The organism is Stenotrophomonas sp. CFBP8980, from assembly GCF_034046095.1.
In the GTDB taxonomy this organism is placed as follows: Bacteria; Pseudomonadota; Gammaproteobacteria; order Xanthomonadales; family Xanthomonadaceae; genus Stenotrophomonas; species Stenotrophomonas lacuserhaii.
Genome location: NZ_JAXCXF010000001.1, coordinates 1,033,723 through 1,089,777 on the forward strand (window position 1 = coordinate 1,033,723; position 56,055 = coordinate 1,089,777).

A 56,055-nucleotide genomic window follows, 5' to 3' on the forward strand; every position below is an offset into this window, starting at 1 on the left:
GCTCCCGGGCGTTCTCCATTGCCGGTGGTGGCGACACGCTGGCTGCGGTCGACAAGTTCGATATCGCCGGCGACGTCAGCTACATCTCCACCGGTGGCGGTGCGTTCCTGGAGTTCCTGGAAGGCAAGACCCTGCCGGCCGTGGAGGCCCTCGAAGCGCGGGGCGCGTAATGGCGCATGATCAGTGCGTGACGGCCGTTGGTCGTGACGCTGTCGAGGTGCGTGACACGCTGTTCTTCGATCTGGACGGCACGCTGATCGATTCCCAGATCGGCATCACCCGCTGCATCACCCATGCGTTCGAGCGGATGCAGCATCCGGCGCCTCCGGTGGAGGCGCTGCGCGGCTGGATCGGCCCCTCGCTGCGCACCAGCTTCGGTCCGCTGTTCAACGATGCGGCCAAGGTGGAACAGGCCGTGGCGTACTACTGCGAACGTTTCGAGACCGAAGGCTGGCAGGAGCACGCGGTGTTCGACGATATCGAACAGGTGGTGCGTGCGCTGCAGGCGCGCGGCCATCGCTTGGCCGTGGTCACCGCGAAGAATGAAGGCCACGCACGTCGCATCATCGAGCACCTGCCCTTCGGTGCGTGTTTCGACGAGGTCATCGGGGCCACCGCCGATGGCAGCCGCAGCAGCAAACCGCAGTTGGTGGCCGAAGCGTTGTCCCGGCTGTCGCTGCAACCAGGCCAGTGCTGGATGATCGGTGACCGCCGCATGGACATCGAAGGCGCGCGCCACCACGGCCTGCGCAACATCGGCGTGCTGTGGGGTTTCGGCGGTGCCGAAGAGCTGCGCGAGGCCGGCGCCGATGCGCTGGCGGCCTCGCCGACGGAGTTGCTGACGCTGATCGGCTGATGCCGGGGTAAGCTGGGTAGTGTTGACGTCGGTCTTCCATGCTGCCCCGTATTGTCTTGCAGACATCGCGCAGAACCAGACCCCGTAAGGATGTAACCGCATACATGGGCCGTGAAGGATGTGCTAATTTCCCTGCTTTAACGGGAGCCCCTAAACCATGTTCGAGCGTCAGCGTCGCACCAAGATCCTAGCCACCCTCGGCCCGGCCACCGATCCGCCCGGCATCCTCGAGGAGCTGTTCCGCGCTGGCGTCAACGTGGTGCGCCTGAACTTCAGCCATGGTGACCCGTCCGGGCAGGCCAAGCGCGCCGCCGACGTGCGTGCCGCCGCTGCCCGCGTGGGCGTGGAAGTGGGCATCCTGGCCGACCTGCCGGGCCCGAAGATCCGCATCGAGCGCTTCGCCGAAGGCAAGATCCAGCTCAAGGCCGGCGACCGCTTCGACCTCGTGGCCGCCACCAACGTGCCGCCGGGTGACACCACCCAGGTCGGCGTGAGCTACCTCGGCCTGCCGCAGGACGTCGGCCCGGGCGATGTGCTGTTGCTGGATGACGGCCTGATGCAGCTGCAGGTGGTGGAAGTGCAGGGCGAGCGCATCATCAACACCGTGCTCAACGACGGCGTGCTGTCCGACCGCAAGGGCCTGAACAAGCAGGGCGGTGGCCTGTCGCTGGGCGCGCTGACCGAGCGTGACAAAGAGCTGATCGGCATCGTTGCCAAGATCGGCGTGGACTTCATCGCCGTGTCGTTCTGCCGCAACGCGCAGGACATGAACGATGCCCGCGAGATCGCCGAATCGCACGGCTGCTATGCCGCGCTGGTGTCCAAGATCGAGCGCACCGAAGCCATCGAGAACCTGGAAGAAATCGTCGACGCCAGCGATGTGGTGATGGTGGCGCGCGGCGACCTGGGCGTGGAAATCGGCGATGCCGAACTGCCGGGCCTGCAGAAGAAGATCATCAAGGCCTCGCTGGCGCAGAACAAGGTGGTGATCACCGCCACGCAGATGCTGCAGTCGATGGTCGAAAGCCCGATCCCGACCCGCGCCGAGGTGCTGGACGTGGCCAACTCGGTCATCGACGGTACCGATGCGGTGATGCTGTCGGCGGAAACCGCTGCTGGCGCCTATCCGGTCAAGGCGGTGGAAGCGATGGCGCGCATCTGCCTGGGTGCCGAGCGCCAGTTCCAGACCGAAACCGACTTCGGCGCCTCGCCGCGCAACCTTGAACGTGCCGACCAGGCCATCGCCATGGCCACCATGTTCCTGTCCCAGCACGTGGGCGTGCGCGCGATCGTGGCGATGACCGAATCCGGCGGCACCGCCCGCTACCTGTCGCGTTTCCGTGCCTCCGCGCCGGTGTTCGCGGTGACCCGCCACGACGGCGCCCGTCGCCAGATGGCTCTGATGCGCGATGTGTTCCCGATCAATTTCGACAGCCGTGGCCTGACCCCGCGTGAAGCCGCGCGTGGCAGCATCCGCCTGCTGGCCGAAGCCGGGCTGCTGGCCGCCGGCGACCGCGTGGTGTTCACCAGTGGCGAACACATGGAAACCCATGGCGCTACCAACACCCTGCGCCTGCTGGAAGTGGGTGCGAACGGCAGCGCCAGCGGACTGGGCGAGCTGTAAGCAAGCCCGGACGGCGCGGCGCAATCGCAGCGCCGTCACGGTTACACGGCATGAAAGCGATTCCAGATCCCGTGGACGGACAGTTCACGGGAGGCGGGGGCTATAATCAGGTTTTTCCCGCACCCGCCACAGGAAGTACATGAGCATCGAACAGCTGGCTGAAACCGCCCAGGCCATGGTCGCCCCGGGCAAGGGCATCATCGCGATCGACGAATCCACCGGCACCATCGCCAAGCGCTTTGCCAGCGTCGGCGTTGAGAACACCGAAGAAAACCGTCGCGCCTACCGCGAACTGCTGCTGACCACGCCGAAGCTCAACGAGCACATCTCCGGCGCGATCCTGTTCGACGAGACCATCCGTCAGTCGACCAAGGACGGTGTGCCGTTCGCCAAGTACATGACCGACAACGGCATGATCCCCGGCATCAAGGTCGACAAGGGTGCGCACCCGCTGGCCGGCTGCCCGGGCGAGCTGGTCACCGAAGGCCTGGACGGCCTGCGCGAGCGCCTGCAGGAGTACTACAAGCTGGGTGCACGCTTCGCCAAGTGGCGTGCGGTCATCAACATCGGTGAAAGCATCCCGTCGGGTACCTGCATCGAGTCCAACGCGCATGCGCTGGCCCGTTATGCCGCCCTGTGCCAGGAATGCGGCCTGGTGCCGATGGTCGAGCCGGAAGTGATCATGGACGGCGACCATGACATCGAAACCTGCTACGAAGTCACCGAAGCCACCCTGCGCTCGCTGTTCGACGCGCTGTACCAGCAGAACGTACTGCTGGAAGGCACCATCCTGAAGGCCTCGATGGTCATCTCCGGCAAGGACTGCGAAGAGCAGGCCGATGCCGAAGAAGTGGCCGAATCGACCGTGATGTGCCTGAAGAGCACCGTGCCGGCGATCCTGCCGGGCGTGGTGTTCCTGTCCGGCGGCCAGAGCGACGAGCAGTCCACCGAACACCTCAACGCGATGAACCAGATGGGCAACCTGCCGTGGCCGCTGACCTTCTCCTACGGTCGTGCCATGCAGCAGGCCGCACTGGCGCTGTGGGGCAAGGACACCAAGGGCAACTACGCCGCCGCGCAGAAGACCGTGTACGAGCGCGCCAAGGAAAATGGCCAGGCTGCACTGGGCAAGTGGAACGGCTGATCCGGCTGCCCCGCCGATGAAAGAACGCCGGCACGTGCCGGCGTTTTTTTTTTCCGCTATCGTGTCGCCTGCCCGGGGCATGGCCACTTCGCGGCCTCTGAATGATGGGCCAAGGAGAAACACCATGCGTACTGCAACGACACTACTGGCCGCCGCGCTGGCGCTGGCCATCGGCGGCTGTGGCCAGAAGGCGGGCGCCGCCGACGGCGGCAAGGCCGCTTCGCTGGACTTCGACAAGGCGGTGGCCGGCGAGATCACCACCTCCAGCCCGCTGAGCTTCAGCGACGGCAGCCGCTACCAGCTCTATTCGATGCAACTGAAGGACAAGCAGGCGGTGTCGCTGAAGCTGGTCGGTTCGCTGTCCGGCGCGATATCGGTATTCCGCGACGACGGCACCCTGGTGACCCGTGGCGAGCGCTCTGAAGACAGTGGCCTGGAAGTGACCTTCCGTGCCGACGGCGCCGGCCGTTACCGCATCGCGGTCAATGGCGACGACGCCGATGCTTACGGTCCGTATCGCCTGCAGGCCACCGAGGTGGTGCCCTATGACGGCAAGCCGCTGGCCAATGGGGGGCAGATCGTCGACCTGCTGGCCGACCAGCGCCAGGAATACACCCTGCAGGTCGACAAGCCCGGCCTGTACCAGATCAACCTGACCTCCAATGCGTTCGACACCGTGCTCGACCTGAAGGGCGCCAATGTGGAAGAGGAAGACGATGACGGTGGCAGTTCCACCAACTCGCGCCTGACCCTGATGCTGGACAGCGGCACCTACAAGCTGGGCGTGCGCGCGCTGGATGACGAAGGCAGTGGCCAGTTCCGCCTGGACGTGAAGAACACCGCGCTGGCCGCGGACGTGGTGTCCGCCGATGGCACCACCCTCGCTGTCGGCGCCAATGTGCAGGCGCTGCTGTCGCGGGAGGACGGCGAGCGCCGTTTCGTGCTGAACGTGCCGCAGCCCGGCTCGGTGCGCATCGATGCGCTGTCCGACCAGGTCGACACCACCCTGCGGCTGACCGGCGGCACCATCAACCTGGAAGACGACGACGGCGGCAATGGCACCAACGCACGCCTGCAGGCGAACCTGCCGGCGGGTCGTTACCAGTTGCTGGTTGCCAGCCTGGAAGAGAGCCAGGCCGTGGTGCAGGTGCGGGTGAGCGCGGGGAGCGGCGAATCGCTTTCGGTGCGTGATGCCGCATCGGCGGACAGTGACGTAGCGGTTGCGGTACCGGCCGACGTGGACGCCAACTGATAATGCTGCAACGGTGACGACCCAAGGGTCGTCACCGCTTTCAGTAAGCGGGCATCAACGACTGCGCCGCAATGGCGCGATCACTGCTGCGCGCTGCCTCGCTCTCGTCTTCCAGGGTCTGCCCGGCGGCCGAAAGCGCCTGCTGGTAGGCCTTGAACGTGGCGGTGTTATAGGCCACCAGGATGATCCGCCGCGGCTCACGATGGCTGCGCTGCCAGGCCAGCGTCTCCGTGGCCGCGATCTCGGCCGCACGGTACAGCGGATAACCGTAGACGCCACAGCTGATCGCCGGGAAGGCGATCGAGCGCGCGCCGAGTTTCTCCGCCAGTTGCAGTGATTTCCAGTAGCAATTGGCCAGCAGCGCGCTTTCATCGCGCTGACCGTCATGCCAGACCGGGCCCACCGTGTGCAGCACGAAGCGGGCGGGCAGCGCATGCGCGTCGGTGGCCACGACTTCGCCGGTCGGGCAGCGCACGCCGGGGCGCAGCTGCGGCAACTGCTCGCATGACTGCAGCAGTCCAGGACCTGCTGCCCGGTGGATGGCACCGTCCACGCCGCCGCCACCGAGCAGGGATTCGTTGGCCGCATTGACGATCGCATCCACCGCCAGGGTCGTGATGTCACCCTGCCAAACTTCGATCTTCATGCGTCCTTCTCCTGGCTGTCGTTGAAACGGCGCAACGTCCCGCGTTGCATGTGCCACCGTAACCGGGGCGACATGCAGGCTGCGTCATGACCGTCTCACACGCTGCGAACAGGAAAACAACACGCCGCCCGGAAGGGCAGGGGGCGCTTACGGCAGGCCGGCCAGCCAGTCGTCGTCGGAGCCTTCGTTCACATCGGCGAACAGTGGTGTGGAGAAGTAGCGCTCGCCGGTGTCGGGCAGCATCGCCAGGATCACCGAGCCCGGCTCGGCGCGTTCAGCGACATCCAGTGCGCTGGCGAGCGTGGCACCGGCGGAAATGCCGACAAACAGGCCTTCTTCGGCGGCCAGCCGGCGCGCGGTGCTGATCGCGCGGTCATCTTCCACGGTCACCAGTTCGTCCACCACGTTGCGGTTGAGCACGTCCGGCACGAAGTCCGGGGTCCAGCCCTGGATCTTGTGCGGCTTCCAGTCATCGCCCTTCAACAGCGCCGCGCCGGCCGGTTCGGTGGCGATGATACGGGTCTCCGGGCGGGCTACCTTCAGCACCTCGCCCACGCCGGTCAGGGTGCCGCCGGTACCCCAGCCGCTGACGAAGTAATCCAGCCGCTTGCCGGCGAAGTCGCGCAGGATCTCCGGCGCGGTCGTGTTGCGGTGATAGGCCGGGTTGGCCGGGTTGGCGAACTGGCTGGCCAGGAACCAACCGTGTTCCTGGGCCAGTTCGGCTGCGCGGCGCACCATGCCGCTGCCGCGCTCGGCGGCCGGGGTCAGGATCACCTTGGCGCCATACGCGCGCATCAGTTTGCGGCGCTCGATGGAGAAGGTTTCCACCATCGTGGCGACGAACTTGTAGCCGCGGGCGGCGGCCACCATCGCCAGCGCCACACCGGTGTTCCCGGAGGTGGCCTCGATGATCGTGTCGCCCGGCTTGAGCAGGCCGCGCTGTTCGGCGTCGAGCACGATCGCCAGCGCCAGCCGGTCCTTGACCGACCCGCCCGGATTGAACGCTTCGACCTTGGCGTACAGGGTGACGTGCGCCGGTGCCAGCCGGTGCAGCTTGACGATGGGGGTGTTGCCGATGGTATCGAGGATGGACTCGTACAGGGCCATGAGGGCACTCCGGGAGGGGCCGCGCCAGACGCGGCGGCAAGAGGGAAGGCGGCCGCTGCTGGTAACCGCCTTGGCCGGCTGACCGTAGCGCTGCCATATGACGGCAGGAAATGACCAGATACCTTTCTTAAACAACGTTTGGTTATATGTTGGTGAGGGCAATTGACCTACAGTGGTTTTCCCTACCGAGCCGCCCGCCATGACGCTGACCCAGCTCCGCTATCTGGTCGCCATCGCCGACGCCGAGCTGAACATCACGCTCGCCGCCTCGCGCGTGCATGCCACCCAACCCGGACTGTCCAAGCAGCTCAAACAGCTGGAGGATGAACTGGGCTTCCTGCTGTTCGTGCGGCGCGGCCGCAGCCTGGAATCAGTCACTCCGGCCGGGGTGGAAGTGATCAGCCGCTCCCGCGCGGTGCTCGCCGAAGCCAACAACATCCGCACTTACGCCGCCAACCAGCGGCGTGAAAGCCAGGGCCAGCTGGTGCTGACCACGACCCACACGCAGGCACGCTTCGTGCTGCCGCCGGCGGTGGCACGGATCAAGCAGGCCTATCCGCAGGTGAGCGTGCACCTGCAGCAGGCCGCTGAAAGCGACGCGCTGGACCTGCTCAGCCAGGGCGATGCGGACATCGCCATCATCAGTACCGCCGGTGGCGAACCGAGTGCCGGGATCGCGGTGCCGCTGTACCGCTGGCGCCGTCTGGTGCTGGTGCCCAAGGGTCACCCGCTGGACCGCGCCGGCCGCGCCCCGGACCTGGCCGCGCTGGCCGCCCATCCGTTGATCAGCTACGAATCGTCCACGCGTGCGGCGTCTTCGCTGCAGCGGGCCTTCGCCGGATCGGGGCTGGAGCCGGACATCGCGCTGACCGCGCTGGATGCCGACCTGATCAAGACCTACGTGCGCAGCGGGGTGGGCGTGGGCCTGCTGGCTGAAATGGCGGTCAGTGCCGCCGACCACGACCTGCGCGCCTGGGTGGCGCCGGCGCCGATCGCCGAATGCATCGCCTGGGCGGTGCTGCCGCGTGACCGCGTCCTGCGCGACTACGCGCTGGAACTGGTGCACGTGCTCGCCCCGCAGATCGACCCGCGCGACCTGCGCCGGGTACTGGATGGCAACCAGGCCGCGGACTGGCCGCTGCCGCCTACGTGGGAATCGTTGACCCAGACCATTACGTCCTGAGCGGTCGAAGGCGCCGCTGCGCTCGCCGACCATGGGTCGGCGCTACCGGGAAGGCGGGTCGGCGCTGCCGCGCTCTGTCGCGACCGTCGAGGCCGACACATCCCGATACACGATGACACCCCGGCGCAAGCCCTTGCACGGAAAGGGTTCCGGCCGCTATCGCCGGACTGTCCCGCGGTAGTAAACGCTTGGCACATACGGTCTTCGCATGGCGCCCCCTACACTCGCCGGTCATGCAGAGGACGGGACTATTCATGGTGGGACGTATCGCAATGGGCACGGCCGTTGGCCTGGCCCTGGTGTTGCTGGCCGGCTGCAAGGGCGAACCGCAGGCGGCGCGCCGCCAGGGCGCCGATGTGCCGGTCACCGCGCAGGTCGTGGAATCGGCCGCGTGGAGCGATACGTTGCAGGCACTGGGCACGGCCAAGGCACGTGAATCGGTGACCATCACCGCCAAGGTCAGCGAGATCATCGAGCAGGTGCACTTCGAAAGTGGCCAGCAGGTGGCTGCCGGCACCCCGCTGGTCACCCTGCGCGGCCTCGCCCAGCAGGCAGCGCTGACCCAGGCCCAGGCGACCTTCGCCGAAGCCGACCAGCTGTACAAGCGCCAGCGTGAACTGGCCCAGCAGCAGCTGGTGGCCAGTTCCACCCTGGATACCCAGAAGGCGATCCGCGATACCGCCGAAGCGCGGGTGGCGGAAATGCAGGCCGAGATCGGCGATCGCAGCGTGCGGGCACCGTTTGCCGGTGTGCTGGGCATCCGCCAGGTCAGCCCGGGATCGTTGGTGACCCCAACCACGGCGATCGCCACGCTGGACGACATCCAGCGCATGCACGTGGACTTCCAGGTGCCGGAAGCGGAGCTGTCTTCGCTGGCCAACGGCAACAAGGTCGAAGCCACCAGCGTGGCCTGGCCGGGGCGTACCTTCGAAGGCGAAGTAACCACCATCGATGCCCGCGTCGACCCGTCCACCCGTGCGGTCACCGTGCGCGCCGACTTCGCCAACGGCGACCACGCACTGCGTCCGGGCATGCTGCTGGACGTGCGCATCTACCGCCCGGAGCGGCAGGCGCTGGTGGTGCCGGAGATCGCCGTAGTGCAGGTGGGCAGGGACTCTTATGTCTACCGGCTGAAGGCAGACAGCACGGTGGAGCGCGCCGACGTGGTGATCGGATCGCGCCGCGCCGGGGTGGTGGAACTCAAGCGGGGCATCAACGCCGGGGAGCGCATCATCGTGGACGGCACCGGCAAGCTGCGTGCGGGCCTGAAGGTCGATGCGCGGCCGGTACCGCCAGTGGATGCACCGGCGCCGGAAAAACTGCCGCCACCGCCGGCAGCGCCGGCCTCGGACGCGCCCGTCGCACCGGCCGGTAACGGCGGATGAAGCTCTCCAACATTTCCATCCAGCGGCCGGTCTTCGCCGTGGTGATGAGCCTGCTGCTGATCGTGCTCGGCATCATGTCGTTCACCCGGCTGACGCTGCGCGAACTGCCGGCCATCGATCCACCGGTGGTGTCGGTATCGGTGGACTATCCCGGCGCATCGGCGGCGGTGATCGAAAGCCGGGTCACCCAGGTGCTGGAAGATTCCCTGTCGGGCATCGAAGGCATCGACATGATCAACGCACGCAGCACCAACGGCCGCGCGCAGATCAGCCTGGAGTTCACCAGCAACCGCGATATCGAAGCCGCTGCCAACGATGTGCGCGACGCGGTCAGCGGCGTGGCTGACCGCATGCCCGACGAGGCACGCGCGCCGGAGATCGAAAAAGCCAACAGCGATGACGAGGCCATCATCTGGTTCAACCTGTCCTCCTCCGCCATGGACACGCTGGCCTTGAGCGATTACGCCGAACGCTATGTGGTGGACCGCTTCGCCAGCCTGGACGGTGTATCGCAGGTGCGCATCGGCGGCCGCCAGCGCTATGCGATGCGGATCTGGCTGGACCGCGACCAGCTGGCGGCACGTGGGCTGACCACCGGCGATGTCGAAGCCGCGCTGCGCAACGAGAACGTGGAACTGCCGGCCGGCCGCATCGAGTCGGCCGACCGCGACTTCACCCTGCGTGTCGAGCGCAACTACGTGAAGCCGGAAGACTTCGCGACCATCCCGCTGGGCAAGGGCAGCGATGGCTACGTGGTGCGCATGGGCGACGTGGCCAAGATCGAGCTGGCTTCGGCAGAACGCCGTGCCTATTACCGCAGCAACGGCGAACCCGGCGTGGGCCTGGGCATCGTCAAGACCTCCACCGCCAACGCGCTGGACGTGACCCGCCTGGCCCGCGCGCAGGCCGACCGTATTGCCGAAACGCTGCCGCAGGGCACGCAGATCGCGGTGACATTCGACAACACCACCTTCATCGAAGCGGCGGTGGACCGCGTCTACGCCACGCTGGTGGAAGCCATGCTGTTGGTGCTGGTGGTGATCTGGCTGTTCCTGGGCAGTTTCCGCGCGGCGCTGATCCCGGCGGTCACCGTGCCGGTGTGCCTGGTGGCGGCCTTCATCGCGCTGTACGCCTTCGATTTCTCGATCAACCTGCTGACCCTGCTGGCACTGGTGCTGTGCATCGGGCTGGTGGTGGACGATGCCATCGTGGTGGTGGAAAACGTGCAGCGCCGCATCGACCTGGGCGAACCGCCGCTGGTGGCGTCCAAGCGCGGCACCGCGCAGGTGGCCTTCGCGGTGATCGCCACCACCGCCGTGCTGGTGGCAGTGTTCCTGCCGGTCGGCTTCCTGGAAGGCAACACCGGGCGACTGTTCCGCGAACTGGCGGTTGCGCTGGCGGCCGCCGTGGCATTGTCCGCGTTCGTGGCGCTGACGCTGACCCCGATGATGGCCTCCAAGCTGCTCAAGCCGCACACCGGCCAGGCCCCGCGTGGCCTGTACGGGGTGATCAACCGCAACCTGGAAAAACTCGCCGGCGGCTACGGCCGCGTGCTGGACCGCCACGTGGACCGTACCTGGATCTACCTGCTGGTGATGGTGGCCACGCTGTTTGCCAGCTGGTTGCTGATCAAGCACCTGCCGTCCGAATTGGCGCCGGCCGAAGACCGCGGCTCGTTCCAGATCATGATCGATGGCCCTGAAGGCGCAGGCTTCGACTACACGGTCGGCCAGGTGCAGGAAGTGGAGGCGATCGTTGCCAAGCATGTGGGCGAAGACCGCCCGATCGTGCGCGCCAATCCACGCGTGCCGGGCGGCTGGGGGTCCAGCGAGGAAATGCACACCGGCCGCATCAGCGTGTTCCTGCAGCCATGGCGCGAACGCTCCACCTCCACCCCGGAAGTGGCCGATGCACTGCAGAAGGACCTCGATGCGGTGCGTGGCGTGCGCGTGCGCACGCAGGTCGGTGGTGGCCTGGTGCGCAGCGGCGGGCAGCCGTTCCAGATCGTACTGGGCGGGCCGGAGTATGCTGAGATCGCCCAGTGGCGCGACCGCGTCCTGCTGCGCATGGCGGACAACCCCGGGCTGGTCGGCGTGGATTCGGACTACAAGGAAACCCGCCCGCAGATGCGGGTGAACATCGACCGCCAGCGTGCGGCCGACCTGGGCGTACCGGTGACGGCGGTCGGTTCGGCGCTGGAAACCATGATGGGATCGCGCCGGGTCACCACCTTCGTCGACAACGGCGAAGAGTACGACGTGCTGGTGCAGGCCGGCCGCGATGGGCGCGCCACCCCGGCCGACCTGGCCGCCATCCGGGTGCGCTCCAGCTCCGGTGAGCTGGTCCCGCTGTCCAATCTGGTCACCCTGAGCGAAGTCGCTGAGGCGGGTTCGCTGAACCGGTTCAACCGCCTGCGCTCGATCACCATCAGCGCTGGCCTTGCGCCGGGCTATCCGCTCGGCGAAGCCATCGCCTGGGCCCAGGGGGTCACCCGTGAGGAGCTGCCGCAGCATGCGCAGATCAGCTGGAAGGGCGAATCGCGCGAGTACCAGAGTTCCGGTGGGGCGGTGCTGCTGACCTTCGCGATGGCTCTGCTGGTGGTCTACCTGGTGCTGGCCGCGCAGTTTGAAAGCTTCATCCATCCGCTGACCATCATGCTGACCGTGCCGCTGGGCGTGCTCGGTGCGCTGGTGGGGTTGTGGGTGAGCGGTGGTACGGTGAACCTGTTCAGCCAGATCGGCATCGTGATGCTGGTGGGCCTGGCGGCCAAGAACGGCATCCTGATCGTGGAGTTCGCCAACCAGCTGCGCGATGAGGGACGCACGGTACGCGAGGCGATCATCGAATCGGCACGCGTGCGCCTGCGCCCGATCCTGATGACCTCCATCGCCACGGTGGTCGGTGCGATCCCGCTGGTGGTCGCCGGCGGGCCGGGTTCGGCCAGCCGTGGCACCATCGGCGTGGTGATCATCTTCGGTGTGACCCTGTCCACGTTCCTGTCGCTGTTCGTGGTGCCGGCGTTCTATGCAAGGCTGGCCCCGTTCACGCGTTCGCCTGAAGCGGTGGCGCGCGAGCTGGAAAAGCAGGAGAAGGACACCCCATCGGTGGGCGGCCACGCCTGACCGCCGGTAGTGACGGCCGCTGGCCGTCAGAAGGTAGTGACGGCCGCTGGCCGTCATTCATCGACATTGACGGCCAGCGGCCGTCACTACCGTGCGTTCGCCAGCTAGAATCAACCGGTTCCCCTCAGCCGACGGGACGTCCCTTGTTCCGCCGACTGGAGAGAGCGCGTGGAAGCAGCCGTACATTTCATCAACAGCATCATCTGGAGCAAGGCACTGATCTTCATGTGCCTTGCCGCCGGCCTGTATTTCAGCGCCCGGACCCGTTTCATGCAGATCCGCGGGTTCTTCGAAATGTGCCGGCTTACCGTGGCCGGTGAGAAATCCGATGCCGGCGTTTCTTCGTTCCAGGCACTGGCCATGTCGATGGCCGGCCGGATGGGCATCGGCAACATCGCCGGCGTGGCCACCGCCATCGCCTTCGGCGGTCCCGGTGCGATCTTCTGGATGTGGGTGATGGGCTTCCTCGGCGCGTCCACGTCCTACATCGAATGTACGCTGGCGCAGATCTACAAGACCAAGGACGCTGAAGGTCGGTACCGCGGTGGCCCGGCGTACTACATCGAAAAGGCCATGGGCCTGAAGTGGTATGCGATGGCCTTCGCGCTGGCCACGATCGTCGCCGCCGGCTTCCTGATGCCGGGTGTGCAGGCCAATGCCATCGCTGACAGCATCGTCAATGCCTGCCGCGGCGGCGCCCTGTGCGGCCCCTTGGACGGCCAGATGTTCGGCATGGAGCAGGTACAGGCGCTCAAGCTGGGCATCGGCGTGGTGGTCGCTCTGTTGCTGGGCGTGGTCATCTTCGGCGGCGTCAAGCGCATCGCCAGCTTTGCTGAAATCGTGGTGCCGTTCATGGCCGCCGGCTTCATCCTGATGGCCATCACCATCATGGTGCTCAATGCCGAGCGCGTGCCGGAAATGTTCGGCATCATCTTCGACAGCGCGTTCGGAACCCATGCTGCGTTCGGCGCGATGATGGGCCTGGCGGTGGAGTGGGGCGTCAAGCGCGGCATCTATGCCAATGAAGCCGGCCAGGGTACCGGGCCGCACGCCGCGGCCGCCTCGGAAGTCTCCCATCCCGCCAAGCAGGGCTACGTGCAGGCCTTCGCGGTCTACTTCGACACCATGATGGTGTGCACCTCGACGGCCTTCCTGATCCTGGCGGCAGGCACCTACAACGTCTATTCGCCGGAAGCCGGTGCGGCGCCCATCTTCCAGGGGCTTGCCGGCATCGCCGAAGGCGCCGGCTACGCGCAGGCCGCCGTGGAAAGCGTCATCCCCGGGTTCGGCGCCGCCTTCGTGGCGGTGGCGATCTTCTTCTTCGCCTTCACCACGATCATGGCCTATTACTACATGGCCGAGACCAACCTGACCTACCTCAACAACAACGCCAAGCGTCCGCTGACGGTGCTGGTGCTGCGGCTGGGCATCATCGGCATGGTGATCTTCGGTGCCGTGCACAACGCACAGCTGGCCTGGGCGCTGGGCGATATCGGCGTGGGCCTGATGGCCTGGCTGAACATCGTGGCCATCCTCATCGTGCAGAAGCCTGCGATGATCGCCCTGCGTGATTATGAGCGGCAGAAGAAGCTGGGCCTGGACCCGACCTTCGACCCTGTCGCACTGGGCATCAAGAATGCCGATTTCTGGCAGAAGAAACAGGAAGCAGCGTAAGTGAACAACCCCTGGAACAACCGTCGTCCGTCCGCGCGCCCGCCGCGCGCCACCCCGCTGCCGCGCGCCGATGCGCCGGCAGCGCCGGCGGCACGTGGAAATGGTGACGAACTGCGCCTGTTCGGCGTCAACGCCGTGCTGGCTGCCTTCAACCAGCGCCCGCAGGCGGTCCGCAAGATCTATCTGCTGGAAGGCCTGATCCCGCGCATGCAGCCGCTGCTGAAGTGGTGCGTGGCCAACCGGATCGGCTATCGCGTGGTGGAAGACGGGGACCTGAACAAGCTGTCCGGCACCACCCACCATGAAGGCGTGGTGGCCGATGTGCGGCGCGCACCGGTGCTGGAGCTGTCGCAGTGGCTGCAGCAGTTGCCCGAAGGCCCGGTGCTGGCGCTGTGGCTGGACGGGGTGGGCAATCCGCACAACCTGGGCGCGATCCTGCGTTCGGCCGCGCACTTCGGTGTCGGCGGCCTGTTGCTGGCCGAGGGCAGCACGCTGGGCATTTCCGGCGCTGCCGCGCGCGTGGCCGAAGGCGGTGCCGAAGCGGTGTCGCTGGTGCAGCTGCCGGCCACCGCAGAGGCGATGGCGCAGCTGCGCCAGGCCGGCTTCAGCCTCGCGGCCACCCTGGTCGAAGGGGGCAGCAACGTGTTCGCCGCTGACCTGCCGCAGCGACTGGTCTACGTGATGGGCGCCGAAGCCGAAGGCATGGACCGGGCCTTGGCTGCGGCGTGTGACCTGCAGGTCTCGATTCCCGGCAGCGGGGCGGTGGAAAGCCTCAATGTGGCGTCGGCAACGGCCGTGTTGCTGGCCCAGTGGGCGCGTTCCCGTATTGCCTGACCCTGCGGTTGTCTTTCATCCCATGGCCGGCGGCCGAAGCGGATAGCACGCTGTAGGCGCGGCATCGCATTGTCTCTCCGATGCGGTGTTGTTGGCCGGTGCATCCGCTGGATGCCGCCCGTCGCGTGGGATGGGTCGCTGCGGCAGCCCGGCCGACTCCACGGCCGGGCTCTTTTTCGCGTGCCCGCGTCAGCCGTCGTTGGCCGCCGCGTCCAGTGACGCCAGTGAAATGCTCACCGGCACGCCGTTGAGCAGCAGGAAGCCGGCATCGAACGGCGTCAGCAGTACCTGCACGCAGGCCACGTCGCTGCCGCTCTGCGGCGAAGGATAACGTGCAAGCCAGACCGTCATGCCGCTACGACTGAAATTGTCATGCAGGTGTTGGATCCGCCCTGCCAGCGCCCCCGCGATGGGCATCCTGGTGCGGCCGAATGCCACTTCCTGGAAGCCGCCCCTGCGCAGGATCTCCTGGATGTTCTGGACGCAGAACGGGCGCTGCTGCCCTTGCTGCATGCCCAGCAGTCCCTGCTGGTGGTGCAGCCCTGGCGCTGTGGCGCCACCACGGTGGCGGGCGCCGGACCAGGCAGTGAACTCATGCGCTTTGAGCAGACCACGAAGCGCGCGCGTGGCGGCGTGTTCGCAGCTGAACCCTGCCCCTGCGGTGACCCGGTAGGCGGTCCCCGCCGAGGTCTCCGCGCAGGCCAGATAGGTCGGAACCGTACCCCTGCCGCTGATGTCGAACAGGTGCACCGGGTGGCCCTCGCGTTGCCGGACCAGCTCCAGCAGGCTTCGGATCGGCGGCGGCAGGGTCGCCATGTCCACCTGGAGCAGGTAGCGTTGTTGGCGCAGTGCAAGCCCTTGTACCGCGAACAGGCCGGCCGCCATCCGCTCCTGTGCGGCCAACATCCCCAGCAGCAGCGCTTCCTCCTGCGTGGGCCCGGCGGCGATGCTGTGGGTGCTGCCGTAGGCACGCAGCAGGTGATAGTCGAAATCGTCGTGCAACGCGCTGGCGTGTACGACCGTGCTGGCATCGCACAGGAAGGTCGGATGCAGCAGGACCACCGGTACCGGCAAGGTGCGTTCGCCGCCCAGTTCCTGTAAAGCGATGAGGGCCATGCGACGCTCCGGTTGCTCGGCCAGGATCGGTACCAGGTCGCTCAGGGCGTCTTCAACACCAGGCAGTTGGAGATAGTCCGCGACCCTGCAGGCGTGCAGTTCCGAGGTCTGCCAATGGGTGGCATGGATGATCTGCGCGATGGCGGCATACATGCCCGAACGGGTCGCCTGGGCGGAGTCCGCGCCGACGCCGCAACGTTCGATGTCGTGCCCCACCCACGCGGCACTGTCCAGTTGGATCATGTGCAGGTGAAGCCCCTGTTCCTGCATGTGGAGGTTTTCGAGCGGCACGTGCAAGGCGCGGATGAACGCGTGTCCGGCGGTGTTGGCGGCGGCGTTGGGCGTTGCGCATTCCAGCGCCTCTACGTCCAGGAGGGCGGTGGAGGCCACGGGCAGGGGACGTGCGTTCATCGTAGGACAGCTCCTTGGTTGCATCGCTGCTGCATCACGCCCGACGCCTCATCGCGGGAAACGAAAAGCGCCAGGACTACGCCGGAAGGCGGGCAGCGGGGCCGCAGTTGGCAGGACGATGCTCGGCTCAAGGGCCTGTCGCGGGGAACATCCGGCCCAGTCGATTCAGGATGGGTTTCGCAATGTGCGCGTCAGCAGGCTGTGCGTTGCGACAACGCGGTTCCATCGCGGTGCGGGAAGGGCCGAGAGGGTCAGGATTCCGGCTGCTGATGCTGCTCGATATCTGATTGGTGGGTAGGGAATCCCACTGATCCAGGCCGCTTCGATCACGCCAATGCCCACCACGGGTGCGTCCCTGCTTCGGCGCGACTTTCACAGCTTTCCTGATTGTTGGCGCTTCCTGCGCTGGGCAGTGTGGACATCACCCCCTCTGCCTCATGGAGTTGAGTCGTGAACATTGAGTCGATCGTTGGCGCCGTCGTCGCTATCGTCTGGAGTCCGTACCTGGTCGCGCTGTGCCTGCTGGGCGGCCTGTACTTCAGTATTCGCACGCGCTTCATCCAGCTGCGTGCCTTGCCGGAAATGCTGCGGCTGATGTTCAAGCACCGCGCGTCGGAATCAGGCCTGTCCCCGTTCCAGGCGCTGAACATCTCGCTGTCCAGCCGGGTCGGGGTGGGTAACATCGCCGGTGTCGCGATGGCCATCGCCTTTGGCGGGCCTGGCGCCATTTTCTGGATGTGGGTGGTGGCATTCTTCGGCGCATCCAGCGCGTTCGTCGAATCCACGCTCGCCCAGATCTACAAGCAACGCGACGCACGCGGCCAGTACCGCGGCGGCCCGGCGTATTACATGGAGAAAGGCCTGGGGCAGCGTTGGTACGCTGTGATCTTCGCGCTGTGCACCGTCGCCGCCTCGGCGATGCTGGCCGGTACCCAGTCCAATGCGATCGCCAGTGCATTGCATGAAACCTGGGACCTGCCGGCGCAGGCCAGCGCGGTGGGCGTGGTGCTGCTGCTGGCACTGATCATCTTCGGCGGGGTGCGCCGCATCGCCGCGGTGACCCAATGGATCGTGCCGCTGATGGCCACCGCCTACCTGCTGGTAGCGCTGGTGGTGATGCTGCTGAGCTACGAGCGTATTCCGGAGGTGCTGCTGCTGATCATGCGCAGCGCGTTCGGCCTGGATGCGACCTTCGGCGCGATGATCGGCGTGGCGATCCAGTGGGGCGTGCGCCGTGGCGTACTGTCCAACGAGGCGGGCATGGGCAGCGGCGCCCACCCGGCGGCAGCGGCCGAGGTCTCCCATCCGGTCAAGCAGGGGCTGGTACAGGCGTTTTCGGTGTACATCGACACCATGGTGGTGTGCAGCGCGACGGCGTTCCTGATCCTGTCCACCGGCATGTACAACGTCTACGATCCGGTGGTGAACGGCGTGCCAGACCAGGCGCGCATGGTGCTGGACAACCTGCCGGGCATGGAAGCGGGGCCGCGATTCGTGCAGCACGCGGTGGAATCGGCGTTGCCCGGATTCGGCAAGTCGTTCGTGGCGCTGGCTATCCTGCCCTTCGCCTTCACCACGATCCTGGCGCTGTACTACATGGGCGACACCAACGTCAGTTACCTGTGCCGCGACAAACCATCGGGGTGGATCGTCAACGCCTTCCGCGTGCTGTTCCTGGCGCTGGCCGCTTACTCGGCCATCAACAGCGCAACGCTTGCCTGGACCCTGGGCGACATCGGCGTGGGCATGATGAGCTGGCTCAACATCATCGCCATCCTGCTGCTGCACAAGCCGGCACTGCCTGCACTGCGCGACTATGAAAGCAGCCGCAAGGCGGGCATGGACCCGGTATTCGATCCTGATCGGTTGGGCATCAAGGGGGCCAGCTTGTGGCAGCGCATCACCGCAGGGATGCGCTAGGCGTCGTGCGCCCGGGTTCGCCCGGGCGCAGTGGTCCGTGGCCCGGGTCGCTTATTCGCCCGGGGGCACGGTCGCCTTGGCCTCGCTGCCGAAGCTGCCATCGGCATCGGCGGCCAGGTAGGCGAACACGGTATAGGCAGCCACGTTCTGCGCCAGCGCCTTCGGGTCGATCTTGTCCAGCGTGTCGTCGGCGGTGTGATGCAGGTTGAAGTAATCCGTCCCATCCTGCGCCAGCCATGCCCATGCGCCGCCCTTGGCAGCGAGCGGGCCGATGTCCGGGCCCGGACCGCCCTTGTCGGCGACGTACTCGATGCCCAGCGGCTTGAGTACCTCGGCGATCTGGCGGGTCGCCTCGCGCGATCCTTCCGGGTTCGGCGATCCGGTATTGAAGGCGTAGATACGGCCGGCGCCGAAGTCGCTTTCGGCCGCCACCTGGTGCAGCACGATGTCTTTGGCGTGCGCTTCGGCATAGGCCTTGCCGCCGTACAGGCCCTGTTCTTCGTTGGCGAAGGCGACCACCCGGATGCTGCGCTTGGGCGCCTGCTTCAACTGCCCGATCAGGTGCCCCGCCGCCATGGTGATGCCCACGCCGGCCGCATCGTCGATGGCGCCGGTGCCCAGGTCCCAGGAATCCAGGTGGCCGCCGATCACCACGACTTCCTTGGGCAGCGTGCGTCCGGTGATCTCGCCGATCACGTTGTAGGACGTCGCCGTGCCATCCCACCCGCAATCCAGCGCCAGGCTCACGGTGGTGGTGCCGCGCGCGACCAGGCGCGCCAGCTGGTCGGCATCGGGCACGGACAAGGCGGCCGACGGCACCGGAGTCAGCCCGTCGTCATAGCGGGTGATACCGGTATGTGGGACGCGGTGGGAATCGGTGCCGGCCGAACGCATCAGGAAACCGACGGCGCCCTTGCGGATCGCCTCGGAGGGCCCCTTGCTGCGGATCGCGCCGCCGCGCCCATAGTCGCGGCCATCGCGGAACGGCAGCATCTGGTAATCGACGAAGGCGATCTTGCCCTGCAACGAACCGGCCGGTGCGGCCTGCAGCGCGGCCAGGTCGGCAAAGCGCACCACTTCGGCCTGCACCTTACCGCCCGGGCTGCCGCCCAGTGCGGTGATCGCCAGCGGCTGCGCATGCGCGCCGACCACGGCGGCGTGCTCGCTACGGCGTTCCCACTTGGGGAAGGTCACCGGCTCCTTCCAGACCTTGTCGAAACCCAGCGCCTTGAAGCGTGCTTCGGCCCAGGCCACGGCACGGGCATCGGCCTCACTGCCGGCGATGCGCGGGCCGATTTCCGTGGTCAGCGATTCCACCACCTTCCAGCCGGTGTCGTCGGCCAATGCCTGCTCACGCAGCTGGGCTGCGGTGTTCAGCGAAGCCGGGGGCAGGGTCGTGATGCGCGGCGCGGCGAACGCCGGTGAGGCCAGCAGGGCAAGGGAAGAGGCGATGGCAAGAACGCGGCAGCGCATGGAGAGGACTCCGGCAGGGGGCATAAGCGTCTGAGCTTAGCAGCGTGGTTGCCGGGTGCATGGGCCCTAGGTCATGTCCATCGGAAATGTGCAGAACCGGACAGATGCCGCAAAGGAGACATGCACAAGGGGTCAGGCTCCTCTGTCGCGCAGAGGAACCTGACCCCGGTGTCGCACACGCTGGCCGCTCAGGCCTGCGGACCGGACAGCTTGTCGCGGATCTCGCGCAGCAGCAGCACTTCTTCGCTCGGGCCCTTTGGCGCGGCTTCTTTCTTCTTCGACAGGCGATTGATGCCCTTGATCACCAGGAAGATCGCGAAGGCCACGATCACGAACTGGATGATGGTGTTGATGAAATCACCGTAGCCGATCACTACAGCCGGGATCTCCGCGCCATCGGCGGCGATGCGTGCCGGTGCCAGTGTCCAGACCAGGTCGGAAAAATCCACCTGGCCGATTACCCACCCCAGCGGGGGCATGATGATTTTCTCCACCAGCGCGGTGACGATCTTGCCGAAGGCTGCACCGATGACCACACCGACGGCCAGGTCGATGACGTTGCCACGCGTGGCGAATTCCTTGAACTCAGTGATGAATCCCATTGAGGCCTCCTGAAAAGTGGGGTGTTCGCGTTGAAGGCTAACGCAGCCGACGTCAGCCCGCGATGACGCCGTGGCGCTCGCCGACGTTCTCCAGGCGTGCACTGAAACGGTCGCCCGGCTGCAAAGCGGCCACGCCGGCCGGGGTGCCCATGAACACCAGATCGCCGGCGCGCAGCTGCCATAGCTGGGACAGCTCGTGCAGGATCTCCGGCACGGTCCAGATCATCTGGTCCAGCAGCGATTGCTGGCGCACTTCGCCATTGATTTCCAGTGACAGGTTGAGTGCGGCCAGGTCACCCACTTCACCGGCGTGCACGATCTCGCTGATCGGTGCGGAGGCATCGAAGCCCTTCGCCGTATCCCACGGATGGCCCTTCTGCTTGGCTGCGGCCTGCAGGTCGCGGCGGGTCAGGTCCAGGCCGACCGCATAGCCGTAGACCAAGGACAGCGCCTGCTCGACCGGCAGCACGCCTTCGGGTGCATCCACGCCGATGGCCACCACCAGTTCCACCTCGTGGTGCAGGTCGCGGGTGGAAGGCGGGTAGGGGATCACGTCGTCGTGGCCGACCACGATGGCATCGGCCGGTTTGCTGAAGAACATCGGCTTGCCGCGTGCCGCTGCGTCCGGCACCGCCGCGCCCATTTCCTTGGCGTGGTCGGCGAAATTGCGGCCCACGCAATAGATGCGGTGCACCGGGAAGGTGCCACCGCCCACTACCGGGATGCGGGGGATGGGCTGGGCAGGAATTACATCGGTCATGCGCACGTCCTAACAATCAGGTCGTCGCAGTGTAGCGCCGGGGCATGCCGGGCGGAGCGGTAGCGCCGAGCCATGCTCGGCGAGCGCAGTGGTGTGCGGTCAACGGCGTGACGACCAACGGTCGTCACCCACCACCCATCACCCAGCGGATCAGTGCGTCGGCAACGCCGGCTTGCGCACTACGCGGTACTCGCCTTCCACCACGTTGGCGTCAACTCCCCGTGCGGGCGTCTTGCGCTGTGCCAGCAGCTTCCAGGCCAGGCCGGCCATGATCATCGCCGCACCCACGAACACACCAACGAACACCATCACGCCCAGGATGGCGACGCCGAGCAGACCCACCGCTACGCGCACCAACGGATGACGCGGCTTGCGTGGCGCAAACAGGGTGCGGAACTGGCCGAACTGGAAGGTGCGGTTGATCATCGGTAACTCACTTGGCTGAAATCAGCGAGTGACCAGTATCGTTGGGATGCTTCTTCCACTGAGTGAAAAAATCGTTAATTCGCAGGGCGGTTCATTGCAGATCAAGGACTTGCGTTCATGTGACATCCAGCCACAAACATTGGCGTGCGACAATCGGAGTTCTTCCTAAAGTAGAGTCAGAAATGACCGACCAGCCGTTGATCGCCCTCGAAACCGTTACCGACGGCGGCTTCGCCGAGACCGAGGTGCTGATCGAAGGTGACGCGGAATCGCTGGTGATCCATCGTGACGGTGACAGCGTGCGCGGCTTCCTCAACATCTGCCCGCACGCCGGCCGACGCCTGGATTGGGCGCCGGGGCAGTTCCTGAAAAGCCGTGAAGGCCATCTGGTCTGCGCCGCGCATGGCGCCTCCTTTGCATTGGACAGTGGCGAATGCGTGGCCGGACCGTGCAAGGGTGACCGGCTGCGTGCGGTGCCGCTGCAGGTGCGCGATGGACAGGTGTTCCTGGCGGAATGACGGCAGGGATTGACGGCCAGCGGCCGTCACTACCGGCAACGCATCGGTAGCGCCGCAGGCAGCGGCAGGAGCCGCTGCCAACGTCGCTTGCGACGGCCCGGAGGGTGCCGGTCAGGAAGACCGGCATAGCCATGCTCGGCGAGCGCAGCGGGAAAGAGCAACAGCGTGACGACCAACGGTCGTCACCCACCAGGGCAGGTCGTCACCCACCGGGGCAGGCCGTCATCACCGCTGCCTCAGAACATGATGTTGATCATCGCTACCACCACCATCGTATAGACCAGCGACAACGGTGCGCCGACCCGCCACAGCTCACGCGGGGTGTAATTGGCCGGGCCGGTAATCATCGAAATCACCGGATTGGAGGCGGTCATGAGGTTGTTGGACGCCGACAGCGCCACGATCAATGCGAAGGCGGTGGGATTGCCGCCGGCGGCCAGCGCCAGGTTCACCGCGATCGGCACCATCACGATGGTCGCCCCCACGTGGCTGATCACCAGCGAGAACGCCGTGGTCAGCAGCGCCAGCGCCACTTCCAGCACCCATAGCGGGATGCCTTCGGGCAGTTTGTCGATGGTGTGCCCGGCCACCCAGGCCGCCGCGCCACTGGAATCCATCGCCCAGCCCAGCGGAATCAGCCCGGCCATCATGAAGATGGTCTTCCAGTTGATCGATGCGTAGGCCTCGTCCATGCGCAGCACGCCGGTCAGCAGCATGCCGGCCACCCCCGTCATCAGGGTCAGCGCCACCGGCAGCTTGGAGGTCAGCGCGATCAGGATGGTCAGCGCGAAGATGCTCATCGCGATCTTGAACTTGTGCGGGCGCTGTTCGCCCTTCGGGTAGTCGGTGACGATGACGAACTCGCGGCCGCGCGCGGCCTGTGCCAGGTCGGTCCAGATGCTGTGGAAGACCAGCATGTCACCGGCGCGCAGCTGTACATCGCGCACGTCCTCGCGGATCACCTGCTTGTCGCGGTTGATCGCCAGCAGGCTCAGGCCGCGCTCCTTGCGCAGGCGCAGTTCGGCCGCGCTCTTGCCGATCACATCCGACGTCGGCGGCACCACCGCTTCGGAAATACCGGCACGACTGGGGTTGAACAGGTCGCCCAGGTGCTTGAGCCGCGAGGACATGCGCAGGAACTGGTTCTGCGCGAAATCGCTGACCAGCTGGCGTGACCCCATCACCCCGATCACGCTGCCCACCCAGATGCGCATCTCCGCCGGCGGCGCCAGGCGGGTGTCGTTGCCGGTCTTGAGCGCCAGCAGCAGCGGCGCATCGTGCAGGGTTTCGGCCTCGCCCAGGGTCATGCCGACCATCGGGCTTTCGGCCGTAACCACCAGTTCGAAGACATCGCCTTCGATGCCGTAGGTCTTGGCGAAGTAGCTTTCCGTACGCGCCGGGATTACCCCGTCATTGGCCAGCGTTTCCTCTTCCACCAGCTTGCGGTTGCCGTAGAAGTGGAAGTACAGCAGCGAGGCCACCAGCAGGGCTACGCCGATCGGCAGCGGGGCGAACATCCGCAGCGGTTCGATGGTGGCCAGGCCGGAAGGCAGGTTGTTGTTGGCCGAGGCCAGCAGATCGTTGAGCAGGATCAGCGGCGAATTGCCGACCATCGTCAGCGCACCGCCCATCACGATGGCCGCGGCGATCGGCAGCAGCAGGCGCTGCAGGGTCAGCCCGGTGCGCGCGGCCAGCCGCGAGGCGACCGGCAGGTACAGCGCCATCACCGAAGGGTTCTGCATGAACGAGGAGTTCAAGCCGGCGATCGCCGTGGTCATGATCAGCAGCCGCTGTTCCACCCCGTGGCCGCGTCGCAGCAGCCAGGCGGCCAGCCGGTTCAGTGCGCCGGTGCGGTCCAGGCCCGCGCCCAGGATGGTGGTGGCGATGATGCTCATCACCGCGTTACCGGAGAAACCACCAAAGATTTCTTCCGGCGCGATCAGGCCGGTGACGCCCAGCACCACCAGCACCACCAGCGCGACCACGTCGGCGCGGATGCGCTCGAACAGGAACATCGCCATCGTGAAACCGACCAGCCCGAGGACGAGCTTCATATCGGTGGTCAGCGTCAGCGCGGTTTCCATGGGGGCGCGATCCGGTCGGTATCAGGGTGTCAGGTGCGGTCGTACAACAGGTCCCAGACGCCATGGCCGAGTTTCTGGCCGCGGGTCTCGAAATGGGTCTGCGGCCGCCATTCCGGGCGCGGCACATGCCCGCGCGGACCGGCCCGGTTGACCAGCCCGGCGGTGGCGTCGAGCACCTCCCACATCTGCTCGGCGTAATCTTCCCAATCGGTGGCGCAGTGCAGGCGACCACCGGGGCGCAGCTTGCGCACCAACAGGTCGGCGAACGCGGGCTGCAGCAGGCGGCGCTTGTTGTGGCGCTTCTTGTGCCACGGATCCGGGAAATAGATGCGCACTTCATCGAGCGCGCCGTCGGCGATTTCCTTTTCCAGCACTTCCACCGCGTCGTGGTGGTACAGGCGCACGTTGTCTACATCATCATCGGCCAGCGCGTTCAGCAGCCGGCCCACACCGGGGGCGTGGACTTCGATGCCGATGTAATCGCGGCTGGGATCCTGCTGGGCAGCGAAGCGCAGTGCCACGCCATTGCCGAAGCCGATCTCCATCACCTTGTGCGCATCGCGGCCGAAGGTTGCGGCAAGATCACGCACTTCACCGCTGAAATCCAGACCGAAACGCGGCCAGCGCTCATCGAACGCGCGCTGCTGGGCCGGGGTGAAGCGGCCCTGGCGGAGCACGAAGCTGCGGATCTCGCGACGTCCTTCGTGGACGGTGAACGGCTTGGCCGGGGCCTTGGAGCCGGTACTGGAAAACGGGTCGGTCATCAGCCGATCAATCCATCAATGGGGGACGAGGCGCTGGCATAGCGCTTGCGCGGGATGCGGCCGGCCAGGAAGGCTTCGCGGCCGGCTTCGACCGCCTTGCGCATCGCGCTGGCCATCAGCACTGGGTGGCGCGCGCCGGCGATGGCGGTGTTCATCAGCACGCCATCGCAGCCCAGCTCCATCGCGATGGCCGCATCGGAGGCCGTACCCACGCCGGCATCCACGATGATCGGCACCTTGGCGTCTTCGATGATCTGCAGCAGGTTGTACTTGTTCTGGATGCCCAGTCCGGATCCGATCGGCGCAGCCAGCGGCATCACCGCCGCGCAGCCGATTTCTTCCAGGCGCTTGGCCAGGATCAGGTCGTCGGAGGTGTAGACCATCACCTCGAAGCCGTCTTTCACCAGCATCTCGGCAGCCTTCAACGTGGCAACCACGTCCGGATACAGCGACTTCTGGTCGCCGAGTACTTCCAGCTTGGTCAGGTTGTGGCCATCGAGCAGTTCACGCGCCAGCCGGCAGGTGCGCACCGCGTCTTCGGCGGTATAGCAGCCGGCGGTGTTGGGCAGGATGGTGAAGCGGTCCGGCGGCAGCACGTCCAGCAGGTTCGGTTCGCCCGGGTTCTGGCCGATGTTGGTGCGGCGGATGGCGACGGTGACGATCTGCGCGCCGGCGGCTTCGGTGGCCGCGCGGGTTTCTTCCAGATCCTTGAACTTGCCGGTGCCGGTGAGCAGGCGCGAGGCGTAGGTCTTGCCGGCGATGACCAGCGAATCAGAGGGGGCGTGATGGTTCATGACGCGATTATCGCATGGGGTAACCGGCGCCGGGGCTCGCCGCACGAGGGCGTTGATGCGCCCGGTAGTGACGGCCGCCGGCCGTCTGCTTCTGTTGTGGTGGGTGACGACCGTTGGTCGTCACGCTTCAGCCCGCCGCTGCGCTCGCCGAGCATGGCTCGGCGCTACCGCTCGCGTCCGGTAGTGACGGCCGCTGGCCGTCAGCTCCCGCCTTGGGTGGGTGACGACCGTTGGTCGTCACGCTTCAGCCCGTCGCTGCGCTCGCCGAGCATGGCTCGGCGCTACCCGATGGTCTCCGTCAACCACCGCCCAACGCGTGCACGATCTCCACCACGTCGCCGTCGGCCAGCACACGGGTGGCATGCAGGCTGCGGGTGATGATCTCGCTGTTCACTTCCACCGCGACGCGGCGTTCTAGCAGCTGCTCGTGCTGCAGCAGGTCGTGGACGGTGGCGCCGGGGGGCAGGGTGCGGGATTGGCCATTGAGCTGGATGTTCATGTCGCTATTGTCGCTGATACGCCCATGGCAGGCAGGTTCGATCTGTCATCCGTCGCTCAAGTATGGCGTTCAAGGGACTCCAGGTGACAATGCATGCCGCGGCGCAGCGTGACTTTGCCTGCGCTGATGAAACCATTGCACCGTGCGCTGGCGTATTGCCGGCGCTTGATCCCACAGGAGTTCCCCATGTTGTCCAGCAAACGTCCCGTCCGCACCCTGATCGCTGCGGCGCTCGCGCTTGCCGCGTTGCCGGCGATGGCCGCCGATCCGGCCTTCAACCGCACGGTGTTCTTTGGCGACAGCCTGACCGACAGCGGCTACTTCCGTCCGCTGCTGCCGCCTTCGGTGCAGCCGGTGACCGGCAAGTTCACCACCAACCCGGGCTGGGTATGGGCCGAGCACGTAGCGGACTACTACGGCACCAACGCCACCCCGAACGGCAACGGGCAGAGCGGTGACAACTATGCCGCCGGCGGCGCCACCGTGGCCACCGACCTGGTCGGCGCGCTCGGCCCGACGCCGTCGCTGAAGACCCAGGCGGCCCGTTACCTGGCGGCCAATGGCGGCAAGGCCGATGGCAACGCCCTGTACACCGTGTGGGGCGGTCCCAACGATCTGTTCGGCATCACCAACCCGGCCCAGGCGCCGGCGGTGATCGGGGCGGCGGTGACCAACCAGATCGGCATCGTCGGCAGCCTGCAGGCCGCTGGCGCCAAGTACGTGCTGGTGCCGAACCTGCCGGACATCGGCCTGACCCCGATGGCCCGCGCCGGCGGCCCGGCAGCCATGGCGCAGTACACCGCCGTGGCAACGGCCTACAACAATGCGTTGTATGGCGGCCTGACCCAGGCCGGCATCGAGTTCATCCCGCTGGACACCTTCACCATCCTGCGTGAGATCGTCGCCAGCCCGACCACCTACGGCTTCCGCAATGTCACCGACATGGCCTGCACCTCGGCCTCGTCGGTGACCTGCAACCCGACCAGCCTGGTCGCGCCCGATGCCGCTACCGCCTATGTGTTCGCCGATGGCGTGCATCCCTCCGCGGCCACCCACCAGATGCTCGGCCAGTATGCCGTTTCGGTGCTGGAAGCCCCGCGCCTGCAGCAGGTGCTGACGCATTCGGCACAGACCGTCGGGCGTTCGCGCGCCGACCAGGTCAGCCTGCACTTGGGCGGCGCCCCGGCCGATGGCCTGTCGTGGTGGGGTGGCGTGCGTGGCGACATGCAGCGTTACGACCACGCCGATCTGTACGACGGCCTGGCCCCGGCCGGCCTGTTCGGCATTGATTGGGCGCGTGATGGCATGGTCGTTGGCGGCTTCGCCGGCTATGGCCGGATGGATGCCGATTTCGGCAACAGCCAGGGCGACTTCACCCAGTCCGACACCACCGTGGGCCTGTTTGCTGGCTGGTATGGCGAACGCGCCTGGGTGAACGGCCAGGTCAGCTACAGCTGGCTGGATTACGACGTCACCCGCAAGGTGCACCTCGGCCCGGCCACCCGCGAACACAAAGGCTCGCCGGAAGGCAGCAACCTGACCGCCGCACTGAACGCCGGCTACGAGTTCGGCCGGGAAGGCAGCTTCCGCCACGGCCCGGTGGCCGCGGTGATCTGGCAGAAGGTCAAGCTGGACGGCTATCTGGAAAGCAATCCGAGCAGCACCGCACTCGGCTACAGCGACCAGGACGCCGATTCCACCGTCGGCCGCCTCGGCTGGCAGGCACGCCTGGACGGCGGCAGCATCAAGCCGTACGTGCAGGTCACCTACGACCATGAGTTCGAAGACCGCCAGGAAGGCAGCGCCTTCCTGCAGAGCCTGCCGGGCGTGGGCAGCTACCGCGTGCCGGGCCTGAAGTTCGACAAGGACTACGCCACCGCCATCCTGGGTGCGCGCATGGAACTGTTCGGCCTGCAGAGCAACATCGGCCTGAGCGCGACCACGATGCAGAAGAAGGCGATGGACACCTCGATCTTCGCCAGCTTCAGCGGCGCGTTCTGACGGTAGGGTAGTGACGGCCGCTGGCCGTCATCGCCATGGTGGGTGACGAACGTTGGTCGTCACCTCCCGCACCGCGGCCGATTGCACTTTCCATGGCCCGCCGCCTACACTGTCGCCCTGCATTGCGGGTGTAGCTCAATGGTAGAGCTGTAGCTTCCCAAGCTACTGACGAGGGTTCGATTCCCTTCACCCGCTCCATCGCATGAAAAAGGGGACGGAGGGGATTAAGTCGTTAATGGCCACGCCGCCGGATACGACTTAATCCCCTCCGTCCCCTTTTACGTGCCGCGCGCTATGCTTCGCGCTTCCGCACGGCCCGGCCCCGATGAAACTCGCCATCCTTTCCCGCAACAGCAAGCTGTACTCCACCCGCCGCCTGGTGGAGGCCGCGCGCAGCCGGGGCCACACGGTGCGCGTGCTCGATCCGTTGCGCTGCTACATGCGCATCGCCGCCGATGGTTTCAGCATGCATTACAAGGGGCGGCCGATGACCGGGGTGGATGCGGTGATTCCGCGCATCGGCGCCTCGGTGACCCGCTACGGCACCGCCGTGCTGCGCCAGTTCGAACTGATGGGCGCGCGTACCCCCAATCCCTCCGATGCCATCCTGCGTTCGCGCGACAAGCTGCGCGCGCACCAGCTGCTGGCAGCCAAGGGCATCGACATGCCGATCACCGTGTTCGGCGACAACCCGGATGACACCGTCGACCTGCTGTCCATGCTGGGCCCGCCACCGCACGTGGTGAAGCTCAACGAGGGCACGCAGGGCAGGGGGGTCATCCTGACGGAAAAAGCGAGCGCGTCGCGCGGCATCGTCGATGCCCTGCGCGGTCTGTACGCCAACTTCCTGATGCAGGAGTTCATCGGCGAAGCCCAAGGCGCCGACCTGCGCTGCCTGGTGGTCGGTGACCAGGTGGTGGCGGCCATGCAACGCCAAGCGCCGGACGGCGACTTCCGCTCCAACCTGCATGCCGGTGGCACCGCGCAGCCGGCCAAGGCCAGCCGTGCCGAGGCGCAGGTCGCGGTGAGATCGGCCAAGGCGCTCGGGCTGAGCGTGGCCGGGGTGGACCTGATCCGCTCCGCGCGCGGTCCGCTGGTGCTGGAAGTGAACTCCACGCCGGGGCTGGAAGGGGTGGAGGGGGCGTGCAGGGTCGATATCGCCGGGCGCATCATTCAGCATGTCGAGAAAATCGTAAGTCGTTGAATTGTCGATCGAATAGCTTTCTCTTTGCGGATGAGACGCCGATTTAACGACCCTTTAATCGCCCCTGTCGTATCGTCCGTCAAACCGCAGCTCTGCCTCATCAGCAGGATCGGTATCGGGATATGAAACTTCAGACCCGGACGGAGACGTCCGGGTCTTTTTTATGCGACCGCCCACGCCGCCAGCGCCTCGCTTGATCGACCCGCCCATCGCTCGTACAGTTGGGTTTCGTTCATGGAGGAAGCACAGATGAAGTCAGTTCTGATTGCAGCATTCGCCGTTGCGTTCGGTGTGGCCGGTGTTGCCCACGCCAAGATTGATTCCAAGCCTGCCCGCGATTCCGCGCTGGTGCAGCTGGATGTCGAAGAATCCGTCGCCCAGCAGTTGGCTCGCGTGGAAGGGGCCCTGCACAGCGAGCAGTACAGCGAGATCGGGATGGAGGACAAGAGCAAGGTCAGCGCCGCCCTCGCACGCATCCGCGACAACCTGGGCGAGTACGAGACCGTGGAGCAGGCCAATCCGCAGGCCCGCACGGCGATCTATAACGACCAGGAGCTGATCAACACCATCCTGACCCGCGCCCATGCCGACAGCAAGATGGTCTGCCAGCGTGAACGCCTGACCGGCAGCAACCGCCAGACCCAGGTCTGCATGACCGTCGCCCAGCGTCGTGATGCCCGCAACAACGGCACCGAAGCGCTGCGCAACTACAACCGCATCAACCCGTACGAAGCGACGCGCTGATCGTCGCGCAAGCGCGGCCCAACACTGGCGCACGTGAACTCGCCTGTGCTGGTGTTGGGCTCCTTGCCTGCACGGCAGCGGTACTTTCCTCCCTTGATTCCACCATCACATGACTCTTACAGTCAGGGTTCTTTCAAGGAGGAGACCCGCATGAAAACGCTTCACGCCATGGCCTTTGCCATCGCCCTCGGCCTGACCAGCCTGTCAGCCCATGCCTACGTGCAGTCCGAATCGGCCGCCGGCAATACCCGGGCGCCGGTCCAGCTCAATGTGAAGGCATCTGCCCAAGAACAACTGGCGGGCGTGGAGCGCGCGCTGTACAGCGAGCACTACAGCGAAGTGAGCCTGGAAGACAAGAGCAAGGTCAGCGCGGCGATCAACCGCATCCGGACCCGGCTCGGCAATCACGACAGCGTCGAACAGACCACGCCACAGGCCCAGACCGACATCCTGAATGACCAGGCGGTGGTCAATACCATCCTCAGCCGGGCCCATGCGGACAGCCGCATGGTATGCCGTCGCGAGCGCGCCACCGGCAGCAACCGGCCGGAGCGGGTGTGCCTGACCGTGGCCCAGCGTCGCAAGATGCAGGAAGATTCCAAGGAAGGCCTGCGTCGCTTCCAGCACACCAATCGGTGACCTTGACGCTACCTGCGCGCGGTTTCGTGTGAAATGTTAATGCCCGGGTCTGTATGGTTGGCGTCAGCCGGCAACAGCCCCCGGGTCGCAACCTGCGGGTTGCGGCCATGCCGACCCCGGCACCCCATCATGAAACAGAGGTCCCAGTGCGAATTCTCGTCATCGAAGACAACAGTGATATTGCCGCCAACCTCGGCGACTACCTCGAGGACCGCGGCCACACGGTGGACTTCGCCGCGGATGGCGTAACCGGCCTGCACCTGGCCGTGGTGCACGAGTTCGACGCCATCGTGCTGGACCTCAACCTGCCCGGCATGGACGGCATTGAAGTCTGTCGCAAGCTGCGCAACGAAGCGCGCAAGCAGACCCCGGTGCTGATGCTGACCGCGCGTGACTCGCTGGACAACAAGCTGGCCGGTTTCGATTCCGGTGCCGACGATTACCTGATCAAGCCGTTCGCGCTGCAGGAAGTGGAAGTGCGCCTGAATGCGCTTTCGCGCCGCGGCAAGGGTGTGCAGACCCGCGTGTTGGAAACCGGCGACCTGGAATACAACCTGGATACGCTGGAAGTGCGCCGCCAGGGCAAGCTGCTGCAGCTCAACCCGACCGCATTGAAGATCCTGCAGGCGCTGATGGAAGCGTCACCGGCCGTGGTGACCCGCCAGGAGCTGGAAACCCGCGTGTGGGGCGAGGAGCTGCCGGACTCGGATTCGCTGCGCGTGCATATCCATGGCCTGCGTGCAGTGGTGGACAAGCCGTTTGAAGTACCGATGATCCAGACCCGCCATGGCATCGGTTACCGGATCGCCGCGCCGGATGCCTGAAAACGCAGCACCCAGGCGGGCACGCCGGCGCGGACCTTACCGTCGCCGGCTGCGCAGCCGCATCATCGTGTCCTTCGTGCTGTTGGGCTTCTGCCTGACCACGCTGTTTGCGTTCGCCACCAACTGGGCGCGCATGCGGGTGGAAAACCAGCTCGTCGAAGACGTGATGAATCGCAATATTGACGAATATGCGCGGCGTTTCGCGTCTGATTCCAGTCGTAACCCGGATCTTCCCGTGCAGCAGATGTTTGCCCGGCTGGTCAAGCCGGACCGCTTCGAAGCGCTGCGCCAGGAAGAACCCGACTGGTACGAATTCACCGACGGCATCCACAGCGTCAGTGGCACCGATGATAGCGGCCAGCCGTACTCGTACAAGCTCGCCGTGCGCAAGACACCCCAGGCGTGGTTCTTCCTTGCCTATGACATGACCGAAAGCCTGCGCGGGGAGACACAGCTCAACCGCGCGCTGTTCCTGTCGGTGCTGGTGTTCAGCCTGTTGTCGCTGGTGCTGGGCTGGTGGTCGGCATCGAAGGTGATGAAGCCGGTTTCGGACCTGGCCAAGCGGCTGCGGGCCTACCGTGGCGGCACCAGTGATCCCGAGCCGCTGGCCCCGCGCTTCCCGGACGATGAAGTCGGCCAGCTGGCGCAGGCGCTGGATGATTATTCCTCGCGGCTGACCGAAGTGGTGCAGCGCGACCGTGAGTTCAACGCCGACGTCAGCCATGAGCTGCGCACCCCGCTGGCGGTGATCCGCGGCGCCACCGAACTGCTGCTGACCCGACCCGGGCTGGACGAAAAAGTACTGCAGCGCCTGCAGCGCATCCAGCGTGCCGAACAGCAGTGCAGCGATCTGATCGGTGCGTTGCTGCTGTTGTCGCGCAACGAGCGCGGGCAGGGCACCAGCAACGTGGCGCGGGTGGCCGAACAGCTGCTCGATTCGCACCGTGCGCAGCTGGGCGGCAAGCCGATCACGCTGACCCTGGAAGGCGCCCGCGACGTGATCGTGGACGCGCCGGAATCCGCGTTGTCGGTGGCGTTGGGCAATCTGATCGGCAATGCGGTGAAGTATTCGCAGGACGGCGAAGTGCGGGTGAACGTCGGCAACAATGCCGTATCGGTGGCCGACAGCGGCCCCGGCCTGAGCGAAGAAGACGCCGCCAAACTGTTCCAGCGCGGCTACCGCGGCACGCATGCCGGCCACTCGCAGGGCGGCGGCATCGGCCTGTCGATCGTCAGCCGCCTGTGCGACCTGTACGGCTGGCAGGTAAGCGTGCGCCCCGGCGGCGACCGCGGCGTAGTGGCCACGCTGACCTTCGCCCCGAAGCTGCTCGGCTAGCCTGGAAATCGGTAGTGACGGCCGCCGGCCGTCAGCTCCTGCTTTTGCCCTTGCCCTTGGTGGGTGACGACCGTTGGTCGTCACGCCCTCTATTTGGTAGTGACGGCCGCTGGCCGTCAGGGTCCTGCCGCTGCGCTCGCCGAGCACGGCTCGGCGCTACCGTCCATTGTTTACCAGCTCGCACAGCTTGCACGCGTGCCGTACGCTTCAGGACAAGAGGACTGAAACAGGAGGCAGGATGCGCTGGAAAGCAGCAGCCGTGGCACTGGCCTGTGTAATAGCATCAGGTGCTGTTGCGTGGCGCTTACACCACGAAGAACCTTCTTCCAGAACGCCCCCGCTGAACGCCGCCGAATCAGCGCAGACGAAAGGCGTATCCGAACCGGCGCATGAAACGCAGGCAGTGGACGGCCCGACTCCCGTGGCCGAATCGCGGGCTACCGCGTTCTGGCGCAGCCAGCAGTCAGCAGACCTTTCAGCCCTGCAGTGGCAGGCTGACCAAGGCAATGCGATTGCCCAGCGTGAGCTCGGCCAAGCGTACCAGCGATGCTTTCCAGCGCTTGCGAGCCCAACGGACGACTACCTGCGAAGCGCGCGCAACATGGCAGCGAATCTCACGACTGCAGAAGAACGCGCGCTGCTCGCCGGGGCTGCACAATTTCGTCTCCAACAATGCCAGTCACTGGATGGTGGGCAGCGCGTTCCTGCAGAGGCGGCCGCGCTCTGGCTCGATGCCGCCGCAACGCGAGGGGACGTACCTGCGCAGGCGATGGCGGCGTTCCGGTCGTCGGGCGAAGGCAGGCCGGAGCGTGTTGCGGCCGCGTGGGAGCGCGCATTGCGGGAGGCCGATGGGCGCGCCCTGCATGCCCTGTTGGGCAGCGAAAACAGTGCCGGCTTTACCCGCCACCTTGGCACTGTGGTCAAGCCAAATGACGCCCTGGCGGTCATGTCGGTTGTTGCGTGCAGAATGGGAGAGGCCTGCCAACCTGGCGGAGAGGTGATGCTGGAACTCTGCCTCAACGCCTTCCACTGCAGCGACCGTAGTTTCGAGGAGTTGATTTTCCAGCCCGGTGAGCTTGGTGATCGAGAACTCGCGATAAGGGCGCAGATCGATTCCGTCGTGCGCGTCATCGGACGCATGCAGGCGGTAGATTGAGGCCCGGTCCAACGTGCGGCGCGGCCGGTTACTGGCCGGCCAGCGCCAGCTTCAAATAAGCCCCATGCAACCGCTCCACCTGCGCCTGCAGCGCATCCGGGTGACCCTCATTGGCCACCACGTCATCGGCCAACGCCAACCGCTGTGCCCGCGTGGCCTGCGCATCGATCATCCGCTGCGCCAGCACCGCATCATTGCCATCGCGCTGCATCAGCCGGGCAAGCTGCAGGGCCTCCGGCGCGTCCACCACCAGAATCCTGTCCAGCCACGCATACGCTTCCCGCCCACCGGCCTCGGTAAGCAGCGGGATCGCGGCAATGGCATAGGGGCTGGCTGCCTGCTCGCACTGGGTGCGCAGCAGCTCGCGGATGGCGGGGTGGGTGATCGCTTCCAGCGCCTTGCGTTCGGCCACATCGGCAAACACGTGGGCACGCAGCCGCGCGCGGTCCAGCGCGCCATCGCCCAGCAGCATGCCAGGCCCGAATCGTTCGGAAATCATCGCCAGCGCCGGGCTGCCCGGCGCCACCACCGCACGCGCGGCCAAGTCGGCATCGGCGACGGTCACACCCAGCGCCTCGAAGCGCCGGGTCACCTCGCTCTTGCCGGAGGCGATGCCCCCGGTCAGGCCGACAACGAACCGGCTCATCGCAGGCCGGCGTATCTCAGGTAGCCGTCAATCAACGGCTCGCCCCACATGAAGACCAGCCAGCCGGCGATGGCCAGGTAGGGCCCGAAGGGAATCGGCGTGGCGCGGTCACGGCCCCGGCTGTACAGCCAGATCGAGCCCACCACGGCCCCCACCACCGAAGACAGCAGGATGATCGGCAGCACGCCTTTCAGCCCGCACCACGCGCCCAGCGCGGCCAGCAGCTTGAAATCGCCGTGGCCCATGCCTTCCTTGCCGGTCAGCTGTTTGAAGATCCACCACACCGACCACAGCGACAGGTAGCCCACCAGCGCGCCCAGCAGGGCAGGTTTGGCCGGCATGTATAGATTGTCTACCGCGCCGATCAACCCCAGCCACATCAAAGGCAAGGTCAATTGGTCCGGCAGCAGCTGGGTGCGCATGTCGATGCCTGACAACGCCACCAGGAAACAGGACAGCACGATCGCACCAAAGCCCTGCCAGCCGAAGCCGAACTGCCACACGCTGGCGAGCACCAGCACGGCGGTCAGCAGCTCCACCAGCGGGTACTGGATGGAGATCGGCGCCTTGCAATGGCGACACTTTCCGCCCTGGATCACCCAACTGAACAGCGGGATGTTCTCGTACCACGACAGCTTGTGCTTGCAGTGCGGGCAGTGCGAAGGCTCCACTACGATGCCCGGCGGCGGCGGCTCGTAGATGTCCTCCTGCTCCAGCACCTCGTGCGCGTCGCGCTTCCACTGCCATTCCAGCCGCTTGGGCAGGCGCAGGATGACGACGTTGAGGAAGCTGCCGAGCAGCAACCCCAGGCCGGCCGCGGCGGGGTAGCCGAGGACCGGATGCTGGTCTAGAAATGCCATGTGTTATCCAACCACCGCGCCGAGTTTGAAGATAGGCAGGTACATACCGATCACCATACCGCCAACGACCACGCCAATGAAGACCATGATCATCGGTTCCAGCAGGCTGCTCAGCGCGTCGACCGCGTTGTTCACTTCCTGCTCGAAGTATTCGGCCACCTTGAACAGCATGGTATCCAGCGCGCCGGCCTCTTCGCCGATGGCCGTCATCTGCACCACCATGTGCGGGAAGATGTTGACCTGCTTCATCGCCATGTTGACCGGGTAACCGACCGATACGTCATCGCGCATGCGCAGCACGGCCTCTTCGTAGACCTTGTTGCCGGTGGCGCCGGCGACGATGCCCAAAGCCTCCACCAGCGGCACGCCGGCCTTGAAGGTCACCGCCGTGGTACGGGCGAAGCGGGCGATGGAGCTGTTGTGCATGATCTGGCCGATCACGGGCACCTTCAGGATAAGGCGATCCATGGCGTGTTGCATTTTTGGCGAGCGTTTGTAGGCCATGATTGAGCCCACTATCGCTGCGATCAGCACCATCAAAATCAGCCACCACCATGCCGTCATGAAGCGAGACATGTTCACGATCATTTGAGTGAAAGCGGGAAGCTCCGCGCCGAAGCCGGCAAATACTTCTTCGAACTGCGGAACGACGAACAGCAACAAAATCGAGGAGACGATCAATGCAACGGCCATGACCATCGCAGGGTAGAAAAGCGCCTTTTTGATCTTACCCTTGAGTGCTTCAATGTTCTCTTTGTAATTAGCGACCGTGTCCAGCACGGTTTCAAGAACACCCGCACCTTCGCCTGCTCTTACAAGGTTGCGGTAGAGCTCATCGAACTGCACCGGATGACGGCTAATGGCTTCATGTAGCGAGGAGCCACCTTCAATGTCTGCGCGGATGCTATCAACCATCTTCTTCATCCGCGGGTTCTTGTGGCCCCCGCCAATGATTTCTAGCGACGACACGATGGGCACGCCAGACTTCATCATGGTCGCCATCTGGCGGCTGAAGAAGGCGATGTCCTTTGGAGACACCGGCTTGCCAGCTTGGCCGAACAACGGCTTGCTCTTCGCCTTTACTACCTTGGGCGTTATGCCCTGGCGCCGCAGTTCGGCCTTGAGCAGGTTGGCATTCTTCGCCAGCTGCTCGCCTTTCATCTTGACGCCACGCTTGTCGGTCCCCTCCCAGACAAAAGGCGCCAGCTCCATAGTGTTGCGCACTACGGGCTCTTTTCTGATCGCACTGCGACTTGCTGACATTTTGAGCTCCCCGGCCTGCCATCCCCAGCAGGCATCTAGCCGCAGATGCTAGCGGATTCCAGTCGTTCTGGGCAGTCCAGTGGGGGGTGACGCGCTTAGGGCGTCGAGATGGGCAAAAGGTGACGTGCTGCGTCACATTGCTGGGGCCATCGCAGAACCTGGAATCAGGGCTTCCCAATCGGGGAAATGCTGGCATCATTGCCGCCGGGAAGATGAGGAGGGCGTGCCGGGGAAGTTGGCACGCAACCTGCGTAGTTTTCCTCTGCAAGGTGCTGCGGCCCGCTCAACCGGTGGGACTACCGGCTCCGGCAGCAGTTCCTTTCCACACCACCTAATTCCTTGGGGACGTAAAAATGAAGAACCAGAAGGGCTTTACCCTGATCGAACTGATGATCGTCGTCGCGATCATCGCCATCCTGGCTGCCATCGCTCTGCCGGCTTACCAGGACTACACCATTCGCTCGCGCGTCTCTGAAATGGCCGTTCTGGCGTCCGGTGCAAAGGCGACCATTGGCGAGAACATCGCCAGTGAGAATGCCATCAATGACAATGCCTGCCGTGGCGTGGCTACCTTCAACACCCCTACTAACAACACCGCATCGCTGGCCTGCGCCGCTGGCGTTGTGACCGTGACCGGTACCACGAAGGCTGCTGGTGTTGTGCTGGTTTACACCCCGACGCTGGTGGCAGCTGGTACCAACTGGGCTTGCTCCTCGGCCAGTGACGACAAGTACCTGCCGGCTGAATGCCGCTAATTGATTGATTCTGCAGCTTTAGCCGCAGACTTGCGATCGAAAGAAGGGTCCTGCCATGCAGGGCCCTTTTTTTTATGCTTCTGGAGTGTGTCGCTTCGATCTTGCGTAATGCTCAGCCCAGCTGAGCGGATTCGCTTATTAAACTGAACTGTAGGCGATCGACAAATCAGCGAGAGATGCATTGGAAAACCAGCGAACCAGAGCCCTCTACCTCCTCCCCATCTTCATTCTCTCCGGCTTCGCGGGCCTCATCTACCAATCCCTGTGGAGCCAGTACCTCGGCCTGTTCCTCGGCCATTCGTCCCACGCCCAATCCCTGGTCCTGATGCTCTTCATGGGCGGCATGGCCCTCGGCGCATGGTGGGCAAGCCGTCGCAGCACTGACTGGCGCTACCCGCTGCTCGCCTACGCGGCCATCGAACTGCTGATCGGCCTGCTCGGCCTCGCCTTCGATGGCATCTTCCAGGGCGTCACCGGCTGGGCATACGCTCACCTACTGCCCGGCCTTGACGGGCAGGGCGCCACGGCATTGCGCTGGACTATCGCCACGGTGCTGGTGCTGCCGCAGTGCATCCTGCTCGGGGCCACTTTCCCGCTGATGAGCGCTGGCTACCTGCGTGTGCAGCCACACGCGCAGGGAGAAGTGCTGGCCGGGTTGTACTTTGCCAACAGCATTGGTGCGGCGGCGGGGGCGCTGGCGTCCACGTATCTGTTGTTGCCGGCGCTGGGGTTGCCGGGCGCGGTGATGGTGGCGGGTGCGTTGAATGTGCTGGTGGCGGTGCTGATTTATCCGTTGGCGCGGGCTGGGGAGTCGGCTGCCGGGTGTCGAGCGAGCTCAACACTACCTGGTGGGCAGGGGGAGTCGGCTGTCGGGTGTCGAGCAAGCTCGACACTACCTGGTGGGGCGGGGGATTTTGAGGGAGGGTGTCGAGCAAGCTCGACACTACCTGTCGGGCGAGATCGAACGGTGGGGACGGTGCTTTGTATTGCGCTGCTTACCGGGGCCAGTTCGTTCGTTTATGAAATTACGTGGGTGCGCATGCTGTCGCTTGCGCTGGGTACTACGCTGCATTCCTTTGAACTGATGCTGGCTGCGTTCATTGCCGGCATTGCTTTTGGCGGCCTGTGGCTGCGTCATCGGGCGGACCGCATGGCCTCGCCGCTACGGGCGGCGGGCTGGGTGCAGGTGCTGATGGGCTTGGCTGCGCTTGCATCGATGTTCGTCTATGCGCAGGCGTTCGAGTGGGTCGGCTGGCTGATGCGGGTGATTGTGCGCAGTGCGGAGGGCTACGGGTTGTACAGCGTGGCCAGTGCGGTGATTGCGGTACTGGTGATGTTCCCGGCGGCGTTTTTCGCGGGCATGACGCTGCCGTTGTTGACGCTGGCGCTGCTGCGGCAGGGGCGCGGGGAGAAGGTCATCGGGCAGGTGTATGCGTTCAATACAGTGGGCGCGATTGTCGGTGTGCTGGCGGCGGTGCATGTGCTGATGCCGATGTTGGGGCTGAAATACGCGTTGCTGGTGGCGGCGGTGGTGGATGTGGGGTTGGGGGTTTGGTTGTTGTGGCCTGGTGGGGTTATGGGGGTTGGGGCAGGAGCAGGATCAAAAGCGTGGCGACCAACGGTCGCCACCCACCAAGAGCAAGAGCAGGTCGCCACCCACAGAGGTGCTTTGCTTGCCGTGGGGTTGGGAATCGCCGGTGTGATCGCAGCGGTGGCGCTGGTGCGGTTTGATCCGCTGGTGCTCAGTTCTTCGGTGTACCGGCATGGCGGTGCGCGCTTGCATGACAGCGCGAAGATGCTGTTCTTCAAGGACGGGCAGACCGCTACGGTATCGGTGTTCGAGACTGATCGCGGGGCGGGGCCGGTGCGCTCCATCGCCACCAACGGCAAGGTGGATGCGGGCATGACAGTCAGCGTGGACCAGGAGCCGAGCGGTGATGAATCCACCATGGTGCTGCTCGGTGCGTTGCCGCTGGCGCTCGGCCATGGCTTCGAGCGGGTGGGGGTGATCGGATTCGGTTCCGGACTCACCACGCATACGTTGCTTGGCGATCCGCGCGTCGGCCAGGTGGATACGGTGGAGATCGAACCGGCCATGGTGGAGGGCGCCAAGCTGTTCGGTGATCGCGTTTCGCGCGCGTATACCGATCCGCGTTCGCATATCGTCATCGATGATGCCAAGGCGCATTTTGCCGGCAGTGGGCGCCGCTACGACCTGATCATTTCCGAGCCCTCCAATCCGTGGGTGGGCGGCACGGCGTCGTTGTTCAGCGATGAGTTCTACGCGTTCGTGCCGGGCCAGCTCAACGACGGCGGCCTGTTCGTACAGTGGCTGCAGCTGTATGAAATCACCCCGGAACTGGTGTCCTCCGTGCTGGATGGACTGGTGGATCATTTCAGCGATGTGCGTGCCTATCTGGCGAATGATTCGGACTTGATCATCGTGGCCACGCCGAAGGGAAGACTGCCCGAGCTCAATGCAGGTGTGTTTGAACATCCGGCGCTGCGTACGGAACTGGCGCGCGTGGGTGTGCACGGACTGGATGACCTGCGCGATACGTACGCGATGGGTGATGCGGCGCTGCGTGCTTACCCGGCGCTTTATCCTTCGCCGCGTCATTCTGATTACCACCCGATCCTCACCTTGCGCGCGCCGGTGGCGCGTTTCCAGCAGGGGTATGTGGGGGACGTGGAATCGATCATGACCGCTCCCTGGCCGCTGACCCGTGCGTGGGGCGGGCCTGAGCCGCGCGTACCCCCGGCGGAAGGCGCCCAGCTGAACCTGCAGGTGCTGCAACGTCGCAGCACTGCCTATCTGTTGTCGCAGCGGCTGCAGCACGGCGCGGATCTGCCGGGCGGTGGCGACCATGCGTTGGCCGATGCGCTGCGTGCCTTGGGTGAGCGCTGTGAGCTGGAGATCACCCCCCTGGAAACGGCCGGGCTGGTGTTCTTCCTGGCCGGTGAAACCGTGCCGTTCCTGCCACCTGCCGAGCGCGAGGCGCTGTGGGTGCGGCCGACGTGGCGGCCATGTCCGCTGCGCGATCCTACGGTCATCGATGCGCTGGCGCTGGTGTCTGCTGCGGCCACCGATGATCATGCGCAGGTTCTGGAAAGCGGCCAGCGCCTGCTGGAAGGCCCGCACAGTGTTGGGCTGCTGGCCGATGCGCGATCGGGTTATTACCTGTTCGGGGCGATGCAGTACGCGGCGTGGGCGAGCGGCGATACGGTGCTGGCGCGGGCATTGTCGGATCGCTATTGGAACTCGCTCGGTACCGATGCGCGGGCCAGCGGGCGGTTGAGGTTGCTGACCTATATGGCGGCGTTGGGGAAGCAGGAAAGGTAGCGCCGAGCCGTGCTCGGCGAGCGAAGCGGTAAAGGCAAAAGCATGACGACCAACGGTCGTCACCCACCCAGGCAGGAGCTGACGGCCAGCCGCCGTCACTACCGCAGAGCAGGTAGGTGTCGAGCTTGCTCGACACTTGGGCGAGGCTGGGTGTCGAGCAAGCTCGACACTACGGGAAGGTCGGCGTGTCGCGGTAGGCGTGGCTTCGCTTCGGTGCGAGCACGCGGAACGAGTTCGAGATGGGGCCGACGGCCGTGCTGAGTGCGTGGCCTGCCGCGCATCGCTTTTGCAGTTTCGCCCATGTACGCAAGCGCTTACGGCTGATGCTATGGACACGCTGGCGACGAAGAGCGTCAGCCGGGATTGCCATCCTGCAAGAATCAAGCTTTTTGCCTCTGTTTTGCCCTTTGGGCACGGCGGAGAATGCGCTGCATCGCGTGCCGGTCTCATGGCGGGCGATGTGGGGGATCCCTGATCCGCCGGGCTTTTCCTGCTTGATTCTCCGGTATGGCAACCCGCATCGCCCGCCACCTTGCGCCTCGGCGCAGGTGGCCTCAAGCCGTGTGAGGTACGCAGATGGAATCGCATTACCCCCTTGCCGCCAAGCGGCTGTACGCCCTGCTGGGCGACAAGATGCTCGACTTCCCACCGCACTTCATCGAACGCCTGGAACGGCGGTTGGAAGCGTCTGAAACTTCGCGCACCAACAAGCACGTAGTGGTCCCATTGCGCTTGGTTTCAGACGTCGATGCCGAGGCAGCGCCAACCGGCAGCGACGGCCCTGAGGAGCCCCAGCGCGCCGCGCTGGTCGCCGTTCCCCTTCGCACCCTGCAGGCGTTGGCATCGATCTTCGAAGTCCTGCATGCGGTGCACCTGGGTAAGCAGGATGTGCAGTCGGAAGGTTGTGTCACCAGCTTGATGGTGGAGGGGCTGATCCTCTCCGGACGCGACCTGGTGCGTTCATCGGCCGATGCCATGTGGATCCCGCCATGACGCCCTGCGAGCGTGCCAACGCCCGCGCGGCCAACCCGCGCTCCGCCGAGACGGCCGAGTATCTGGATGCCCGCCTGCACATGGCCAATTATGAGGAATCCACGTTCGCGCGCTCGCTGCTGCTGGCAGCCGAGCTGCACGGCATCCAGCATGCGGCACGCGAGTGCGGGCTGAGCGACGAAGCCATGCGCCGGCAGTTGAACGGTACCCGTCCCCTGTACTTCGACAGCGTGCTGGGCGTGTCGCGGGCGCTGGGTCTGCAGCTGCGGGTGGAGGTTGTTTGAGGGGGGACTATATTGACCCGGCACCCGGGCCGTTGATGTCGGTGCAGAGATGGATCCGTCTGGAGGTGCCCAGGGGCACCCTCACAACCTGATTTTCAACGTGATCCGCAGCGGCCCAGTGGCGCGCGTGTCCCACGGCTCACGAAGTCAGCGATGCGGGGGACTGCTTGGAGCCTGATTGTTGCGGCTAGCCACGCCGCCCAACTCATGTTCCGCGGCCAAAGCCAGATACGCCGATCGGGACATACGCCGCAACGCCGCTGCTTCATCGATCCTACCCACCAGGTACTCTGGCAGGCTGATATTCAAGCGTACTGCTCTCGTGCTGAGCTTGGACAGGTCGACATCAATCAGCATCCAGAAGCCACCGGTGTATTCGTCGCTCTGGCTGTAGCGATCCAATTGCGATGCGGGCCCAGGGCCGGCTGATTCGCCTTCATACATCGCTTCTACTGCCTCTTGCACCATGCGTGGTATATCGGCTGCTTCGTCGGCCGCAGAGAAGACGCCAGGAAGATCAGGAATGGTGATGCCGTAGGCGGCGCCTGGTTCGTGGTGGACGTATACGGGATAGAACATCAGGTCCTCCATCCGGGCATGGGAGTATTAGCCCAGATGCTCCCTTGCTACACAAGTCTACACAACAATTTTCAAGAATTCCTCAATCACGTACGCGAGCCGGCTGCATGGACCATGAGCTCCGAGCAGCACGCTACCCGGCGGCGTTGTCTGATCGGCGTTGGTTCGTGAAAGCGCAATCGAGGTGGGGTGTCGAGCAAGCTCGACACTACGGTGAGCGCGGTGAAATCGGCGGTCTCAGGGTAAGATGGAGCCTGCTGCAGGGGGAGCCAGCAGCGGACCAATATGCAGCTGTACGGGGCGGGATGCGCCGGGCGGCACACAATGAGGAACCGCATGAACGCAGTCGCCACCGCAAATCTCGTCGGTATCACCGGTATTGCCCGTCGGCTGGTCCAGGACGGGGCGCTGGATGAAGCCGGCGCACGCGATGCGATGGCCAAGGCGACCGCCGCGCGGTTGCCGCTGCCGCAGTGGTTCGCGCAGAACAAGGTCGTCACCGCCGCCCAGCTGGCCGCGGCCAATTCGCTCGAATTCGGCATGCCGCTGTTCGATGTCGGCGTGTTCGATGCCAACCAGAGCGCGATCAAGCTGGTCAGCGAAGAGCTGCTGCGCAAGCACCACGTGCTGCCGCTGTTCAGGCGCGGTGGCAAGCTGTATGTGGGCACCAGCGACCCGACCCATTCCCTGGATGAAATCAAGTTCCACACCAACCTGGTGGTGGAACCGATCCTGGTGGACGAAGACCAGATCCGCCGCACGCTGGAACAATGGCAGACCAGCCACGATTCGATGTCCTCGCAGATGGGCGACGACGACGAGGGCATGGCCAATCTGGAAATCGGTACCGATGACGACAACAGCGCCGGTGATTCGGGAATCGACGCCAAGGGCGATGACACCCCGGTGGTGAAGTTCGTCAACAAGGTACTGGTGGATGCGATCCGCAAGGGCGCCTCGGATATCCATTTCGAGCCCTACGAAGACGATTACCGCGTGCGCCTGCGCATCGACGGCCTGCTGAAGATGGTGGCGCGTGCGCCGGTGAAATTGAACCAGCGCATCGCCGCGCGCCTGAAGGTCATGGCGCAGCTGGATATCGCCGAAAAGCGCGTGCCGCAGGACGGGCGCATCAAGCTCAACCTGAGCAAGACCAAGCAGATCGACTTCCGCGTCAGTACCCTGCCGACGCTGTTCGGTGAAAAGGTGGTGCTGCGTATCCTGGACGGCAGTGCGGCCAAGCTGGGCATCGACAAGCTGGGTTACGAACCGGACCAGGAGAAGCTGTTCAAGGACGCCATCCACAAGCCCTACGGCATGGTGCTGGTGACCGGCCCGACCGGTTCGGGCAAGACGGTTTCGCTGTATACCGCGCTGGGCATCCTGAACGATGAAACGCGCAATATCTCCACCGCCGAAGACCCGGTGGAAATCCGCCTGCCCGGTGTCAACCAGGTGCAGCAGAACAACAAGCGCGGCATGACCTTCGCCGCGGCACTGCGTTCGTTCCTGCGCCAGGATCCGGACATCATCATGGTCGGCGAAATCCGCGACCTGGAAACCGCCGAGATCGCGATCAAGGCCGCGCAGACGGGCCACATGGTGCTGTCCACGCTGCATACCAACGATGCGCCGCAGACCATCGCGCGCCTGATGAACATGGGTATCGCGCCGTACAACATCACCAGTTCGGTGACGCTGGTGATCGCCCAGCGCCTGGCTCGCCGGCTGTGCAACAACTGCAAGCGCCGCACCGAACTGCCGGCCCACGCGCTGCTGGCCGAAGGCTTCACCCAGGCCCAGCTGGATGCGGGTATCGAGCTGTATGAAGCCGTTGGCTGCGATGAATGCACCGAAGGCTACAAGGGTCGTACCGGTATCTACCAGGTGATGCCGATGACCGATGAGATTTCCACGATCATCCTGGCCGGCGGCAATGCGCTGCAGATCGCCGAAGCCGCCCAGGCGATCGGGGTGAACGACCTGCGCCAGTCGGCGCTGGTGAAGGCGAGCAAGGGCGTGACCAGCCTGGCCGAGATCAACCGCGTCACCAAGGATTGACGGTAGTGACGGCCGCTGGCCGTCAGCTTCAGGGATTGACGGCCAGCGGCGGTCACTACCCCCCCCGCCGTCACGACTGTGAATGATTTCACCTGCAACTGTCATCGGGATCGTGTCTAATACGACTCCCCACCGCGACACCCCACGCTCATGTCCCTCCAATCCCATGGCCCCGCGCCGTGCGACGACGCTGACGGCCACCTCGTCACCGCTGGTCCGCTGACGCCGCCGCCGGATATCGCCGGCACCCCGCAGGACGACCGCGCGCTGCGCCATTCCCATGCCGAAGACGTGCAGGGCATGGTGCTGGCAACGCTTGTGGCCTCGTTGGGCCTGGCGATCTTCGCCAAGGGCGGGCTGATGATCGGCGGCATGGCCGGGCTGGCCTTCCTGATCCATTACGCTGCCGGCTGGAACTTCGGGCTGGTGTTCGTGCTGGTCAACCTGCCGTTCTACTGGGTGGGCGTGCGCCGGATGGGCTGGGAGTTCACCCTGAAGACCTTCGCGGCGGTCACCGCCTGCGGCATCCTGACCGACCTGCTGCCGCGCTGGGCGGATTTTGCCCATATCGCGCCGTTGTATTCGGCGCTGGTGGGCGGTGCGCTGGCCGGGCTGGGCATTCTGTTCTTCATCCGCCACCGCGCCAGCCTGGGCGGCATTGGCATCCTGGCGGTGTACCTGCAACGGACGCGTGGCTGGAGTGCCGGCAAGGTGCAGATGAGCTTCGATGCGATGCTGATGCTCGTGGCATTCAGCGTGCTGTCGCCGATCCAGGTGATGTATTCGGCCATCGGCGCGGTGGTGCTCAGCCTGGTGCTGATGTTCAACCATCGCCCGGGCCGGTACATGGGCGTTTGAGGCAACGATCGACGCGAGAAAACTGATGGCCAGCGGCCGTCGCTACCGGGTGGATCGCCGCGCCGGGGCGAAAGGCCGCCGAGCATGGCTCGGCGCTACCGGGTGGGTCGCGGCGCCGGGTAGTGACGGCCGCTGGCCGTCATCCCCGTTGGTCAACGCGACGGTTGGGACCAGGCCGGTTTCAGTTCCAGGATCCGCTTCTGCACCGGGCAGTCGTCGGCGTGGGCGCCTTTCAAGTAGCCCAGGCTCATCAGGAATTCGCCGGTGATCTCCCCGCCGGTGAACCGGAAGGTCTTCTTGAACAGCTTCACCCAGCCGGCCTTGTCCAGCGGGTGGTGCGCGTCCAGCCATTCCACGAAGCCACCATGGCTGGCACGCAGGCCCTGGATGACCTGCGCATTGTGGATGGCGGCCAGCACTTTCAGCCGGTTGCGGATGATGCCTGCGTCGCCCAGCAGGCGGTCGATATCCGGCTGTGCGTAGGCCGCCACGGTGTCCACGTCGAAGCCGTCGTAAGCGCGGCGGAAGCCTTCGCGCTTCTTCAGGATGGTTTCCCAGCTCAGCCCGGCCTGGTTGATTTCCAGCAGCAGACGCTCGAACAGCTCGGCTTCTGCGCGCTGCGGGAAGCCGTATTCGTGGTCGTGGTAATGCCCGTGGACCGGGTGGCCCGGCGCGATGCTGCAGTATCCGCTCATGGTGCTTCCCCAGGTTCTTTGGCCAGGTTGCCGATACTGGACGGGGCGCTGCCTTCCACTACCAGTTCCGGCCAGCGCGGCGCTTTCAGCGTCAACCGGCCACCGCGCAGGGCCGCCTCGATGGCGGCGGCCTGCGTGTCGGTTTTCTCGCGCAGGAACGCATAGGAGCCCACCGTCCACCAGCCGGCCGTACCAGATGCGTGCAGCTGGCAGTAAGCACCGGAGCGTGCGATGAGACCACACAGCAGCACGTCGGCCTGACCGTCGCCATCGAAATCACGGGTGGTGACCAGGCAGCGCGCGTCGGCCTCCAGGCAGCCGCCTGCTTCCACCTTGCGCGCCACCATCGCGTCCCACCAGCTGTCCGGGGGCGTGGCGGAGCCTTCGGCCAGCACCAGCCGCTTGCGCAGCGCGGCCAGGTCGCGGATGCCATCGTCGATCACCTGCTCCCCGCCGCCCCAGTACGCCGTGCGCGCCAGGGCCTGGGTGGCCACGCTGGCCGCCCGCGCATCGGCAGTAAAACGGGGATCCTGCTGCAGGTCGCGCAGTGTCGCCACGCCCCGCCGGCCGAGGTCGAAGCGCAGCATCATCGCGTCCGCCGTGGTGATGCCATCAGGGTTGGCCAGCAGGCGTGCCTGCTGGCTGGCGACGGTGATCCGTACCGGGTCCAACAGCGGCGAACTGGCCAGCAGCGCCGCGCCCAGCACCCCCCAGCACATGATCCGGTTGGCCGGCTCCAACCGCTGCAGCCAGCGCCCGCGACCGAACGGGGCCAGTGCATAACCGAGCGCATAGCCGGTCACCAGCACCGCGATCAGCAATGCCCAGAAACGCTCCAGGGTCCAGCCGTACTGGCCGATGCGCAGCCACACCGCGTACAGCGCCAGCGCGGACAGCACCGGCAGCGCCAGCAGGCTGGCTTCCACCAGCCGGCGCAGCCAGCGCGGGTAGGGCGGCTGGTCGTTGTCATGCTGGTACACCGCGTTGGTGAAGGTGACCAGCAGCAGCGCCAGCACCAGCAGCAGCGAGGCGGCCGACCGGGTCTCCCACAGCGGCTGCAGCCCGGTGAACGGCAGGCTCAGGGTGAAGATCACGGTGATGAAGGACAGCAACGGCAGCAGCCCCCGGCACACCGCGAACAGCACCTGGCGGGTGATCTGGATGGCGCGTTGCTGGGTGCGCCCGATCAGGATGCCGAAGCCGGCCAGGGTGCCGGTGGCCAGCGCGATGAAGGCATCTTCGCGGAACAATTCGGTGAAGAACGTGATCTTCAGCAGGCCGAACAGGGACGCCCACAACCACAGCAGCAACCAGGTCAGGCCGGTGAACAGCAGCGCCAGCGCCAGGGTCAGGCCGTTCTGCCAGGCGCGTTCGAACAGCGCATCGTAGCTGGCGCGCCAGTGGCCGTGCTGCAGGCGGTGCTGCCACCACGGCAGGCTGATGAAGGTGGCGATCGCCATCGCCAGCGAGAACGGCATGCGCAGCGGTTCTGATCGCAGGCCGGGTTCTCCTTCCAGGTTCCAGCCGATCCAGCTGGCCAGCCCCAGTACCACCACCGATGCCAGCAACGCGTGCAGCCACAGCCGACGGTCACGCAGGTCCACCACGGTCAGTGCGATGGCGCTGGGAACGCTGAGCACCCACGCATACCAGCGATAGCGCGATCCGACGTCCTGCAGCGGCCAGCTTCCGTCGAGCTGCTGCGCCAGATACAACAGCAGGCCCTGCAGCAGGGCGATCAACACAATGGCACTTCGGGTGGATGGGGGCAGCGTCGTGCTGGGGGACATCGCAGGCTCCTTGCTCGGTGGCCGCCATCCTACCGTCTCACGCGCCTGCACACGGCCCAGCGGTTAGAATGCAGCCATGTCCGAGATTTCGACTTCCCTTGCCCATCACCTGCTGGTCGCGCTGCCCTCCTTGGCCGACGAGCCCTTCGCCCGCAGCGTCGCGCTGATCTGCCAGCACGACCAGAACGGTTCCATGGGCGTGCTGGTCAACCAGCCCTCGGACTACACCATCGGTGAAGTCCTGGCGCAGATGGACATCACCACGGATGACGACGAACTGCGCCAGCGGCCCGTGCTTAACGGCGGCCCGGTGCACCCCGAACGTGGCTTCGTCATCCACGACGATGCGCGTCCGTGGGAGTCCAGCCTGCTGGTCGGCGAAGGCGTGTACCTGACCACCTCGCGCGACATCCTGGAAGCGATGGCGCGCGGTGAGGGGCCGGCCAATGCGCTGGTCACCCTGGGCTGCGCCGGCTGGGGCGAAGGCCAGCTGGAAGGCGAACTGGCCGACAACAGCTGGCTGACCGTGCCGGCCGACGCCGACCTGCTGTTCCGCACCCCGTACGAGCAGCGCTGGCAGGGAGCTGCCGCGCGCATCGGCGTGGACCTGTTCCGGCTGACCGATTACAGCGGCCATGTCTGAGCCGGCGGCCATCCGCCGCGACGGCACCGTGCTCGGCTTCGACGTGGGCTCGCGCCGCATCGGCGTGGCCATCGGCAGTGCCTTCGCCGCGCATGGGCGCGCGGTGGCGGTGATCGACGTGCACGGCAGTGGCCCGGACTGGGGCGCGGTGGAACGCCTGATCAAGGAGTGGAGTCCGGACGGCCTGGTGGTGGGTGACCCGCTCACCCTGGACGGCCAGGACCAGCCCAACCGCAAGCGCGCGCAGGGCTTTGCCCGCCAGCTGCGGGAACGTTTCAAGCTACCGGTGGCGATGATCGACGAGCGTTCCAGTTCGGTCGAAGCCGCGCGCCGGTTTGCCGTCGAACGCGCCGAAGGGCGCAAGCGCCGCCGCGATGCCGCTGCCCTGGATGCGGTGGCCGCTGCGGTGATCATCGACCGCTGGCTGTCTTCACCGGACGACGCCACCCCCATTCCCTGACCTGCCGACCGCCTGCCCATGACTGCCTCGCAACTCGATTCATCCGGACGCCTGCGCCACCTGCTCACCCTGCAGGGCCTGCCACGCGAAACCCTGCTGCAGTTGCTGGACCGCGCCGGCCAGATCCGCGATGCGGCCGTTGGACGGGTCGGCAACAAGCGCGCGGTACTGGCTGGTTCGGCGGTGTGCACGCTGTTCTTCGAGCCGTCCACGCGCACCCGCAGCTCGTTCCAGCTGGCCGCGCAGCGGCTGGGCGCGGACGTGCTGAACTTCGATGCGTCCACCTCGTCCACCCGCAAGGGTGAGACCGCGACCGACACGCTGCGCAACCTGGAAGCGATGGGCGTACGCGGCTTCGTGGTGCGCCATCCGGACGACGGCGCGGTGGCGGCACTGGCCGCGGCGGCAGGTGAGGGCACCGCGCTGATCAATGCCGGCGACGGCCGCAGTTCGCACCCCACCCAGGGTCTGCTGGACATGCTGACCCTGCGCATGGCCAAGGGCAGTGATTTTTCGAAGATGAAGGTGGTGATCGTCGGCGACGTAAAGCATTCGCGCGTGGCCCGCACTGACCTGCACGCGCTGCGCACGCTGGGCGTGGGCGAGATCCGCGTGTGCGGCCCGCAGTCGCTGCTGCCAGACGATGACACGCTGAAGGGGTGCGTGGTCGGCCAGGACTTCGATGAGATGCTGGAAGGCGTCGATGCGCTGATGATGCTGCGCCTGCAGCGCGAGCGCATGGAAGAAGGGCTGGTGCCATCGCTGGAGCAGTACCACCAGCAATACGGCCTGCACGCCGCCCGCCTGGCCCGCGCCGGCAAGGATGCCGCGGTGCTGCACCCCGGCCCGATCAACCGCGGCGTGGAAGTCACCGACGAAGTGGCCGACGGCCCGCAGTCGTGGGTACTGCGCCAGGTCGCCAACGGCGTCGCCGTGCGCATGGCCGTACTGGAAACGTTGCTCGGCTGAAGGTAATGACGGCCGCTGGCCTGGTAGTGACGGCCGCTGGCCGTCAATCGACCCCCCAAACGCACCACGCAAACGGATACTCCCCGATTGCACACGCCAGCCCGGCACGCACCGGGTTGGCGAGGATATATCTCGCCTGCCGTTCAAGCGATTCATCATTCCTCACCGCATGATCGAAATACCCCGCTTGCCACACGCGCCCCACGGTTCCGCTCATGCGATTGAGCGCCAGCGCGCTCGATGACTTTACGCGTCGGGCAAGTTGCGCAAGCGTTCCCGACTTCAGTTCCAGCATCCAGTGCATGTGGTCCGGCATCACGACCCAGGCAAGCGAGCACACGCGTCCCTGAGTCTGCATTTCATGGAATTGATTGATCACGCAATCGGCCGAGGCTTTTGTCAGGAACCTGCGTTGTCGCGCGTGGCATGTAGTACTCAGGACGTAAACCTGCCCGGGGAGGGACCGTCGTCCGCGATTCAGTTGTTCACTGCTCATGCGCCATCGTGCGATGGAGGGAGGTGCGTTGGAGTAGGGGGAGCGGGCAGGCTGGGGTCAGCGCGTGGTGCTTTGACGGCCAGCGGCCGTCACTACCGAGCGTCGATGCTGCGTTGTCAGCGCTTCTGCGCCAGGAGCCAGGTCCACATCGCGGTATCGGCATAGGTGGCGTCCCAGGCGTTGTGGTTGCCTTCGGGATACTCGGTGTAGCGTGCGTCCGCAGCACCGACGGCCTTGAATGCCGCATGCAGCTTGCGGTCATCGTCGGGCAGCACGACATCATCTTTCGCACCATGGAACATCCATACCGGCACGTTCTTCAGGCGCTGGGCCAGCGCGGCGTAGGGGTCTGCTTCGTTGGCGACGGCGGCGACGAAAAGGGTCTGGCGTTCTTCGCGCGGGGCGATCACCGCGCCACATACCGGCACGATGGCTGCGAACCGGTCCGGCGCGGAAAGCGCGATGTTCCAGCTGCCATAGCCGCCCATCGACATGCCGGTCAGGTACTGCCGCGACGGATCCGCCGGGAACTCGGCCAGCGTGGCATCCAGTGCCGCCAGCGCGACGCGGTTGTTCAGGCCGTCCCATTCCTGCCGGTTGGGCACCTGCGGCAGCACCACCAGCGCCGGGAAGGTGCTGGCGTGCTCGCGCAGGTACGGTCCGATGCCCGCCGTGGTCTGCTTCATGCCATCGCGGCCGCGCTCACCGGACCCATGCAGGAACAGTACCACCGGCAACGGCCCGGCCGCGCGCACGGCATCGGCGGGCACGAACACCTGGTAACGGGACACGTGGCCGTCCACGGTAACGCTGCGCGATTCAAATCGCCCAGCCGCGGGGTCCGGCGTGGTGGCACAACCGACCAGCGACATCAGCAGGGTGGCGGCAATGGTGAAGCGCAGCAGCAGGCGATGCATGACAAATCCTGGCAGGATGAAAACGCTTCCATCCTAGCGGCCTGCGCATCCGCCGGCATCGTGCAGTGCATCAGTCCGGGCGCGGGAAACTGGCGATGATCTCCAGCTGCTGCTGGGCTTCTTCATTGCCCGAAGCCGCAGCGGCCTGCACCTGGTCGATATCTGGATGGACCACGATCAGCAGCGGGTTTTCGCACACCGGGCAGTCGTACTCGGTCACGTCCTCGGCCAGTTCCATCACCATCGCGCGCGAGCTGCCTTTCCACTCGCAGGCTGCGCAGGTGTGCTGCTGGTCGCGCCAGCCGGCCTGGAAATAGTTGTCTACGGTGGTGGCCATGGTCGGTACCGGTCAGTGCAGCAGGATGAGGGTGGCCAGGCCGAGGAAGCTGAAGAAGCCCATGACATCGGTCACCGCGGTCACCACCACGGTACCGGCCACGGCGGGGTCCACGTTCATGCGCTTGAGCATCAGTGGCAGCAGCACGCCGGCCAGTGCGGCGGCACAGAAGTTGATCATCAAGGCCAGGGTGATGACGATCGACAGCAGCCAGCTGTGGAACCAGACGAAGGCGATCAGGCCGACCAGCAGGCCGATCAGGGTGCCGTTGATCATGGCCACCCGCAGTTCTTTCCACAGCAGGATCCTTGCGTTGCTGGGGCCTACCTGGCCGAGCGCGATACCGCGCACCATCAGGGTCAGCACCTGTACCGCGGCATTGCCACCGACGCCGGCGACGATCGGCATCAGCACCGCCAGCGCGACCACTTTCTGCAGGGTCAGTTCGAACTGGCCGATCACGCTGGCGGCGAGGAACGCCGTGCACAGGTTGATGCCCAGCCAGACCACGCGGCCGCGTACGGCGCGCTTGATCGGCGAGAAAAGATCTTCTTCTTCGTCCAGGCCGGCCGCGCCAAGTGCCTGGTGCTCGGCCTGCGAACGGATGATATCCACCACGTCATCGATGGTGATGCGGCCGAGCAGGATGTTGTTGTCATCCACCACTGGCGCTGAGACCCAGTCATGATCGGAGAACTGCCGCGCCACTTCATCGGCACTCTCGCCAACGTCGATGGCCGGCTGCTCGTCGTCGATCAATCGGTTGATCGGCGTGGTGTCTTCGTGGGTCACCAGTGCCGCAAGCGAAAGCCGCCCCAGGTACTGATGCCGGCGGCTGACCACGAACAGATGATCGGTGTGGTCGGGCAGTTCGCCGCGCAGGCGCAGGTAGCGCAGCACCACGTCGACATTGACGTCGGCGCGCACGGTCACCACGTCCGGGTTCATCAGGCGGCCGGCGCTGTCCTCGGGATAGGACAAGACCTGTTCCAGCCGCTCGCGGTTTTCGCGGTCCATCGACTTGAGGACTTCGTCGATGACGGTGTCGGGCAGGTCTTCGACCAGGTCGGCAAGGTCATCGATGTCCAGGTCTTCGACCGCGGCGATGATCTCGTCCGGGTCCATGTCCGCCAGCAGGCTTTCGCGCACCTCGTCGCCGACGTGGACCAGCACCTCGCCGTCGTCTTCCGGGTCCACCAGGCCCCACACCACTTCGCGCTTGCCGGGCGGCAGCGATTCAAGCAGGTTGCCGATTTCGGCCGGGGCCAGCGTGTTGACCAGGCGACGCACGGGGCCCAGTCGACCACTGTCCAGCGCATCGGAAAGCAGGCGCAGCTGGCGCGCGGTCTTGTCGTGGCGTACGGCCTCGGCCATCGGAACTCCCGCAGGAAAGAAAAGGCTGCGATCCTGGAGAGGATGCGGCATGAGGGGTGGTCAGCGCGTCATTATCGCCTGCGTGTGTGTCAGTGCGGTAGCGCCGCGGCGCGGCGGCGCCGGTAGTGACGGCCGCTGGCCGTCATTGCGCATCTGGCGGCCAGCGGCAGTCACTACCGCTTTGACGGCCAGCGGCCGTCACTACCGGTCAGTTGCCGTTGATCCAGCGTTCGATGCTGCGGCGGTCTCGGGCGGCGAGCAGCTTCGGGGCGCGGGCGCGCAGTTCGCCGAGGTCGCTTTGGCGGATCGCGCGGCGCACTTCCAGCAGCGTGCCGGGATGCAGGCTGAACTCGGTCAGGCCGAGTGCAAGCAGCATCGGGGCCAGGCGCGCGTCACCGGCGATTTCACCGCATACCGCCACCGGGACCTGATGGCGCTGGCCGGTTTCGATCACCAGCTTCAGCAGCCGCAGCACGGCCGGATGCAGGGGCGAATACAGTTCACCGAGCGCTTCGTTGTTGCGGTCGGCCGCCAGCAGGTACTGCACCAGGTCGTTGGTGCCGATGGACAGGAAGTCGACCAGGTCGATGAAGCTTTCCAGTGCGAACGCGGCGGCCGGCACTTCGATCATCGCGCCCAGCGGCACACGTTCGCTGACGGCGTGGCCTTCGGCGCGCAGCTGGGCGGTGAGCCGGGTCATGCGCCTGCGCACGGCCAGCAGTTCTTCGCGTGTGCTGACCATGGGTATCAGGATGCGCACCTTGCCGTAGGCACTGGCCCGCAGGATCGCGCGCAGCTGCGTATCGGCCACCAGCGGGCGCGCCAGCGACAGCCGCACGCCACGCAGGCCCAGCGCCGGGTTGTCTTCGTTGCTCAGGGTCAGGCCGGTGCGGTCGGCCTTGTCCGCGCCCAGGTCCAGCGTGCGGATGGTCACCAGCCTGCCGGCCATGCCCAGCGCGGCATCGCGGTAGGCCTGGAACTGTTCTTCTTCGTCCGGCAGCTCGTTGCGCTGCAGGAACAGGAATTCGGTGCGGTACAGGCCCAGTCCCTGCGCACCGAACGCATGCGCCTGGGTCACGTCTTCCAGCGATTCGGCGTTGGCCAGCAAGGCGATGTCGACCTGGTCGCGGGTGCGGCTGGGTTTGCTGCGCAGGCGGCCCAGTTCACGCTGTTCGCGCGCATGTTCCTTCAGCCGTACGCGGTAGTCGCGCAGGTTCTGTGCCTGCGGATTGACGGTGATGCTGCCATCGCTGGCATCCACGATCAGCACGTCGCCGTCGCTTACTTTCTGCAGCAGCCCGGGCACGTTGACGATCAGCGGCAGGTGCAGGCTGCGGGCGAGGATCGCGCTGTGCGACAGCGCGCTGCCGGCCGTGGTGACGATGGCCACTACGCCCTGTGACTGCAGCTGGGCCATCTCCGAAGGGGCGATGTTGTCGCAGACCAGGATTTCGCCGGCCAGGCCTTTCACCGCCGGCGGCAGCACCGGCTGCAGGAAGGCGTGGATGCGCCCGATGACATGGTCCAGGTCGTCCATGCGGCTCTTCAGGTAGGCATCGTCCATGCCGTCGAAGACCTTGGCCAGGCGGTCGCGCTGCAGGCGCAGTGCATAGCCGGCGCTGTAGGGACCACTGCGGATCAATTCGTCCAGCCCGAACAGCAGTTCCGGATCGTCCAGCAGCAGTGCATGCAGGTCGAGGAACTCGCCGGCTTCCTGGTTCAGCGCACCTTGCAGGCGCTGGCGCAGGTCGAGCATTTCCTTGCGCGCGGCATCCAGCGCGACGTGCAGACGCTTGAGTTCCTTGTCCACGTGCTGAGGGGCCACGCGCTGTTCGGCCACTTCCAGCGCATGCGCCAGGCGCACCCGTGCGCGCCCCAGCGCGGTACCGCGTGACGCGCCGTGGCCGGACAGCAGCTGCACCGGCCGCAGGCCGGTGGGTGCCAGTCCAGCACGGACGCGCGGCATGCTCAGCTGTCCTCGTCGAAACGGCGCTCGAACAGCGAGACCACGGCATCCATCGCCGCCTGTTCGTCTTCGCCATTGATGCGGATGGTGACCGGAGTGCCCTGGCCGGCGGCCAGCAGCATCACGCCCATGATGCTCTTGGCGTTGATCTCACGGCCCTTGGCGGCCATGGTCACGTTGCAGCGGAAGGGCGCAAGTTCCTGCACCAGCTTCGCCGTAGCGCGGGCATGCAGGCCCAGGCGGTTGGTTACGGTGAGTTCTTTCTCAAGCATCGTCGACTATCGCTCCATTGCGCGCGCCCGCCGCCGCAGTGGCGGGCAGTTGATCCAGTCCCTGTTCCGGATAATTCATCACACGCAACAACATCGGCAGGCTTAGTGCGGCAACCCGACGGGCCGGCGTTCCCAGCCTGGCCAGTTGGGCGGCCAGATTGCTGGGGCTGGCACCGTACAGGTCGGTCAGGATCAGCACCCCGTCACCCCCGTCCACCCGCCGCAGGGCGGCCGAAGCGAGCGGGAGCAAGGTGTCCAGATCCGCATCGAACGGTACGTCGAACGCTTCAGTCTTCAGCGGCAGATGCCGCAGCAGCCGGGTCGCCACCTCAAGCAGGGCCGATCCGACGCCAGGATGTGTTACGAGGAGAATGCCACAGGTCATGCTTGAACGTT

General features: G+C 65.7%; 52 protein-coding genes and 1 tRNA gene (1 of these 53 only partly in view). 29 read left to right on the forward strand and 24 right to left on the reverse strand.

The genetic code is table 11. The features are described from left to right. From SOM47_RS04515 to SOM47_RS04535, 5 genes are all read left to right on the forward strand, one after another. Nucleotides 1-170, forward strand: the end of a protein-coding gene (locus SOM47_RS04515) for a phosphoglycerate kinase (RefSeq protein ID WP_042614590.1). 1,006 nt of this gene lie to the left of the window's left edge; the window shows 170 of its 1,176 coding nt (coding positions 1,007-1,176); the start codon falls outside the window, past its left edge; it ends in the stop codon at nt 168-170. Beyond that, nucleotides 170-856 carry an HAD hydrolase-like protein gene (locus SOM47_RS04520; protein WP_192083027.1) on the forward strand — a complete coding sequence of 229 codons (687 nt, stop codon included), beginning with the start codon at nt 170-172 and terminating at the stop codon, nt 854-856. Before SOM47_RS04515 ends, SOM47_RS04520 begins: the two co-directional genes overlap by 1 nt. 157 nt (nt 857-1,013) lie before the next feature. Further along, complete coding sequence (gene pyk, locus SOM47_RS04525) at nt 1,014-2,480, forward strand: pyruvate kinase (protein ID WP_042614592.1); 1,467 nt, start codon at nt 1,014-1,016, stop codon at nt 2,478-2,480. A 139-nt stretch (nt 2,481-2,619) separates the two neighbouring features. Next, complete coding sequence (locus SOM47_RS04530) at nt 2,620-3,624, forward strand: class I fructose-bisphosphate aldolase (RefSeq protein WP_042614593.1); 1,005 nt, start codon at nt 2,620-2,622, stop codon at nt 3,622-3,624. 124 nt (nt 3,625-3,748) lie between these two features. After that, entirely contained in the window at nt 3,749-4,876 is a 1,128-nt protein-coding gene (locus SOM47_RS04535; RefSeq protein ID WP_320504883.1) for an ABC transporter substrate-binding protein, read from the forward strand. Between the two features lie 40 nt (nt 4,877-4,916). Here the strand turns inward: SOM47_RS04535 and SOM47_RS04540 are convergent, their stop codons facing one another. Continuing rightward, nucleotides 4,917-5,522 carry an O-acetyl-ADP-ribose deacetylase gene (locus SOM47_RS04540; protein WP_042614595.1) on the reverse strand — a complete coding sequence of 202 codons (606 nt, stop codon included), beginning with the start codon at nt 5,520-5,522 and terminating at the stop codon, nt 4,917-4,919. A 147-nt stretch (nt 5,523-5,669) separates the two neighbouring features. Next, complete coding sequence (cysK, locus tag SOM47_RS04545; protein WP_192083030.1) at nt 5,670-6,629, reverse strand: cysteine synthase A; 960 nt, start codon at nt 6,627-6,629, stop codon at nt 5,670-5,672. 199 nt (nt 6,630-6,828) lie between these two features. Here cysK and SOM47_RS04550 point away from each other — a divergent pair, with 199 nt between their 5' ends. The 5 genes from SOM47_RS04550 (at nt 6,829) to SOM47_RS04570 (ending at nt 14,827) form a co-directional block, all read left to right on the forward strand. Next, a complete protein-coding gene (locus SOM47_RS04550; protein ID WP_042614597.1) occupies nt 6,829-7,812 on the forward strand; it encodes a LysR family transcriptional regulator in 984 nt (327 codons plus the stop codon). 254 nt (nt 7,813-8,066) lie between these two features. Continuing rightward, nucleotides 8,067-9,197: an efflux RND transporter periplasmic adaptor subunit gene (locus tag SOM47_RS04555; protein WP_320504884.1), complete on the forward strand. Its 1,131-nt coding sequence runs from the start codon at nt 8,067-8,069 to the stop codon at nt 9,195-9,197. Further along, nucleotides 9,194-12,319 carry an efflux RND transporter permease subunit gene (locus SOM47_RS04560; RefSeq protein ID WP_320504885.1) on the forward strand — a complete coding sequence of 1,042 codons (3,126 nt, stop codon included), beginning with the start codon at nt 9,194-9,196 and terminating at the stop codon, nt 12,317-12,319. Before SOM47_RS04555 ends, SOM47_RS04560 begins: the two co-directional genes overlap by 4 nt. Before the next feature lie 168 nt (nt 12,320-12,487). Then, nucleotides 12,488-13,993: an alanine/glycine:cation symporter family protein gene (locus SOM47_RS04565; protein ID WP_042614599.1), complete on the forward strand. Its 1,506-nt coding sequence runs from the start codon at nt 12,488-12,490 to the stop codon at nt 13,991-13,993. Continuing rightward, on the forward strand, nt 13,994-14,827 hold the full coding sequence (locus SOM47_RS04570; protein ID WP_414715753.1) for a TrmH family RNA methyltransferase: 834 nt from the start codon (nt 13,994-13,996) through the stop codon (nt 14,825-14,827). It begins immediately after the preceding gene. A gap of 189 nt (nt 14,828-15,016) precedes the next feature. Here SOM47_RS04570 and SOM47_RS04575 read toward each other — a convergent pair whose 3' ends face one another. Then, on the reverse strand, nt 15,017-16,354 hold the full coding sequence (locus tag SOM47_RS04575; RefSeq protein ID WP_320504886.1) for a YcaO-like family protein: 1,338 nt from the start codon (nt 16,352-16,354) through the stop codon (nt 15,017-15,019). Between the two features lie 450 nt (nt 16,355-16,804). Between SOM47_RS04575 and SOM47_RS04580 the strand changes: the two genes are divergently transcribed. Beyond that, the gene (locus SOM47_RS04580; RefSeq protein ID WP_345785011.1) at nt 16,805-18,274 is read left to right on the forward strand and encodes an alanine/glycine:cation symporter family protein; all 1,470 of its coding nucleotides are present in this window, start codon (nt 16,805-16,807) and stop codon (nt 18,272-18,274) included. Nucleotides 18,275-18,325: 51 nt separating this feature from the next. On the opposite strand, the gene SOM47_RS04585 is transcribed toward SOM47_RS04580, so the two are convergent. The 4 genes from SOM47_RS04585 to SOM47_RS04600 form a co-directional block, all read right to left on the reverse strand. After that, a complete protein-coding gene (locus tag SOM47_RS04585; protein WP_320504887.1) occupies nt 18,326-19,747 on the reverse strand; it encodes a M28 family peptidase in 1,422 nt (473 codons plus the stop codon). Between the two features lie 188 nt (nt 19,748-19,935). After that, nucleotides 19,936-20,349, reverse strand: coding sequence for a large-conductance mechanosensitive channel protein MscL (gene mscL, locus SOM47_RS04590; RefSeq protein WP_192083038.1), 414 nt, complete (start codon nt 20,347-20,349; stop codon nt 19,936-19,938). A 52-nt stretch (nt 20,350-20,401) separates the two neighbouring features. Beyond that, complete coding sequence (locus SOM47_RS04595) at nt 20,402-21,109, reverse strand: fumarylacetoacetate hydrolase family protein (protein WP_320504888.1); 708 nt, start codon at nt 21,107-21,109, stop codon at nt 20,402-20,404. A gap of 150 nt (nt 21,110-21,259) precedes the next feature. Then, the gene (locus SOM47_RS04600; RefSeq protein WP_042614606.1) at nt 21,260-21,535 is read right to left on the reverse strand and encodes a hypothetical protein; all 276 of its coding nucleotides are present in this window, start codon (nt 21,533-21,535) and stop codon (nt 21,260-21,262) included. Nucleotides 21,536-21,717: 182 nt separating this feature from the next. Here SOM47_RS04600 and SOM47_RS04605 point away from each other — a divergent pair, with 182 nt between their 5' ends. Next, the gene (locus SOM47_RS04605; RefSeq protein ID WP_320504889.1) at nt 21,718-22,053 is read left to right on the forward strand and encodes a Rieske (2Fe-2S) protein; all 336 of its coding nucleotides are present in this window, start codon (nt 21,718-21,720) and stop codon (nt 22,051-22,053) included. A 236-nt stretch (nt 22,054-22,289) separates the two neighbouring features. Here SOM47_RS04605 and SOM47_RS04610 read toward each other — a convergent pair whose 3' ends face one another. The 4 genes from SOM47_RS04610 to thiS all read right to left on the reverse strand — a co-directional run bounded on the left by SOM47_RS04610 (nt 22,290) and on the right by thiS (nt 26,194). After that, on the reverse strand, nt 22,290-24,137 hold the full coding sequence (locus tag SOM47_RS04610; protein ID WP_320504890.1) for an SLC13 family permease: 1,848 nt from the start codon (nt 24,135-24,137) through the stop codon (nt 22,290-22,292). A gap of 29 nt (nt 24,138-24,166) precedes the next feature. Next, on the reverse strand, nt 24,167-24,901 hold the full coding sequence (gene trmB, locus SOM47_RS04615) for a tRNA (guanosine(46)-N7)-methyltransferase TrmB (RefSeq protein WP_320504891.1): 735 nt from the start codon (nt 24,899-24,901) through the stop codon (nt 24,167-24,169). Continuing rightward, entirely contained in the window at nt 24,901-25,695 is a 795-nt protein-coding gene (locus SOM47_RS04620) for a thiazole synthase (RefSeq protein WP_320504892.1), read from the reverse strand. The genes trmB and SOM47_RS04620 overlap by 1 nt, the downstream gene beginning before the upstream one ends. Before the next feature lie 298 nt (nt 25,696-25,993). After that, on the reverse strand, nt 25,994-26,194 hold the full coding sequence (thiS, locus tag SOM47_RS04625) for a sulfur carrier protein ThiS (RefSeq protein ID WP_320504893.1): 201 nt from the start codon (nt 26,192-26,194) through the stop codon (nt 25,994-25,996). 186 nt (nt 26,195-26,380) lie between these two features. Here thiS and SOM47_RS04630 point away from each other — a divergent pair, with 186 nt between their 5' ends. From SOM47_RS04630 to SOM47_RS04665, 8 genes are all read left to right on the forward strand, one after another. Next, nucleotides 26,381-28,195, forward strand: a complete 1,815-nt coding sequence (locus tag SOM47_RS04630; protein ID WP_320504894.1) for an autotransporter outer membrane beta-barrel domain-containing protein — start codon at nt 26,381-26,383, stop codon at nt 28,193-28,195. A gap of 124 nt (nt 28,196-28,319) precedes the next feature. Beyond that, nucleotides 28,320-28,393, forward strand: a tRNA-Gly gene (locus SOM47_RS04635). A gap of 127 nt (nt 28,394-28,520) precedes the next feature. Then, nucleotides 28,521-29,399 (forward strand): 30S ribosomal protein S6--L-glutamate ligase, encoded by an 879-nt coding sequence (gene rimK / locus SOM47_RS04640; RefSeq protein WP_320504895.1) that lies wholly within the window; start codon nt 28,521-28,523, stop codon nt 29,397-29,399. A 249-nt stretch (nt 29,400-29,648) separates the two neighbouring features. Next, nucleotides 29,649-30,143: a hypothetical protein gene (locus SOM47_RS04645; protein WP_320504896.1), complete on the forward strand. Its 495-nt coding sequence runs from the start codon at nt 29,649-29,651 to the stop codon at nt 30,141-30,143. Nucleotides 30,144-30,293: 150 nt separating this feature from the next. After that, nucleotides 30,294-30,782, forward strand: a complete 489-nt coding sequence (locus tag SOM47_RS04650) for a hypothetical protein (protein WP_320504897.1) — start codon at nt 30,294-30,296, stop codon at nt 30,780-30,782. Between the two features lie 146 nt (nt 30,783-30,928). Beyond that, complete coding sequence (locus SOM47_RS04655) at nt 30,929-31,606, forward strand: response regulator transcription factor (RefSeq protein ID WP_057687381.1); 678 nt, start codon at nt 30,929-30,931, stop codon at nt 31,604-31,606. Continuing rightward, nucleotides 31,599-32,942 (forward strand): sensor histidine kinase, encoded by a 1,344-nt coding sequence (locus SOM47_RS04660; protein ID WP_101100953.1) that lies wholly within the window; start codon nt 31,599-31,601, stop codon nt 32,940-32,942. Before SOM47_RS04655 ends, SOM47_RS04660 begins: the two co-directional genes overlap by 8 nt. A 238-nt stretch (nt 32,943-33,180) precedes the next feature. Further along, nucleotides 33,181-34,098: a hypothetical protein gene (locus SOM47_RS04665; protein ID WP_320504898.1), complete on the forward strand. Its 918-nt coding sequence runs from the start codon at nt 33,181-33,183 to the stop codon at nt 34,096-34,098. Nucleotides 34,099-34,126: 28 nt separating this feature from the next. Here the strand turns inward: SOM47_RS04665 and coaE are convergent, their stop codons facing one another. From coaE to SOM47_RS04680, 3 genes are read right to left on the reverse strand one after another with little or no spacing between them, the layout of a single operon-like run. Further along, nucleotides 34,127-34,744 (reverse strand): dephospho-CoA kinase, encoded by a 618-nt coding sequence (gene coaE / locus SOM47_RS04670; RefSeq protein WP_320504899.1) that lies wholly within the window; start codon nt 34,742-34,744, stop codon nt 34,127-34,129. Further along, entirely contained in the window at nt 34,741-35,604 is an 864-nt protein-coding gene (locus SOM47_RS04675; protein ID WP_057687384.1) for a prepilin peptidase, read from the reverse strand. The genes coaE and SOM47_RS04675 overlap by 4 nt, the downstream gene beginning before the upstream one ends. A 3-nt stretch (nt 35,605-35,607) precedes the next feature. Further along, the gene (locus tag SOM47_RS04680; RefSeq protein ID WP_320504900.1) at nt 35,608-36,867 is read right to left on the reverse strand and encodes a type II secretion system F family protein; all 1,260 of its coding nucleotides are present in this window, start codon (nt 36,865-36,867) and stop codon (nt 35,608-35,610) included. 353 nt (nt 36,868-37,220) lie between these two features. Between SOM47_RS04680 and SOM47_RS04685 the strand changes: the two genes are divergently transcribed. From SOM47_RS04685 to SOM47_RS04700, 4 genes are all read left to right on the forward strand, one after another. Continuing rightward, nucleotides 37,221-37,622, forward strand: coding sequence for a pilin (locus SOM47_RS04685; RefSeq protein ID WP_320504901.1), 402 nt, complete (start codon nt 37,221-37,223; stop codon nt 37,620-37,622). Nucleotides 37,623-37,947: 325 nt separating this feature from the next. Then, the gene (locus SOM47_RS04690) at nt 37,948-40,965 is read left to right on the forward strand and encodes a fused MFS/spermidine synthase (protein WP_320504902.1); all 3,018 of its coding nucleotides are present in this window, start codon (nt 37,948-37,950) and stop codon (nt 40,963-40,965) included. A 576-nt stretch (nt 40,966-41,541) separates the two neighbouring features. Continuing rightward, the gene (locus tag SOM47_RS04695) at nt 41,542-41,958 is read left to right on the forward strand and encodes a hypothetical protein (protein ID WP_320504903.1); all 417 of its coding nucleotides are present in this window, start codon (nt 41,542-41,544) and stop codon (nt 41,956-41,958) included. Then, the gene (locus tag SOM47_RS04700; protein ID WP_320504904.1) at nt 41,955-42,242 is read left to right on the forward strand and encodes a hypothetical protein; all 288 of its coding nucleotides are present in this window, start codon (nt 41,955-41,957) and stop codon (nt 42,240-42,242) included. Before SOM47_RS04695 ends, SOM47_RS04700 begins: the two co-directional genes overlap by 4 nt. A gap of 147 nt (nt 42,243-42,389) precedes the next feature. Here SOM47_RS04700 and SOM47_RS04705 read toward each other — a convergent pair whose 3' ends face one another. Next, nucleotides 42,390-42,821: a type II toxin-antitoxin system HicB family antitoxin gene (locus tag SOM47_RS04705; RefSeq protein ID WP_320504905.1), complete on the reverse strand. Its 432-nt coding sequence runs from the start codon at nt 42,819-42,821 to the stop codon at nt 42,390-42,392. Nucleotides 42,822-43,157: 336 nt separating this feature from the next. Here SOM47_RS04705 and pilB point away from each other — a divergent pair, with 336 nt between their 5' ends. Both pilB and SOM47_RS04715 read left to right on the forward strand, forming a co-directional pair. Beyond that, nucleotides 43,158-44,882 (forward strand): type IV-A pilus assembly ATPase PilB, encoded by a 1,725-nt coding sequence (gene pilB / locus SOM47_RS04710; RefSeq protein ID WP_042614623.1) that lies wholly within the window; start codon nt 43,158-43,160, stop codon nt 44,880-44,882. A gap of 150 nt (nt 44,883-45,032) precedes the next feature. Continuing rightward, the gene (locus SOM47_RS04715; RefSeq protein ID WP_042614624.1) at nt 45,033-45,740 is read left to right on the forward strand and encodes a YitT family protein; all 708 of its coding nucleotides are present in this window, start codon (nt 45,033-45,035) and stop codon (nt 45,738-45,740) included. Nucleotides 45,741-45,892: 152 nt separating this feature from the next. Here SOM47_RS04715 and SOM47_RS04720 read toward each other — a convergent pair whose 3' ends face one another. Further along, nucleotides 45,893-46,435, reverse strand: coding sequence for a DNA-3-methyladenine glycosylase I (locus SOM47_RS04720; RefSeq protein ID WP_320504906.1), 543 nt, complete (start codon nt 46,433-46,435; stop codon nt 45,893-45,895). Further along, nucleotides 46,432-48,225: a DUF4153 domain-containing protein gene (locus SOM47_RS04725; RefSeq protein ID WP_320504907.1), complete on the reverse strand. Its 1,794-nt coding sequence runs from the start codon at nt 48,223-48,225 to the stop codon at nt 46,432-46,434. The genes SOM47_RS04720 and SOM47_RS04725 overlap by 4 nt, the downstream gene beginning before the upstream one ends. 76 nt (nt 48,226-48,301) lie before the next feature. Between SOM47_RS04725 and SOM47_RS04730 the strand changes: the two genes are divergently transcribed. Genes SOM47_RS04730 through SOM47_RS04740 form a run of 3 tightly spaced genes read left to right on the forward strand, consistent with a single transcriptional unit; the run spans nt 48,302 to nt 50,297 of the window. After that, nucleotides 48,302-48,868, forward strand: coding sequence for a YqgE/AlgH family protein (locus tag SOM47_RS04730; protein WP_192083056.1), 567 nt, complete (start codon nt 48,302-48,304; stop codon nt 48,866-48,868). After that, nucleotides 48,861-49,328 (forward strand): Holliday junction resolvase RuvX, encoded by a 468-nt coding sequence (gene ruvX, locus SOM47_RS04735; RefSeq protein ID WP_042614628.1) that lies wholly within the window; start codon nt 48,861-48,863, stop codon nt 49,326-49,328. The genes SOM47_RS04730 and ruvX overlap by 8 nt, the downstream gene beginning before the upstream one ends. Nucleotides 49,329-49,346: 18 nt before the next feature. Then, nucleotides 49,347-50,297: an aspartate carbamoyltransferase catalytic subunit gene (locus SOM47_RS04740; protein ID WP_101100831.1), complete on the forward strand. Its 951-nt coding sequence runs from the start codon at nt 49,347-49,349 to the stop codon at nt 50,295-50,297. Between the two features lie 43 nt (nt 50,298-50,340). On the opposite strand, the gene SOM47_RS04745 is transcribed toward SOM47_RS04740, so the two are convergent. The 7 genes from SOM47_RS04745 to SOM47_RS04775 form a co-directional block, all read right to left on the reverse strand. Continuing rightward, nucleotides 50,341-50,793, reverse strand: coding sequence for an REP-associated tyrosine transposase (locus SOM47_RS04745; protein ID WP_320504908.1), 453 nt, complete (start codon nt 50,791-50,793; stop codon nt 50,341-50,343). 116 nt (nt 50,794-50,909) lie between these two features. Next, nucleotides 50,910-51,710, reverse strand: coding sequence for a carboxylesterase family protein (locus SOM47_RS04750; RefSeq protein WP_320504909.1), 801 nt, complete (start codon nt 51,708-51,710; stop codon nt 50,910-50,912). A gap of 70 nt (nt 51,711-51,780) precedes the next feature. Beyond that, complete coding sequence (locus tag SOM47_RS04755) at nt 51,781-52,047, reverse strand: hypothetical protein (protein WP_042614632.1); 267 nt, start codon at nt 52,045-52,047, stop codon at nt 51,781-51,783. Nucleotides 52,048-52,059: 12 nt separating this feature from the next. Continuing rightward, nucleotides 52,060-53,421 (reverse strand): magnesium transporter, encoded by a 1,362-nt coding sequence (mgtE, locus tag SOM47_RS04760; protein ID WP_042614633.1) that lies wholly within the window; start codon nt 53,419-53,421, stop codon nt 52,060-52,062. A gap of 208 nt (nt 53,422-53,629) precedes the next feature. Then, the gene (gene ptsP / locus SOM47_RS04765; protein WP_320504910.1) at nt 53,630-55,387 is read right to left on the reverse strand and encodes a phosphoenolpyruvate--protein phosphotransferase; all 1,758 of its coding nucleotides are present in this window, start codon (nt 55,385-55,387) and stop codon (nt 53,630-53,632) included. A gap of 2 nt (nt 55,388-55,389) precedes the next feature. Further along, nucleotides 55,390-55,659: an HPr family phosphocarrier protein gene (locus SOM47_RS04770; protein WP_042614635.1), complete on the reverse strand. Its 270-nt coding sequence runs from the start codon at nt 55,657-55,659 to the stop codon at nt 55,390-55,392. Beyond that, nucleotides 55,652-56,044, reverse strand: coding sequence for a PTS sugar transporter subunit IIA (locus SOM47_RS04775; protein ID WP_101100826.1), 393 nt, complete (start codon nt 56,042-56,044; stop codon nt 55,652-55,654). The genes SOM47_RS04770 and SOM47_RS04775 overlap by 8 nt, the downstream gene beginning before the upstream one ends. Between the last annotated feature and the right edge of the window lie 11 nt (nt 56,045-56,055).

What these genes read in the sequence shown, in the direction of transcription:
- SOM47_RS04520 (WP_192083027.1), top strand. Translation starts at nt 170, where the DNA reads ATGGCGCATGATCAGTGCGTGACGGCCGTTGGTCGTGACGCTGTCGAG.
- pyk (WP_042614592.1), top strand. Translation starts at nt 1,014, where the DNA reads ATGTTCGAGCGTCAGCGTCGCACCAAGATCCTAGCCACCCTCGGCCCG.
- SOM47_RS04530 (WP_042614593.1), top strand. Translation starts at nt 2,620, where the DNA reads ATGAGCATCGAACAGCTGGCTGAAACCGCCCAGGCCATGGTCGCCCCG.
- SOM47_RS04535 (WP_320504883.1), top strand. Translation starts at nt 3,749, where the DNA reads ATGCGTACTGCAACGACACTACTGGCCGCCGCGCTGGCGCTGGCCATC.
- SOM47_RS04540 (WP_042614595.1), bottom strand. Translation starts at nt 5,522, where the DNA reads ATGAAGATCGAAGTTTGGCAGGGTGACATCACGACCCTGGCGGTGGAT.
- cysK (WP_192083030.1), bottom strand. Translation starts at nt 6,629, where the DNA reads ATGGCCCTGTACGAGTCCATCCTCGATACCATCGGCAACACCCCCATC.
- SOM47_RS04550 (WP_042614597.1), top strand. Translation starts at nt 6,829, where the DNA reads ATGACGCTGACCCAGCTCCGCTATCTGGTCGCCATCGCCGACGCCGAG.
- SOM47_RS04555 (WP_320504884.1), top strand. Translation starts at nt 8,067, where the DNA reads ATGGTGGGACGTATCGCAATGGGCACGGCCGTTGGCCTGGCCCTGGTG.
- SOM47_RS04560 (WP_320504885.1), top strand. Translation starts at nt 9,194, where the DNA reads ATGAAGCTCTCCAACATTTCCATCCAGCGGCCGGTCTTCGCCGTGGTG.
- SOM47_RS04575 (WP_320504886.1), bottom strand. Translation starts at nt 16,354, where the DNA reads ATGAACGCACGTCCCCTGCCCGTGGCCTCCACCGCCCTCCTGGACGTA.
- SOM47_RS04585 (WP_320504887.1), bottom strand. Translation starts at nt 19,747, where the DNA reads ATGCGCTGCCGCGTTCTTGCCATCGCCTCTTCCCTTGCCCTGCTGGCC.
- mscL (WP_192083038.1), bottom strand. Translation starts at nt 20,349, where the DNA reads ATGGGATTCATCACTGAGTTCAAGGAATTCGCCACGCGTGGCAACGTC.
- SOM47_RS04595 (WP_320504888.1), bottom strand. Translation starts at nt 21,109, where the DNA reads ATGACCGATGTAATTCCTGCCCAGCCCATCCCCCGCATCCCGGTAGTG.
- SOM47_RS04600 (WP_042614606.1), bottom strand. Translation starts at nt 21,535, where the DNA reads ATGATCAACCGCACCTTCCAGTTCGGCCAGTTCCGCACCCTGTTTGCG.
- SOM47_RS04605 (WP_320504889.1), top strand. Translation starts at nt 21,718, where the DNA reads ATGACCGACCAGCCGTTGATCGCCCTCGAAACCGTTACCGACGGCGGC.
- SOM47_RS04610 (WP_320504890.1), bottom strand. Translation starts at nt 24,137, where the DNA reads ATGGAAACCGCGCTGACGCTGACCACCGATATGAAGCTCGTCCTCGGG.
- trmB (WP_320504891.1), bottom strand. Translation starts at nt 24,901, where the DNA reads ATGACCGACCCGTTTTCCAGTACCGGCTCCAAGGCCCCGGCCAAGCCG.
- SOM47_RS04620 (WP_320504892.1), bottom strand. Translation starts at nt 25,695, where the DNA reads ATGAACCATCACGCCCCCTCTGATTCGCTGGTCATCGCCGGCAAGACC.
- thiS (WP_320504893.1), bottom strand. Translation starts at nt 26,194, where the DNA reads ATGAACATCCAGCTCAATGGCCAATCCCGCACCCTGCCCCCCGGCGCC.
- SOM47_RS04630 (WP_320504894.1), top strand. Translation starts at nt 26,381, where the DNA reads ATGTTGTCCAGCAAACGTCCCGTCCGCACCCTGATCGCTGCGGCGCTC.
- rimK (WP_320504895.1), top strand. Translation starts at nt 28,521, where the DNA reads ATGAAACTCGCCATCCTTTCCCGCAACAGCAAGCTGTACTCCACCCGC.
- SOM47_RS04645 (WP_320504896.1), top strand. Translation starts at nt 29,649, where the DNA reads ATGAAGTCAGTTCTGATTGCAGCATTCGCCGTTGCGTTCGGTGTGGCC.
- SOM47_RS04650 (WP_320504897.1), top strand. Translation starts at nt 30,294, where the DNA reads ATGAAAACGCTTCACGCCATGGCCTTTGCCATCGCCCTCGGCCTGACC.
- SOM47_RS04660 (WP_101100953.1), top strand. Translation starts at nt 31,599, where the DNA reads ATGCCTGAAAACGCAGCACCCAGGCGGGCACGCCGGCGCGGACCTTAC.
- SOM47_RS04665 (WP_320504898.1), top strand. Translation starts at nt 33,181, where the DNA reads ATGCGCTGGAAAGCAGCAGCCGTGGCACTGGCCTGTGTAATAGCATCA.
- coaE (WP_320504899.1), bottom strand. Translation starts at nt 34,744, where the DNA reads ATGAGCCGGTTCGTTGTCGGCCTGACCGGGGGCATCGCCTCCGGCAAG.
- SOM47_RS04675 (WP_057687384.1), bottom strand. Translation starts at nt 35,604, where the DNA reads ATGGCATTTCTAGACCAGCATCCGGTCCTCGGCTACCCCGCCGCGGCC.
- SOM47_RS04680 (WP_320504900.1), bottom strand. Translation starts at nt 36,867, where the DNA reads ATGTCAGCAAGTCGCAGTGCGATCAGAAAAGAGCCCGTAGTGCGCAAC.
- SOM47_RS04685 (WP_320504901.1), top strand. Translation starts at nt 37,221, where the DNA reads ATGAAGAACCAGAAGGGCTTTACCCTGATCGAACTGATGATCGTCGTC.
- SOM47_RS04690 (WP_320504902.1), top strand. Translation starts at nt 37,948, where the DNA reads ATGCTCTTCATGGGCGGCATGGCCCTCGGCGCATGGTGGGCAAGCCGT.
- SOM47_RS04695 (WP_320504903.1), top strand. Translation starts at nt 41,542, where the DNA reads ATGGAATCGCATTACCCCCTTGCCGCCAAGCGGCTGTACGCCCTGCTG.
- SOM47_RS04700 (WP_320504904.1), top strand. Translation starts at nt 41,955, where the DNA reads ATGACGCCCTGCGAGCGTGCCAACGCCCGCGCGGCCAACCCGCGCTCC.
- SOM47_RS04705 (WP_320504905.1), bottom strand. Translation starts at nt 42,821, where the DNA reads ATGTTCTATCCCGTATACGTCCACCACGAACCAGGCGCCGCCTACGGC.
- pilB (WP_042614623.1), top strand. Translation starts at nt 43,158, where the DNA reads ATGAACGCAGTCGCCACCGCAAATCTCGTCGGTATCACCGGTATTGCC.
- SOM47_RS04715 (WP_042614624.1), top strand. Translation starts at nt 45,033, where the DNA reads ATGTCCCTCCAATCCCATGGCCCCGCGCCGTGCGACGACGCTGACGGC.
- SOM47_RS04720 (WP_320504906.1), bottom strand. Translation starts at nt 46,435, where the DNA reads ATGAGCGGATACTGCAGCATCGCGCCGGGCCACCCGGTCCACGGGCAT.
- SOM47_RS04725 (WP_320504907.1), bottom strand. Translation starts at nt 48,225, where the DNA reads ATGTCCCCCAGCACGACGCTGCCCCCATCCACCCGAAGTGCCATTGTG.
- SOM47_RS04730 (WP_192083056.1), top strand. Translation starts at nt 48,302, where the DNA reads ATGTCCGAGATTTCGACTTCCCTTGCCCATCACCTGCTGGTCGCGCTG.
- ruvX (WP_042614628.1), top strand. Translation starts at nt 48,861, where the DNA reads ATGTCTGAGCCGGCGGCCATCCGCCGCGACGGCACCGTGCTCGGCTTC.
- SOM47_RS04740 (WP_101100831.1), top strand. Translation starts at nt 49,347, where the DNA reads ATGACTGCCTCGCAACTCGATTCATCCGGACGCCTGCGCCACCTGCTC.
- SOM47_RS04745 (WP_320504908.1), bottom strand. Translation starts at nt 50,793, where the DNA reads ATGAGCAGTGAACAACTGAATCGCGGACGACGGTCCCTCCCCGGGCAG.
- SOM47_RS04750 (WP_320504909.1), bottom strand. Translation starts at nt 51,710, where the DNA reads ATGCATCGCCTGCTGCTGCGCTTCACCATTGCCGCCACCCTGCTGATG.
- SOM47_RS04755 (WP_042614632.1), bottom strand. Translation starts at nt 52,047, where the DNA reads ATGGCCACCACCGTAGACAACTATTTCCAGGCCGGCTGGCGCGACCAG.
- mgtE (WP_042614633.1), bottom strand. Translation starts at nt 53,421, where the DNA reads ATGGCCGAGGCCGTACGCCACGACAAGACCGCGCGCCAGCTGCGCCTG.
- ptsP (WP_320504910.1), bottom strand. Translation starts at nt 55,387, where the DNA reads ATGCCGCGCGTCCGTGCTGGACTGGCACCCACCGGCCTGCGGCCGGTG.
- SOM47_RS04770 (WP_042614635.1), bottom strand. Translation starts at nt 55,659, where the DNA reads ATGCTTGAGAAAGAACTCACCGTAACCAACCGCCTGGGCCTGCATGCC.
- SOM47_RS04775 (WP_101100826.1), bottom strand. Translation starts at nt 56,044, where the DNA reads ATGACCTGTGGCATTCTCCTCGTAACACATCCTGGCGTCGGATCGGCC.